Genomic DNA, 57,671 nt, shown 5'->3' on the forward strand with positions numbered 1-57,671 from the left:
GCTGGTTATGAGCGTTGCTCTCATAGCCCGACGAACTGTTCGAGAAGGTACGGTTGCCCTCTTCGTCATACTGGTAATCCTCGATCGGCACCGGCACGCCGCCGTCGATGGGCGGGATGCCCTGGCGGACCTGCACCAGACGGTTGAGCCATCATAGGAGATGTGTTTCGACTGCGCCGGATCGAGGCGGTCGAGGATCGGAAAAAAGAAATTACCCAACTCTAAAGTAGTAGTGAGGATCTTCATACTCCATCGCTCCTTTATCTTGAATTGGAGCATTCATGCCTGCTCTAAGTAGACAAAAATTAAACCAAAAATCATTTCCAAATTCATTTTGGTAATTCATGCCATAGAGCCTTCTGAGGCTCATTTTTTTACAAAATCTCTTTTCAAACCAAACCACAAAACTAATCCATACATCTAAGGCATGGTCTTGGTTTTCGATCTCCAGATAGTCGATGCCATGGCGACCGTTCAAAGAGAACTCAACCCATGACATATTGTTGTTATACCTTTTGAGCGCATCATCTACGTACCCTTGGTTTGGTATTTCAGTATCTCCGAAGAAAAAACCACCAAAGCACTTCTTTAATGCCAACTGCTCGAAGAACGCATGATAGCTTGGGTAGGCTTCGCCTTCCAAAGTTGGAGCCTCAAGAAAACTTATATTTTTTCCCTGCGGCCTAGAAACTAGCCACTTATTGATCAACAATTCAGGAACCTCTTACCCTTCTCGATACCGCGCCGAATTTTGTCCATATTCTTTTTCACCAATTTTTTCTCAGCACCAGTCATTTTAGAAGTGTCGATTTGTCCCGTGTTGGGATCGATATAGTGATGCGTGGAACCAGAGCCTCCGAATTGCAAATGTAAGTTGCCTGTAACAGTTCCTGGGTTAGGGTTTTCTACATCCAATCTCCAGTAGTCATTTGCTTTTGGACTCCCTCCGCTTCCTTCAAGCGTCTTGGAAGAAGCTGACTGCCCCCCAGTTCCGACCGGACCATCGCACTGATTTTTGCAATTCGGATCGGTTGGTTCACAGTTTGAAGTATTCGATGGTGTACTAGGTGTAGCAGTTGTCGACGAGCTATCATTTTTACCAGTTGGCTTGGTGAAAACGGAGTTGTCTATTAATAACGCTTCCCAAATTCTGTTGGCTAAGATCGCAACTGCACCTACAAATGCCGCGACGGCAACGCCATCGGCTACGGCCCTTGCGTCAAGACCCAACTTCTCCACAAGGGGCATCAGTCCCGTTGGATCGGTCCAGTTGTACGGATCGTTCTCGACATATGCATATAGGTTCAAATCCCCTGCTGCGAACCCGATGGGATCGCGTTGGATGAACTGTCCTGTTGCAGGGTCGTAATGGCGGGCGCGGTAGTAGATGAGCCCGGTCTCGGGGTCGTGCTCGCGGCCGGTGTAGCCGTAGCGCTGCTCGATTGTGTTGACGGTCTGGGTCTGGTTGCCGAAGGCGTCGTAATCGTAATCGGCGGCAACGGCACCAGTTGAGATCGAGACCGCGGCCAGGATCGAGCCGAGACGGTTGGCGTAGAGCCCATAGGCCGAGCCCGACCCTGCATCGGTGGAGCCGGTATAGCCCTCGAAACCCAGCGGCTCATCGGTACGGGGACCGTGCAGCCAGCGTTTGGCCAGCGTGCCGTTCTCGAAGTCGAGTACGGCGTCATTGGCCGTGGTGGCATAGGGGTTTCACGGGTCATAGACGAAGGCTTCGACATCAGCGCCAACGGTCTTCGCAATCCGCCGATCGAGGGCATCGTAAGCGTAGGTGGCGGTTGTTGTGTCGGAGCCGTAGCCGATCAGCCTGTTCTGGCTGTCATAGGCATAGGTCTCGAACTATTGGTCAAGCCACTGCATTATCAGCCCCACAATAAAAGACTTGGGAAAACAGTTGCTTACTTGCCGATGATCCTGGCATCTAACCTGTCTGAAATGCCTTTGGCACGTTTGCCCCAATGCGGGTCATCTAAGATTTCATGTATCGACTCTTCGCTTTCTTCTTTTAGCCCCGCAAAATTCAACAGGATTGCATGCGCCAACACTTCCCCGGGCATCCTCGGTTTGGAAGCGATAGAGGTTTGCAAAAGATCCTCGGTAGATTTGATGTTATCAAAGAATGGTAAACACTTCTCCGTCAGCGCAAATTGAACTTCGTGACCGATATTGTGCAGAGTTTCCTCAGATGTAATCTCCCACCATCGACTGCGCCGTTTCGGGTCAAAGTTGGAAACTAGATAATATAGTCGGAATCTTGGGTAGCAGTCTGTCTCTTTAACAAAATCAGGCACCACTTTGTTCCAGTAGATAGTCCATAGCTCTTCCGAAAAAACACCCACGTTTATCGTAAAGTCAACGGCACCTCCGGCGGCAGGCGTTCCTTTTTGAACGTCCACCACATGAACGAAACCTTCCACTATCCTATTCCAGGTCAGACCTTTTTTTCTAAATCCAGATTGCTTCAACAAAGGCGAAAGATACAGTCTTATGAATTCTTTCAACAATCTCAAAACCCTCGATTAGTCATAAAGTATGAGTCGTCCCTTTTTGCCAGTGACTTGCTCATACCGTTTTAGCTGCCGCCGCCCAGCTTTGATACCGGAAGGTGTATTGGGCTTCAATTCAATTGGGCGTCCGCTTGGTGTCAAAGCATCTGGGATATGGACTCTACCATCCGCATCTTGAATACGCGGTTTAGGGTCCCATCCATCCTTTTGTTTTGCCGCCACTTTGTCCTGAAACGCTTTATGTGCCTCGCGCCCTCTAGCAGTATCTGCAGACTCTCCGCCAGCTCCTTTTGTAAACTGACCCTTTGAATTTCTGGGCTGGCTCGTTTTTGCCGCTTTACCGCCAGATACACAGCCCAATCCAGAAGATGCCGCATCGCCATAGTTTCCTGCAATTGCGTGCGCCCCTGCGGAAACGCACTCCAATGCTCTCGAAATCGCGTTTGCGAGGCTGAACACTCCACGTCCGATGGAGCCCCCAACGAGAGTAGCTGTTTTGACTGCATTTGCTGCTTTTCGGACGTAAGATGTTGTCGGCGTCAACCCTGTTGGATCTGTCCAGTTGTACGGATCATTCTCGACGTATGCATACAGATTCAGATCCCCAGCTGCGAACCCGATGGGGTCTCTTTGTATGAACTGTCCTGTTGCGGGGTCGTAGTGGCGGGCGCGGTAGTAGACGAGCCCGGTCTCGGTGTCGTGCTCGCGGCCGGTGTAGCCATAGCGCTGCTCGATTGTGTTGACGGTCTGGGTCTGGTTGCCGAAGGCGTCATAGTCGTAATCGGCGGCTACGGCGCCGGTGGAGATCGAGACCGCGGCCAGGATCGAGCCGAGACGGTTGGCATAGAGCCCATAGGCCGAGCCGGAGCCTGCATCGGTGGAGCCGGTATAGCCTTCGAAACCCAGCGGCTCATCGGTGCGGGGCCCGTGCAGCCAGCGTTTGGCCAGCGTGCCGTTTTCGAAGTCGAGCACCGCATCATTGGCCGTGGTCGCATAGGGGTTCCACGGGTCATAGACGAAGGCTTCCACATCCGCGCCGACGGTTTTTGCAATCCGCCGGTCGAGGGCGTCATATGCGTATGCAGCGGTTGTTTTGTCGGAGCCGTATCCGATCAGCCTGTTCTGACCGTCACACGCCCAGCGTTAATGTACAGTTAGTATAGTCTAATCATCCAATAAAACGGCCAGTAGCAATCCTTCGTTGCTCAAAAAGTCGAAAGGTTTTGCCCTGTAACGATATAGGGGCCTCTATCCAGTGAAGAAATTCAATTTCACAATACCTTTTTTCCCCTAGTCTCCAGGTCGATCCAACGTCGAAAAATAATCGTACACTGTAATCTGCTTCTACCCCATCGACCTTCATATAGCACATGAATGGTGAGTGACTGAGACCTTGGTTCCGACCACCATTGGCTAAAAGTTTTATTTCCGAAGGATACTTCATTTCTATTCACTCGATATCGGAATTGCTGGCGACAAGAACGGCAGTTCCGGATTCGGAATAACGACGCTAGGTACTTTACCCTCTGGCGTCGAGTCTTCAAACGAGCCACTCGGCGGCAAAGGTAGAGGCCAAGTGGTCGCCACCACTTCGTAACCATCTGGAAACAATGCACGGCCTTCTATAGCTGCGCCTTCTGGAGTCAGAGCAAAGTACTTTCCTTCACTCCCTGTTGGGCTGGGAGTAAATCTTCCACCATTAACCGCCAACTGAGCTGCTTCCTCCGGACCAACAGCACGGTATAGTGGTATACGGTCGGAATTGCCGGTAGTATCAGCTTCTGCAACTGTATCCGCATCAGAATTCGACTGACTTTGCAATATATTACCAAAGTTTTGCAAAGCTGCACTGATGCTGTTTGCCAAACCAAGTAGCCCAGAGCGAATATTCCCCACAATGGCCCGGCTTGCGTCGGTACAAATTTCCGTAGTTGTGCATGCATAGCCAACTCCCAGAACACTGCCCGTTCCAATTAGTAAAGCTGCGCTTTGATTTAATCCCGTTGGATCAGTCCAGTTGTACGGATCGTTTTCTACGTACGCATAGAGGTTCAAATCCCCTGCTGCGAATCCGATTGGGTCGCGTTGGATGAACTGCCCTGTTGCGGGGTCGTAATGGCGGGCGCGGTAGTAGATGAGCCCGGTCTCGGTGTCGTGCTCGCGGCCTGTGTAGCCATAGCGCTGCTCGATGGTGTTGACGGTCTGGGTCTGATTGCCGAAGGCGTCGTAGTCGTAATCGGCGGCAACCGCGCCGGTTGAGATCGAGACCGCAGCCAGGATCGAGCCGAGGCGGTTGGCGTAGAGCCCATAGGCCGAGCCCGACCCTGCATCGGTGCTGCCGGTATAGCCCTCGAAACCCAGTGGTTCGTCAGTACGGGGCCCGTGCAGCCAGCGTTTGGCCAGCGTGCCGTTTTCGAAGTCGAGCACCGCATCATTGGCCGTGGTGGCATAGGGGTTCCACGGGTCATAGACGAAGGCCTCCACATCCGCGCCGACGGTTTTTGCGATGCGCCGGTCGAGGGCGTCATATGCGTAGGTGGCGGTTGTGGTGTCGGAGCCGTAGCCGATCAGCCTGTTCTGGCTGTCATAGGCATAGGTCTCGACCGCATCGGTAACCTTGTGGGTCCGGCTGATGCGGTTGCCGCGCAGGTCATAGTCGTAGCGATAGGTGTCATCCTCGCGCAGCTGGTTATGAGCGTTGCTCTCATAGCCCGACGAACTGTTCGAGAAGGTACGGTTGCCCTCTTCGTCATACTGGTAATCCTCGATCGGCACCGGCACGCCGCCATCGATGGGCGGGATGCCCTGGCGGACCTGCACCAGACGGTTGAGGTCATCATAAGAGATGTGTTTCGACTGCGCCGGGTCGAGCCGGTCGAGGATCGCCGTCAGCTGGCCGTCGGGGTCGTAAGTGTACACCAGATCGGTCAGCGTCACCCCGGACTGCGCATGGGTCAACGCCGAGAGCAGCCCGTTGGTATAGGCATAGGTGGTCGCCCGGCCGCTGGTGGAGGTCAGCGCGGTGCGGCGGCCTTCGTCGTCATAGCCGAAGTTGTAGGTGCTGCCCCAGGGCGAGGTCAGATCGGTCAGCCGGTCCTCGGCATCCCAGACATAGGATGTGGCCCCGCCAAGGCTGTCCTCCATCCCCGTGCGGCGGTCGAGCAGGTCATAGCTGTAGGTCAGGGTAACCTGTGGCTGCGGACCCACGGTACCGTCGGTGGTGGTGGTGGCGACCCGGTTGCGGGTGTCATAGGTGAAGGTCACCCGGCTGTCATCGTCAGCGGCCAGTGTCAGGTTGCTGCGCGGGTCATAGCCATAGGTCAGCGTGTTGTCGGGTGTCACCACCTGCGTGCGGCGGCTGAGCCCGTCATAGCTGGCCGTCTCAACAAGCCCGTCCTCGCGTGTCAGCGTGCGCAGGTTGCCGCGGCTGTCATACGTACGTGTCATGGTCTGGTTGATCGGGTCGGTGCGCGAGACCATGCGATCCAGCGTGTCATAGGCAAAGCTGGTCACGCCCGCGCGCCCGTCCGTTACGGTCGCGATGTTGTCGCGGCTGTCATAGGTGAAGGATTTGACATGGCCTTCGGGATCCGTGGTTTGGATCAGGCGGCTGACATCATCATAGGCGTAAGTGTGGGTCTCACCATCCCCGTTGATGTGTTCGATAACCTCACCGGCCTCGTTGTAGACGCGCTGGATCAGGCCTTCGGCCGGGTCGTCGATCGCCACGAGACGCTCGAGACCATCATAGGACATGGTGGTGACAAGACCGGTCTGATCGGTCACCGTTTCCAGGTTGCCGGCGGGCAGGTAAGTGTATTGCGTGACCCCGCCGATATTGGCACCGTCAGCACCGGTGACTTCGACCGACAGCACGCGGTTGAGCCCGTCATAGCTGCGGCGCACCTGCCGCTCGACGGGCGAACCGGCAGCCTCTGCGATCACGGTGGTGTTGCCAGCCGTGTCATAGGTCATCTGCGTGACCGAGCCATCCGCATAGGTGGTGCTGGCGAGGTTCTGATCGGCAGTGTAGGTGAAGGATGTGACGTTGCCGTTCTCATCCGTCCGCGTGGCCAGTTTGCCCTCGGGCGTATAGGTCATGGCTCGTGCGCCACCTTCGGCATCGGTCATGCCGGCCACTTCACCGAACTCGTCATAGGTGTAGGTGGTGGTGAACCCGTCCCCATCGGTCATGGTCACGACCTTGTTGTAGGTGGGCTCATAGGTATAGGAGGTCGAGCGTTCCGCCGGGGTGCCAACGGATTCCGTCATCGTCTCGACATTGCCGAGGCTGTCGTAGGTGATCGTGTCCACACGCACGCCGCCGGGGGCGGTGTCGCTGGGCCGTTCGACCCGGACCGCGAGGTTCTGCCCGTCCCGTTCGATCTTTGTCACCCGGCCCAGCGGATCGGTGGTCTGAATGACAGAGCCAAACTGGTTGACGATCACTTCGGTCGTCTGGCCCTTGCGGTCGGTGACCGTGGTGACCCGATCTTCGGGCGCCACATAGATCAGCGGGCTGGTGGCCGCGCCGCCCAGACCATCGATCAGGCCAAGGGAAGACGCCACCTGATTGGCAACGCTGGAGCCATCGGGCAGGGTTGCGCCGTTCAGGTTCCCCATACCGTCATAGGTATAGCTGGTGACATTGCCATTCTGGTTGGTGGTGGAAACCAGACGGCCGTTTGCATCATAAGCGAAGCTGACCTTGGACCCGACGGGTTCCGTCACCTCATTGAGGTTGCCGATATCGTCATAGGCGAAGGAGGTAACCCGGCCATCCGGATAGGTTACAGACGCCAGACGCCCCAGCTCTTCATAGGCAAAGCTGGTGACGCCGCCCACCTGATCGGTGATCGTCGCGAGGCGACCCAGATCATCATAGGCGTATTCCTTACGGCTGCCCTGCGGGTCCACTGTCGCCGTTTGCAAGCCATTGGCGTCATAGAGGACGATGTTGCCGTCCTTGTAGCGGCGCTGCCAGGTGCCATCATCCAGACGTGAAAGGGTCGAGAACTCGCCCTGCCCCGAGACAAAATTGCCTGTTGCCGAAGGTTTGGAGAAATGCACCCGCACCGTGAATCGTTGGGTGGTGAGCAGGTCCAGGCTGCCATCGCCATTAATGTCGGCAAGATCTGTTCTGTCGAACCCATAATCCAACAAACCGCTTTCAAACGGCTGGAATGTCCCGTCACCATTGCTGATATAGACAAAGACTTGCCCGCGGCTGGCTGTAACCAGGTCCGTCAGACCATCCCCGTTAGCATCCGCCAGGCTTAAGCTCAGGAACGTATCCGCTTCGGGCGGGCGGGCCAGATTGACAGGCTGTGCAAAAGCCTGACCGGTGGTGTTCAACAGGATCTGCAATTGCGTATCTGAGCTATAGGCCAGGTCCAGCTTGCCGTCGCCATTGAAGTCGTGCAGCTGCGCAAAATCGCCCAGGAAGTTCAAACCGCCATTGCCAGCGCGCAGGTTTTTCCGGCTGAAACTCAGGCGACCGTCTTCCAAACGGCGCGTGAACACAAAGTCGACACCTTCGGTTGTGCGATATGCGACATCCTCATATCCGTTCCCATCAACGTCACCAACCATGAGCTGCAATGTCCCGCGGCCGCGGGACCTATAGTCGGAAATCTGGAACAACAGGCGTTCCTCAGATCCCCCAAAACTGACCCAGATCTCATCATTCGTGAACCAGGAACCACCTGTATTGGCCCCAAAAACAATATCGTCAGACCCGTTCTGACCGAAGTCGGCAACTTTGAGGTCTTTGGGCTTTTGATCCAGGTTCACGGACTGGAACGCATTCGTCAGGTTTCCAAATCCATCATTGGTGACATACCCGAAACCGTTTTGCCCTTGCAGCGCGTAGGCAATGTCCGTGATGCCGTCGTTGTTCAACTCGCCAAGTGCGATATTCAACAGATTTGGGGGATAGCTCCCTGTATTTGGAACGTCATTGGGGTTTGCCACAGCAACCGAACCTTCCAGTCGCAGGTCCCCATCACCATAGTTGATGATCGACTTAATGGTCCCGGTACCGCTGTCGCCGAACACGACATCCAAGTCACCGTCATTGTCCAGATCAACAGCTTTGATACCCGCAGGGCCTACAGCGGGGAACACAAGGGGTTCGTCTTCGAACTCGGTCAGGGTGGGTTCGGGATCGAACGTGGTGACCCCATCATCATCGATGATCGAGATTTTGCCGTCGGGTCCTTCCACCAGCTTTTGCAGATCATCAATGGCCCAGCCATTGCCATAAGGGCTGTCGCTTTCGTTCTGGACATAGAACTCGGCCATATGCGTGCCGCCCACGGTCGAGCAGTCATACATCGCCTTGCTGTTGAACGCATAGGCATAGCGCCCGGAGGTCAGGCCCGACCCGTCGACCGGCATGGACTGGCGCAGAACCACCTGTTCTCCGATCAGGGCCGGAATGGTTCCGTCCAGACCTTCGCGCGGGGTCCAGCTGCGCCCGTCGCTGATCGACAGACCGCCCGCTTCGATGCGCGTTTGCAGCGCCACTGGCAACGAGGCGTCGTCGGCGATGGTGACATCACCCGCCACGATGATGGTCGGGTTGGCGGCCTGGCTGTGATAGCTGAGTGCAATCTCCTGCGCTTCACCGAAGGCGGTATAGCCCGGCAGGGTATAGCTGGTCGCGTTGTCACCCTCAAACGGGGTCAGGTACTTCATGCCTGTCGGCTGATCTGACGATGCAACCGTCTGCGGTGCCTGCGGCAGGAAGGTGAACAATGCACCACCCGAGACACCGGACAGCGTCCCGCTGACGGTGGCCGCACCGGAATCCACGCTTGCGTCCGCAGCACGCCGGAACAACCCGTTCAACTGGCTGACCCGCCACATCTCGAGCCGGGTCTGTTCCGGCAGGTTGTCCAGGTTCGGTCCAGTGATGGTCATGCCTTGGGTGAAGACCGCACCGGGGGCATCCAGCGCGTAAATCCGGCAGGCCTGGGTATCCTCGTTGAAACCGGGATGGTCAAAGAGCTGCGGCAGCGATCCCAGGCAGACGTCACCTGTGTACAGGCCACCCGCATCGCTTTGTACGGAATCGACAGGGATGGAGACCGTCACGCCGGACGCTGTTCCGGACAGCACCGTCTCCTGACCGGCAACAACTGTTGCACAGCCATCGGTCAGCGGCACGAGATGGAAGTCCGGGGTGATATCGCGATCCTGGTTCTCGGTCACCGTGATGACGCGGGTCTCGCCCAAATAGCCGCCCGGGCCACCATCGGCGGAGGGTTCCACCTCCACCTGATCCGTGCCTTCCACAAGGCTGCCAAAGCTGAATGTCCCGTCAGCTGCAGTTGTCGTCATCAGCGCGGCATCGCGCAGGCGGACCGGCATGTTGGCCAGCGGCGTGATTGTCCCGGCTGCAAAATCAGTGGCGTCCAGAACACGGCCGTGAATGGCCGTATCTCCGGCGGTGGCCTCCACAACCTCGATCGTCAGGGTCGCCTCGTCGGTCAGAACCCCATCCGATACGCCGACCGTATAGGTATAGGTCCCCAGCTGCCCGGTCTCGGGGCGGAAGCGAACCTCACCGTTATTGCCATCAAGCGTGACGCCGGTTGCCAGCGGCAGCGGCGTCGCAAAGAAGCTGATCGGATCACCGTCCGGGTCACTGCCCTCAAGATCAAGCGCCAGCTCCAGGCCCAGTTCAACCGTATAGCTGTCGCGCAGCTGGCCCAGAACCGGGGCTGCATTCAAAGCACTGGCGTTAACCGCAAGCGTATGCGTGGCCTCCAGCAGCCCGTCCGACACGGTGACTTCCAGAACATAATCACCCGGCAGGTCGGCGATGAAACCAGCCTCACTATTGCCAATATCCTCGAAGAACGGATCCGAGCCTGCAGGCTTTGTGGTGACGGCGTAGCTGAAGGTCAGCGGGTCGTTATCCGGATCGCTTGACCCGGTGACAGAGTAGATGACCTCCTGCCCCACATCGACTTGATCGGGGCCTTCCAACAGAGCCACAGGCGCGCGATTGGGCGCGGTCAGGGTCCAGGTGACAGGCGCGCTGTCGAACTCATAATCCGACACAACCAGGCTGAAAACATACTCACCCCGGCGATCCGGTGTGAATGTGATGGCCGGTTGGCCCTGCCCCGTGATCCCGGCCATGCTGCCATCCGGGGCAGAGACCAGTGTCCAGGCATAAGACAGAGCGTCGCCATCGGGATCACCCGAACCCGCGGCGCTGATCGTGGCAAAGTCACCGACAAAGGCTTCGGTATCGCCAGACACCGCGGCAACCGGCGGCGAGTTGACAACTTCGACCATCACAACCGACGGCTCGGCAATCATGGCATCGTCTGCTGCGGTAATCTGGAGCAGATAGACACCAACCCGGTCCGGAGCAAAACTCAGCGCGTCACCCGATACAATCGGCGCGCCGAGATCCGCGCTGCTCCCTGCTGGGCGGGCAATCAGCGACCAGCCATAAGACAGGCTGTCCGCATTCCCGTCAAAGCTATAGTCCGACGCATTCAAATCGACCGTCTGGCCCGAAACCAGAGAAATCTTCGACCCCGCCTCCAAAACCGGGCGCAGGTTGGTGTTGCCAACAAAAATCGTATCCGCAAGAGACACACCCGCAGAATCCGACACGATCAACTGAACGACACCGGATCCGGGGCCGGTGCAGACCGGGTTGTTGCGGTTGAACGGGTTCTTCTTCACACGATCATCGTCGCGGGCAACGCCGTCGACATAGGCGTACATACGTGCATTGCCGATATTATCCGTGGTCATGTGCAGCGAAGTGCGACCGGGAACGGTCCAGGTTCCATGCGCCACGCCATTGCTGTCCTGCAATGTGACATCCCGCGTGTAGGTCTGTTTGTTCTCGACCTCCCAGACCAGGATATCGCCTTGCATACCGGCCTGCCGACCGCGGGAATGCAGGGTGAACTGAACAGGCTCCGATGCGCTGGCACCGGAGATATCCGCAGGCTGACGGATGTCAAACTGGCAGGTGTCGCCTGTGTCGGAGCGCTTGAGGTGATACACCTCGTTCTGACGGATCACATCCCGGAACCGGCCTTCCCGGATGCTCAGGCCAATCTCCGGCAACGCCAGGGAGGCATCGGTGATCTCGACACTTGAACCATCCCCCATCAACCCCAGAGAAGACCAGGCATAGGTCAGTCCGTTGCCGGAGGACAGGGTGCCATCAAGTGCCAGTTGGCCACTGTCACCCGCCAACCGATCCCGACCCGCGTTGGCTGTGGGCAGCGGCGGCTCCACGATGACCAGAGCCGTCACCGGTACGCCTGCGACCGTATCATCTTCAACGCTCAGCTGTACGACATATGCACCCGGCAGGTCGGGAGTCAGCATGGCCGTACCAGTCTGTTCACTGCTGACGTCAGCAGTGCTGCCCGCAGGCGCGGAGATCAGCGCCCAACTGTGCTGGATGAAATCCCCGTCCAGATCGTAGCTTTGCGACCCGTCAAGCGTAAGCGCCGTCCCGACCTGCGCCGAGGTCACCGGCGCAATACGCGCGACCGGCCGCAGGTTCTTGTTTGCGCCGGCCACAACCAGCACATGATCCTGCGCGGAGAAGCTCCCGTCAGCAACATCCAGGGCCACCAGATAATCACCCGGCTGATCCACCGTCACAAGCGACAACCCGTCAATGTTCGTACTGATCTCCGGCGACGAAGACGTAGGTGCGACCAGAATCCCGGCGTCCGCCACCAGAACATCGCCATCAATGTCGGTCGATGCGTAAGGTTCTATGGTCAGGGGAACGCTGACCTCGGCGTGCATCTGATCGAAGCGGGCGGATGGAACAGGCGCCACGACGCGGCCCCCTACCCCTTCATAATAATCCACGCCGCGCGCTTCCAGATCGGCCCGGGTCAGCGCGTCACCGACAAGACCGGTCAGCGTCACCGACCCTCCGGCGGTGCCGAAGATGAAGGTCAGATCCGATTGAGCCGGGTCTGGCGAGACCCGTGCATTGGTGTTCGTATCCGTATCAAGCTCCAGCGCATCGACTAGGGCGAGGAACTCAGTCGGGCTGCTCGCGCTATACGTGACGCCGTTCAGAGTCACGGTCAGCGTGTCGGCAACAGAACCGGCACCATCATCCAGAACAAAACCCGAGATTCTGTCATGGGTTCCGGGCGCGGTCGCCCGCTCTCCCAGATCAAACGTATCAGCAACACCTGTCGCAGCCGTCTGGTTCACCTCGTAGCTGAGGCGGTAGACATCGGTGGTACCACTGTTCGGCAGATAGCGGAGGTCGAGATACTCCGGCTCAGAGACAGCGCCGGTCGGGTCCTGCACCGTGAGGGCAACCCGGTACGCACCTTCCAGATCAAGGGTAACAGCCGACAACGGTCCCTCTCCCGTCAGCTGCGCGGCACTGCCTGCAGGTGCGGACTCGATTGCCCAGCTATAGCTAAGCGCGCCGCCCTCCAGATCAAAACTGGCCGAGCCATCCAGCGTGACCGGGCTGGACCCATCCGGCACCCCGCGCACCCGCGCGCGCGCCACCGGTGGCAGATTGTCCGAACCAAACACAACGTCGGTGGTCGCAACAAACGCCCCGGAGGCATCGGTGAAGGACACACGCGCACGGTAAGTGCCCGGGATGTCGAGCAGGACCTGAGGCCGCAACACGGTCGCATCGCTGAAATCCGCCACGCTGGCCGCCGGGCGATCAATCCATGTCCAGGAGGGCTGCAACGCTGGCCCGGCTGGCAAAACAACCCCGTCCACGGGGTCCAGTGTAATCGTCTGACCGGCTACGGCTTTTATCGGAAGAGAGGTATCTGCAGAGGCGTCAAAGGCTGAAAAAGAAAATCCGGCACAAAGGAAAGTAGTCGCGCAAAATGCGCGGTGCAAAATACCCATTCCGTATCCCTCGTTTAAATAACGATTTTTTGAAAACGTACTACCTAAAGGTGATTTTGCAACAACTTTCTTCTAACAATAGAAGAACAACCCAAATCACTCATTATGCACAATCAATACAGCTCCAGGATGCGACCACCACTCCCAGAAACACCAAAGTGCCTGCTTCGTCCTGTCTGGCGGCCCGGACCATCTTCTGAAGAGCGGCAGCCCACCAAGTCTCAAGGTTCAGTTACAATGCCGAGGTTGCAGTAGTGCTATACGTATCTTCCCTCACTTTGAGCGCCGCCTTTTTGAGTTCAGCCAAGACATTCCAGTTACACTCCAAGATAACTACCGCTGTCGTAGAAAAGAAAAAGCTTTATGCTTCGGCCAAGCACTTTTTTGCAGCAATCAAATGAGTTGATCACTCATTCGAGTAACTGAAGATCGGAGTGATATGAAGAGTGTTACAATCAACCTGATCGGCGCGGGGCGGGTTGGGCGGACTTTTCTGCACCTTCTGGCGGCAAATTCGAATTGTCGGGTTCAGGATATTCTCAGCGCCACCCATAGCTCGGCCCAAATCGCAGTCGAACAGGTCAAGGCCGGTCGCGCAGTGAAGCACATTTCGGATTTGCGCCCCGCCGACCTTTGGTTCATCACGGTACCGGACACTCAGATAGCCGACGTAGCGGCCCGCCTTGCCGATGGGCTGACCGGTACAGAGGCGGCACGAGCATCGGTGGCGTTGCACTGCAGTGGCTTTTTCCCGGCTGCTGAGATGAGTCCTCTGAGGCGCCTGAATTGGCGTCTTGCCAGCGTTCACCCGGTTTTGTCCTTTGCTGACCCAGAGAGCGCAAAAGATCAATTCAGTGGCACGCTGTGCGGGCTGGAAGGTGACGAGGCCGCCCTGTCTGTCATTCAACCCGTACTCGAGCAACTGGGGGCCGAGTGCTTTGCAATCCGTTCAGACAGCAAAAGCCTCTATCACGCGGCAGCCGTGATCTCTAACAACTTTACCGTTGTGTTGCAAGCGATCGCGCGAGACGCCTGGAAAGATGCGGGCGTAGTAGATGACATCGCGCGTCGGTTGAATGAAAAGCTCCTGGACAGTACGGCCGAAAATATCCGTGCTTTGGGCCCGCAGCAGGCACTGACAGGTCCAGCAGCTCGTGGCGACGTGCAGGTTGTCGCCTCTCAGGGCCAAGAGGTTGCGCGTTGGCATCCGGAGGCGGGCGAACTCTATCGTATCCTGAGCAAGTTGGCCCACACCCTAAAGACAACCGGCTCAATTGGGCCCGGGGTGTAGTTTCCAAGGTTATGTATGGCGGGATGAGTAAATATCTCATTCTCAGTGTGGAGCCACCTTAATACGCATTATTTGTACTTTTTGCACATTATTGGAACATTCCTAAAGTTTATCTCTTACACCCGATAAGTACCGGTTATCATGTCTGATTGATTTTGCCGGGAAATGGGCACAATACTGCAATCGCACCAAAGAAATCGGGGCCGCCTTGATCAACTTTTGCCGACCGAATTCAATCTTTTTATTATCTCTCTACTTCGATCTTCAGGAACTCCGCTTACGTCTGCAATGACTGGCCACTGTTCTGCCGCAAGGCGCACTTGCTCGATGATTTCAAGCACGCGCCGTTTTCGGATGCCGCACCCCTCTCCTGCTGCAACCAAATCTTCATGAGTCGGATTCCTGCCGTTTCCATTCACACTCAGATGGTGCTCGCCGCCAGGACCGTCGGAAAAGCTCAGGTCATATGCGGGCGACAGGCGCCACGTTCCGTGATGGTCCATCAGGAAGGCGTGGTTTTTGATGTGGTCATCGCGGTTGTGGGTCAGAACGTTGAACACCATGCGCCGAAACATCTCTTCGACGTCGCCCTGATGGTTGGTCATGAAATAGGTCAGTTTCAACAAGGTTTCATAGTCCACAACCGGAGCGGTGAAATCGGCGTTCAGAATACCCGCGACCGTGTGCATATGCAGTCGCCGACCCTCGGGCCGATCAAAGCGAAGGGTTGCGAACAGGTCTTCACCCGAACCAGTCGAAAGCAATCGTGTACCCGACATGTTGATTCCGGCCGCGCGCGCCATTTCAGCATAGGCCTGTTCCTCACGCGCGGCACTGACCGGGTCGGACGAGGATCGGAATTTAATAAGGTTGTGGCTGAACCCCTCCCCTGCAGTGCTGCGATGATCCCGCAGCACACCAGTTTCAGCGTTCAGCAACGCCACAAATTTTGGCCGCGCGCCGGCCGAGCCGCCACTTCCTGCACGAAGCCGGGACAAGTCTTCGACGGACACGTCCTCTTCGATATGCTGGACAGTTTTGGCGAACCAATCCAGGTCGATCTCTTCCTGTTTGGTCAGCTCCTCTTCGGGATGGTAACAAAGCGCGCCCATGCCGTGCTGACCCACGATGGCCAGACGGTTCACTGGCGTCAGCTCATGAACCGCCCTGCCCCGCCGTGCCAACTCGCGGTCAATCAGCAAGCGGCCCCAGCCATCAGGCAGTGAATCTGCCAGAACACCGGGCAGCCCGTCAAACGGCGTATGGTCGCCAAAATGCAGCCCCTGCCAGGATCGAATCGCATATGGCGAAACCGGCAGTGGGTTTGCGACGAACTCCGGGGCCCATTCAATGGCGGCACGTCGCTGGTCCTTGACCCAAGCCACCTGTCCTACCACACGCCGATGATCGCCAAAGTCCAGTTCAATGTTCAGACGATCCGCCATCAGCCCCGCCTTTTTCCGGCCCGCTTGCGGTCAGCCTTTGTGGACCCCAATTCCTCCAGTGACGCAGCTACAGGCTCTGGGAACAGATCTTCGAATGCGTCCAGCGCCCCCAACGCCCCGGCAATCGCCAAAAGTGTCACCAGTGAAATCTCCCCGCTTTGTTCAAACCGTTTGAGTGTCGACAGCGGCACGCCTGACTTTTCGGCCAAAGCCTGCTGTGTCATGTTATGAGCCAGGCGTAGACCGCGGGCAGATAAACGAATCTTGTCTTGCACCGAGCCAGGTGTCGGCGCCTCAAAGCTAAAGGTCAATATATTGCCCTTTCACGCAAATTTTCCCATCTAAGATTAATATAATGTCTTTTGGTGCCAAATGATATCTGCGAATCCTACCCGTTTTCGTCCCCTGCCCCGCTTTAGGTTGATTCCCGAAAGCCTGTTTCAACCTTTGATCCGGAGCAATCACTGACGTTTCACAAAATTTTCCATAGAATCGAGAGGTATTCCAAATTATTCATAATTTTCATTCTGTTACGTAACTAATTGTTCTTGGAAACCATTCGTCTACTATATATTGCAGGCCCTGCGATATCTCGACTTTGAAGAAACTGTTGCCAAACCCCCCTCTTCTTGCGTAAAAAAACGATAAAAACAGCGTTGGCGAAAAACAGCGTTACTGAAAGAGGGCAGACGTGGCTGAACCGATCCACATCAATCAGCGTGTTCGTGAGAACGCTGAAAACCTGACTGCGGCTTTAGAAAGCCACATGATGACAGTGTTTGCGCCGGACGCGCGCAAGGAACTGCGATTGTTCAGTGCCGGAGAAGCCGCCGGTCTGCTGGGTATCTCGCCCAGTTTCCTGCGCAAGCTGCATTTTGACAACCGGATTCAGGATGTGCATACCACCCCCGGTGGGCGCCGCCACTACTCTGCCGAAGACCTGCTGGCCATCCGCAAGGAACTGGAATCGACCGCCAAATCCACCGGCACCTACGTCAAGGGTCGCCAGCCGGGTGACAAGGTTCAGGTTCTGTCCTTCCTGAACTTCAAGGGCGGCTCGGGCAAAACCACCAGCGCGATCCACACGGCGCAGCGCCTGGCGTTGAAAGGATACCGAGTTCTTGCCGTCGATATCGACCCGCAGGCGTCCTTGACCACTCTGTTCGGATATCGCCCTGAATACGACTTTCTACAATCAGGCACGATCTATGATGCCATTCGGTACGAAGACCCCCTGCCCCTGCCCAGCATCATCCAGAAAACCTTTTTCACCGGTATTGATCTGGCCCCGGCAGGATTGATCCTGCAGGAATTCGAGCACGAGACCCCGCAGGCATTGCTGAACAACGTGCAGCCTGCGTTCTTTTCCCGGATGGCGACCGCCCTGCAAGAGGTCGAGGACAATTACGATGTGATCATCTTCGATTGCCCGCCGCAACTGGGCTATCTGACCATGTCCGCGCTGTGTGCGTCGACGGGGGTACTGATCACAGTCGTGCCGAACATGCTGGACATCGCTTCGATGTCCCAGTTCCTGCAAATGAGTGCAGAGTTGCTGGACGTTGTCGCAGACGCCGGCGCCCCGATGGATTTCGACTTCCTGCGGTTTCTGATCAACCGTTATGAACCCAGCGATGGCCCCCAGCAACAGGTTGTCGCCTTCCTTCGGCAGCTGTTCGGAAATGAGGTCATGGTTGCGCCGATGCTGAAATCCACCGCGATTTCCGATGCCGGGCTGACACAGCAGACGGTATACGAGGTCGAACGCAGCCAGTTTCACCGCAACACCTATGACCGTGCTGTGGACTCATTGAATCTTGTCAATGACGAGGTCGAGACATTGCTTCAACATGCATGGGGGCGCTGATGGCACGCAAAGGCATTCTGACAACCAACCTGAACTCGTCCGGTGGTTCAGCGAAAGCCGAAAAACCGCGGATGATGCCACGCGGCGCGGTTGGCGCGCTGCAATCATCCTTGTCGAAACTGCAGGAAAACGCGGTGCAAGAGATTGATTGCGCCCTGATCGACGATGCCGGGCTGAAAGACCGGCTTGGCACGGATGGCGAGGCGCACCGGCAACTGGTCGACAGCCTGCGCACCTATGGTCAGCAGGTTCCGATCCTGCTGCGTCCGCACGCCAAGGAACCGGGCCGATTCGAGATCGTCTATGGCCGCCGCCGCCTGATGGCACTGAAAGAGCTTGGCCAGCCAGTCAAGGCCATGGTGCGGCAACTGGACGACCACGCGCTGGTTCTGGCGCAGGGGCAGGAAAACACTGCGCGCCAGGATTTGTCCTTTATCGAAAAGGCCAGTTTTGCTGCGCAGCTGAAAGAGGCCGGATACGACCGCGAGACCATCGCGGCGGCCCTGTCGATTGATCAGCCAATGGTGACGCGCATGCTCAAGGTCGGGACGGCGTTCCCCCTGCCCTTCCTGCGTCAAATCGGCTCTGCTCCAAAAATTGGACGCGACCGCTGGATGACGCTGGCCGATACTCTGAAAGACAAAGCCGCCGCCAGCCGCGCCAGCACCTACATGAACAGGCCCGACTTTCTGACGCTGGATTCGGACCAGCGATTTGAGGCGGTACTGAAACACGCGCAGAAAAAACCCAGCGCCAGCAAACCCGCTCCAGCCAAACCGCGCACCCTGCGCGATGCTGCGGGCAAAGCGCTGGCCGATGTCCGGCTGACGAGTCGCGGAGTAACCCTGAACATCCCGTCCCGCACCGCAGATGGCTTTGACGCCTGGTTCGAAACCAACGCTGAGGCCTTGCTAACCGAACTTCACGACCGCTGGAAAAACGAACGGTCGGAAGACTAAAACCACAGAGGAAGCAACCACAGGAGGCACGAGCAGACCATAAAAAAGCCCCCCAGGACAAGTGATCCCGGAAGGCCCTTTTCAATCTTAGCACCCTTGAAATAGCCCCTCCGAATCGGTCCTGTCAACTCTGTGCTCTGCGCAGGGCAGGGATTTTTTGTGTTTCGTGATCAAAAATATGAAACATGCGTCCCAAAGTGATTTTGGGCGGCGGGTAATTATTGCCCAAACGTCTGTCGACAAATGGCAGGTGCTGTCCGCGCTGACCACCGCATCTGCGGATTTCGACATCTCTCATCGCACATTGACCGTGCTGAAGGCCTTGATGACCTTTCTACCGGACCGCGATATTCCGACCGAGCCGGGCAGGGCGGTTGTATTTCCTGCGAACCGCACCCTGTCCGAGCGTCTGAACGGAATGCCCGAAAGCACCTTGCGTCGCCACTTGGCGCGGCTGGTGCAACTGGGTCTTGTCAACCGGCATGACAGCCCCAACCGCAAGCGCTATGCCCGCAGGGTGGGGCAGGGGGTCGAGCTGGCTTTCGGCTTTGATCTGTCACCACTGAACGGCCACGCCGATCAGATTTTTCTGACCGCTGAGCAGGCCACACGGCGTACTGAACGCATCAGAACTCTGCGCGACCGGATCACTTTGGCGCGGCAACAGCTGATTGCTCTGAATGACAGTCGCTTTGCCGCGTTGATCGAAAACGCCCGCCTGATCCTGCGTCGCAAATCCTCGGAGCAAGCACTGCAAGATTTGACCCGTGAAATGGAAGACACAGCCGACCAAAACACAGGCAAAGCAGACCACCAGCCTGAATTGCGAACTATCCAATTGAGCGGCCCTGACAGTCAAAATGAGCGGCACATACAGGATTCATCTGAATCTAAATTTGACTCTGAAGAAGAGATCTCTGGCCGGCAAATCCCGGCTGACAAAAAAAACGATAACAGCAATCTCCATATCGTTCTCAATACGTGTACAGAGTTTCAGGACTACTATCCCAAACCCATCACGGGATGGGCCGAGTTGGTGACAGTAGCTGAGAAACTGTCACCCATGATTGGAATTGATCCTCCGGTCTTCAACGAAGCACGAGTCCGCATGGGAGCCATAGCCGCAGCAACATCCGTCCTCTGCATCCTTGAACGTCTGCAAGACATTCGAAGCCCCGGCGCCTACTTGCGCAAGCTGACGCAAAAAGCGCAGGCAGGCACATTTTCATGCATGCCAATGCTGAAAGCCTTGGAAAACAAGGGGAAATCAGAAAATTGTCAGCTGACAACTTGAAAAAGTGCGTAATAACAAAGGTGTAGGGTGTTTTAGAGGCTGGCAACTTGATGCGATCCGAAATGTGAGCGCTTTTGTGGTCACTTTGAATTGGATTTCCAGAGCTTGCCACTTGCGCAACGGCATTCCTCACGTATCCTGCGTGAAGTTACAGAGTGATACATGTATTTCTGGTTGTTTACCATCATCCCAAAAAGGCAAGCGCGCGCCACGATTGCGTCAGAAAATTTGAAATAAAGACTTATGATCACAGACCATTCTCAAGCCTCGACAGCTGACAACAATGCGGCCGAAACAATCGATACGATCGCTCCTTCTGCCAGCCTCCAATTTGACATGGCAAAGAAGGTAAATTTCGCCTCGGCACAGAATGACATCCCCGTTCTCAAGGCGCTGTCGATAACCAATACGACTAAAAACACGCTGGACAACATCCAGATCACCCTGACCGCGCAGCCGACGGTGTTAAAATCGAAAACCTGGATCATCGACCGGTTGTCCCCGATGGGGAGTATGGAACTTAGTGATCTGGCCACACCTCTGGACGTTCAGAAGCTGGCCGGTCTCAATGAAACGGAAATCGGATCTCTGACCCTGAAGGCTTCGACGGACGAGGGGCCGTTGACGTCAGAAACCCTGCCTCTGGAGCTGCTGGCCCGCGATCAATGGGGCGGGCTGGGTGACATGGACCGGCTACTGGCGGCCTTTGTATCTCCGAATGATCCCGTGGTGGCGGCGATCCTCAAAGAGGCGTCTGTGTTGCTGGAACGCGGCGGGCATGATGGTTCGCTTGAAGGGTATCAATCCGGTGACCCGCAGCGCGCCTGGATGATCGCTGGCGCAATCTGGTCGGCCGTGACCGGTATGGGGCTGACCTATGCCAACCCGCCTGCCTCGTTCGAGGTTGAGGGGCAGAAGATCCGTGCGCCCGAACGTATTCGCAGCGAGGGGTTGGCGACGTGCCTGGACAGTTCGCTATTATTGGCCGCCGCGTGGGAACAGGCCGGGTTGCATCCGGTTGTCCTGTTTAGTTATGGTCACGCCTGGGTCGGGGTCTGGCTCACCAACCGGGACTTTGGGCATGTGACCGAGCCTGACGTGATCACCGTGCGCAAGGCGGCGCAGGCGAAAGAATTCATTCCGGTCGAAACCACGCTGCTGACACAACGCCCGACTGCCGGATTTGAACAGGCGGTCGAGGCCGGGCGGTCCCGTCTGTCCGAGGATCGTGAGCAGGAATTCCTGATGGCCGTTGACATCACCCGCGCACGCTCGGCCCGGATCCGTCCGTTGGCCAGCCACGCGGCGGCTGATGCAAGTGTGGCCGAGCATATTGAGGCTGCCCCGGCGAAACTGCCGGACCCGATCGATTTTGGCCTGTTGCCTTCGGAAGTGATTGAACAGGTGCCCGACACGCCCAAAGGGCGGATCGAGCGTTGGCAGGCGAAGCTGTTGGACCTGTCGCTGCGCAACCGCTTGCTGAACTTCAAGCCAAGCAAGCAGACAGTGCCCTGCCTGGTGCCCGATGTTGGTGCTCTGGAGGACGCTTTGGCCGCGGACAAGGCGTTCCGCGCCTATCCGTTGATGGAGGACGATCCCATTGGTGAACGTCAGCTGTCGCAGCAGGAACGGGATGCGATCATAAACAGCGCGACGGAGGATGCGTTCAACCGCGGGCAGATCACGATGCCGCTGGATCGCAAGGACGCTGACAACCGCCTGCTGGCCCTGTTTCGAAAAGCCAAAAGCGATCTTCAGGAGGGTGGGACAAATACTCTGTTTCTGGCGGCAGGGTTCCTGCGCTGGCAGCGAGAGGGCGAAAAGCGCAGCTATCGTGCTCCGCTGCTGCTGATCCCGATCAAGCTGGAACGCAAATCGGCGCGGTCGGACTTTAGAATCCTGCACCACGAAGACGAGGTTCGGTTCAACTCGACCTTGCTGGAATTTCTCAAGCGTGATTTCGACCTGACCCTGCCCGAGCTTGAGGGCGAATTGCCCCGCGACGACAGCGGCATCGACCTGCCGCGTATCTTTGAATGGATGCGCCAGCGGGTGCGCGAAGTGCCGGGGTTCGAGGTTGTGGAAGAGATCGCGATCTCGACCTTTTCATTCTCGAAATACCTGATGTGGAAAGATCTGGTCGAGCGCACCGATCAGTTGCGCAATAACCGGCTGGTGGCGCATCTGGTCGACGACCCTGACAAGACCTTTGAGGGCGGGGCAGGGGACGCGATCCCGGCCGAACAGATGGATCACCGACTGGCACCCAAGGATCTGGTTACACCTCTGCCCGCTGACAGCTCGCAATTGTCAGCCGTCGTTGCAGCAGCTGAGGGGCGGGATTTCGTATTGATCGGCCCGCCGGGCACCGGCAAAAGCCAGACCATCGCCAATATCATCTGCCAATGTCTTGCCCATGGTAAAACGGTGCTGTTCGTCGCCGAGAAAGCCGCAGCCTTGGATGTCGTGCAACGCAGGCTTGAGGCACACGGGTTGGGCGACGCGGCGCTCGAGCTGCATTCCAACAAGACCGACCGCAAGCGGGTTCTGACGCAGCTTGGCCGGGGATGGGACAGGGCCTCGGCCACCAGTGAACAAGACTGGCTGGACATCACCGAGAAGCTGCGGATCAAGCGCGACCAGCTCAACACCTATGTGCAGGCGGTTCATGCCAAGGGCGCGCAGGGGATTTCGGTCTTTGACGCGATTTCATGGACGGCGGAGGCGCCAAAAGGGTTGAAACTGTCCTTCGCTGATAAGGATGCCCATGATCAGCACAGTTTTGACCGGTTGCTTGAGATCACCGAGGAACTTGGCCGTACCTATACAGCTGTAGGTGGCGGCACACCGCTGCCATTGGTCGGCGAGGCGGAATGGTCACATGCCTGGGAAGACCAGATCATTGACCAGGCCAAATCCCTGAGGGCATGTATCGACCGCACCATGAGATCATCTTCGGATCTTTCAGGGCGGCTGGCATTGACCCCGGACCGGATGCTGAAGCCGGAACGTCGCGCTCTGCTGACCGACCTTTCGCGCCGTATTGATCCCGACGCGGACGATCTGCGCATGTTGCCGCGCCTGTCAGAGCGTGACCTGCACGCCGAAGTGGATCAGTTCGAGACCGCGCTTGTTGCGTTCATGGACGCGCAGGACCAATGCAGCGCGTCCTACACCGAAGACAATATGAAACGCCTGCCGTTGGATCAGCTGGATGCGGAATGGCGCGCGGGTGAGGCGGGGTTCTGGCCATTTTCCGCCCTGAAAAAGCGCAAGACCCGCAAGCTGTTGCAAACCTATGCCAGCTCGGGACAGGTTGAACCGGGCAGGGATCTGCCAGCGTTGGAAGAGTGCCGCAAACAGCTGGCAGTGCTGCAGGATAGCCCGGTAGCTGATACCGCCGGCGCAGACCGGTCGCTGCACAGATTGAAGGGGCGGGTGGCTCAGGCGATCTCGTTGCGTGCGACATTGGCCGGTGCGCAGTCTGAGATCAACGATACTGTTGCGTTCGGTGCCACTGTCGCTGCGTTGGAGGAAGGGCCCGCGGGTGAAGTGCGACAGGCAATGGAGGACTGGCAGGCGGCGGACAGCGCATTGAATGCGGCAATCACCGAGTTCGCTGGGCTTGGCGGCTTGGTGGACACCGATCTGCCCTTACGCGATCTTCTGGAGGCCGTGGATCAGACACTGGCGCAACGCGGGCGGCTTGCGGACTGGACCCGCTGGGTTGCCATTCGGAACAAGGCCAAAGCCGCGGGGCTGACGCCTCTGGTCGATGCAATTGAGGCGGATCAGTTGAAAGGCGATCCGGTCGCCGAATGCCGCCGCGCCTATGCGCGGTGGTGGTTGCCGCTGGCGATGGATGCGTCGGACCCGCTGCGCCAGTTCGCCCATTGGGAGCATGAGGATATCGTTGCGGCCTTCCGCAAGCTGGATGACGAGGTCGCCGAACATGCCCCAGGGGAAGTCATGCGGCGCATTCATCACCGTCTGCCTGCACGGGACGGGGTGCCCAGAAAATCGGAACTGGGCGTGTTGCGGCATCAGTTGGGGCTGAAACGCCCGTCGATGGCGATCCGGCCTCTGCTGGAGAATCTGGGCGATGTTCTGCCCAAACTGGCCCCTTGCGTGCTGATGTCGCCGCTGTCGATTGCGCAGTATCTTCCGGCAGGGCAGGCAACGTTCGACGTGGTGATTTTTGACGAAGCCTCGCAGATCACCACTTGGGACGCCATTGGTGCCATTGCGCGGGCGAAACAGTCGATCATTGTAGGTGATCCCAAGCAGTTGCCGCCGACGAACTTCTTTGGCCGCAGCGACGAAGCCGAGGATGACGGCGAAGGAATGATTGGCGACATGCCTTCGATTCTGGATGAGGTGGCGACCGCAGGCATCCCGACGCGCAGGCTGGATTGGCACTATCGCAGCCGGGATGAGGCGCTGATCGCATTCTCGAACCATTTCTACTACGACGGAGGCCTTGTCACCTTTCCTGCACCCAGCACGGGCAGTGATGCTGTGAAATTCCACAAGATCGACGGCACCTATGCGCGCGGGGCAGGGCGCACCAATGCGGATGAAGCAAAGGCGATTGTCGCGCTGATCCGACAGCGCCTGACTGCCTGGCTGGCCCTCCCCGAGGAGGACCGGCCGACGCTGGGCGTGATCACTTTCAACGCACAGCAACAGGGGTTGATCCTTGATCTGCTGGATAAGGTGCGGCGTGATGCACCCGAGCTTGAATGGTTCTTTGCAGAAGAGCGTGAAGAACCGGTGATCGTGAAAAATCTTGAGAATATTCAAGGGGATGAGCGTGACGTGATACTGTTTTCGATCACTTTTGCGCCCGACCTTACAGGAAAACTGTCGATGAATTTCGGTGCGCTGAATGCGGATGGCGGCGAAAAGCGTCTGAACGTTGCAGTCACGCGGGCCCGGTGCGAGTTGCATGTGTTCGCCTCGCTGAACCATGATCAAATCGATCTGTCGCGCACCCGTGCAACCGGGGTGCGTGATCTGAAAACCTTTCTGGACTATGCCGACCGCGGCTCGGTTGCGCTGGCCGCGCGCGAGGAAGGATCGCTTGGACCGACTGAAAACCCGTTTGAAGAGGCCATTGCCGAGGCGTTCCGCGCTAAAGGCTGGGAGGTGCGGACCCAGATCGGTGTCTCGGGCTTCCGCATAGATCTTGGAATTGTGAACCCGGATCGGGCAGGGGCCTATCTGGCCGGGATCGAATGTGACGGGGCCACCTATCACAGCTCTGCCACAGCGCGTGATCGGGATAAGGTGCGTCAGACCGTGCTGGAAGGTTTGGGTTGGACGATCCTGCGTATCTGGTCGACCGACTGGTTCCGCGACCCGGCGGCGGTGGTCGACCGATTAAATGAAAGATTGGAAGCACTGCTGGAAGAAGACCGCGCGGCGCGACAGGAAGCAGAGCTTGAGGTTGAGGAAGAAGGCCCGCCAGAGGTGCGGGCCTTGCCTGCGCCCGAGCCGCCTCAGGCCGACAGCGTGCCGCCGAAACCCGCGCCGGAAGAGACCGATGAGCCTCAGCTTTTCGCCTCGTGGGGGCAGGCGCCCGAGTCGGTCAGAGAGGAAACGCCAAAGGCCGACCCCGACCGGTTCTTTGATCTTGGGTATATGGGGGTTCTGCGGCAGATCGTTCACGAGATATTGGTGGATCAGGCTCCGATGCCTCTGCGCAATCTGGGCCGCGAAGTTGCGAACCTGCATGGATGGCAGCGCACGGGTCGCAAGATCATGGACCGGGTGGAACACGCGCTTGGCGCGGCTGAACTGCATGATGAGTTCGGAACGCCTTTTGTCTGGCTGGCTGGAACATATCAGGATCGCATCCGATATCGCGGGCTGGAAAACCGCGCCATCCGCGATGTGTCGCGTACCGAGGTCGCGGCTGTACTGGATGAGATCGGCACGGACCTGAAGGCCTCAGAGGATCCGGCGGGGGATTTGGCGCGTCACCTTGGCCTGTCACGGGTCAGCGGGTCGGCGCGTCAACAGATTGAGGAGATCATGCGGTGGTACGGGGAACAGACGGGCAAAGAAGATTCTGCACATAGCTGACGTTCATCTGGATTCACCGCTGAAATCACTGGCCTTGCGCGACCCCGATTTGCGGGACTAGGTGCAGACCGCCAGCCGCGCCGCTTTTGTCAGGATCTTTGACGCGGCCATTGCCGAAGAGGTGGCCGCCTTGTTGATTGCAGGCGACCTGTTCAGGGCAATCCGAAAAGATCTGGCGTGTTCTCATCACGCCGTGCGCTCAAACCTTCGCCAAGATGTAGACATGGATGTTTAACCCGCGTCAGACCTTTACGCCCCTCGAAGTGGACCCACCCACCTCTTGGCATGCCAACGCTTAAGATCGGAGTGCCGCATATTGGACAAACCCGACTAAAGGCCGCGCCCTTCCTATTTCTTTGAATGTCATGGAGCACCCAACCGCCACGGACAGAGACCGTTCGACCCGTCGACAAACGGCGGATGTGAGCCTTCCGATAGTACCACCGGCCCGTCATCCCAAGCCCCTTCTTTCCTCAACTCTGCTGCCACTCGGTGTTGTACGCACGTAGAACCCTTGCGGGATAGCCTCCTGCACTAACCCAACATGCGAGATCAGTCCCACAGCCCGGCTGCCCTCTGTCAGAGCGGCAAGAACCTGTATCACTTGGTCCAGGGTGCCGGCCCCATTCTCGGTGTCGAGGCTGCCGAAGCCTTCGTCGATGAAGATCGTGTCCATCCGGATTTTGCCAGATAGGCTCTCGACAACATCGGCGAGCCCAAGCGCCAAGGCCAGTGCCGCGATGAATGTCTCGCCGCCGGACAGGGTAGCCGTTGGACGCGCTTTGCCAGTGTTAATGTCGAAAACCTCGATTTCGAGCCCGCGTTTGCCGCGCCCACCCGATGCCTCGAGCCCACGTGCAAGCCGGTAGCGCCCGCGCGTCATAGGGTCGAGCCTCATGTTCGCCGCCTCGAGCACCTGGTCGAACATAGCGCCAATCGCGAAGGTCTCGAGCGTCATCTTGAAATCGTTCTTGCCATTGGCCAGATCGGCCAGCCCCCGAAGCGGACCGGTTTCGGACTCAAGCCGCTCGGTTTCGGCCAAGGCTTCGGCCAGCGATTTCTTGAAGTTGGCCAGAGACGATACATCTGTTCTGGACGAGGAGAGCCCATCGTTGGCAGCGTTCAATTCCTGGGTAGCGTTGTCGAGAGCCAGCTGAAGCGGGGCGAGGTCCGGGCGCTCGCGATCCACACAAGCGGCCGTAGCGTTCTGCCATGTCGTGCGCGCCGCGATCAGGCCCTCACGATGATCGGAAACCGTCTTACGGTCGGCGTTGAGGGTCGGGAAATGCGCTTTGCAAGCCTCATATCCTGCTTTGTCCAGCCCGACATCGGTCAGCCGAGCGCCAAAATCACCATGCGCCTTTTCCACGCGCTGCGCCTGCGCGTCGCACGCCCGCTTCGCTGCTTCGAGCTGCTCTTGCGCACGGGTAAGCGCTTCGCTGGCCGCTCGGTCTTTCTGCGTCGCCAGTTCCAGCGCCTCGGAGAGTTGCCTTTGTTCGCGTTGCAAAGCCTCCCGTCGTGCGACAACCGCCTCAGGCATGCGCAGACTTTCTGGCAGGGACTCAACCACTGTATCGCGCTTGGCGCGCGCCCCAACAAGAGTGGCCTCAGCATGTCCTGAAGCCGTGCGCGCCGTAGCCTCGGCAGCTTCGGCCTCGGTCACTTTCCGTTTGAGGTCGGCCAAATTCTCCGACATCGCGTCAAGATCAACGGCCTCTCCAAGCGTGGCTATGGCGCCATCCAGCCGAGTGATTTCAACTTCGAGTACCGCCATCGTACGCTCGGGCCGTTCCTGTTCGTCCAGCGCCCGCTTCTTTTCATCCAGCCACGTTCGGCAATTGCCCAGCTCGGTTTCCGCCCGAACCCGGGCCTCGGCTGCAGTTCTCGCCTGCGCCTGCGCGCTACGAAACGCTTCGGTCAAACCAGATTGCTCGGGCGCGCCATGGGCGGGCGCAGGATGATCGTGGGAACCGCAGACAGGGCAGGGCGCTCCTTCGGTCAACTTTTCGGCCAGAATGATCGCCTGCGTGCGCGAAAGCCGTGCCTCGGCATCAGTCAGGGTCGCCTCGGCGGCCTGTGCCGCATCGGTCTTAGTCGCCAGCTCACTCGATGCCGCTTCGACCTTTCGTTCAGCATCCGCGACAGCTCCCTGCGCCTTTGCATGCGCCGCTGCCTTGTCCCTTTCGCGGTTTACCTCGGCCAGCTCACCGGTCAGCTTTCCTCGCACCGCTTCGGTCTTTCGCGCTTGTTCAAGCGTCAGATCGGCCGCATCACGCTGAGACTGGAACCTTTCACGGGCCTCTACGGCCTCGGTCAGCGCCTTCTTCGCTAAGGTTTCGTCCGTCGCAGCCGCATCAAACGCTTTCTGTAGCTCCGCAGCATGCCCGACCTGCTTCTCAATCGACTCCAACTTTGTCAGACCAGCTTGAACCTCCTGCCGTCGCTCATCGCCCGACTGAGCTTGGATCAGTTTTTGTGCCGCTTCCTTCTTCGCCCCATTAGCGGTGTTAAGCTCCGCTTCCGCGTTGGAAACGGCATCCACCGCAAGTCGTGCGTCGTGCTCCGCATTGTGCCAAGCCGTCTCAAGATCACGAGCTTGCAAGGCATTGTTGACTGCCTCAACCTGCCTGGCTAGAGCATCGACCTCATCCGTTTTCGCCTCAAGGCCGTCAAGCGCCTGTTGCGCCGTATCGACGGCAGCAAAAGCCTTTTCGATCTGTTCGCCTTCGGTCAAAGCCTTGCGCGCGGCTTCGTTCGACGCCTCTGCGATCTGCTGAATTCCCTGCTTCTCTGCTACCCTGGCTTCCGCCGCAGAAATTCCTAGTTCCAGTGCCTCGGCGCTCTCGAAGCCACGTTCCTCAAGCCGGGCTACATAGAGTGAACGCTGGTCGCGCAACGCTCGTTCTGCCTCTGAGGCTTCTTCCTTCAGCCGGGCGGCGAGATCGCGATAGATCTTCACGTCGAAGAGATCGCGCAATATCTCGACCCGCGCATCAGTTTTTGCTGCAAGGAACGTCTCGAACTTGCCTTGCGGCAAGAGCACGATCTGTCGAAACTGATCTGCCCCGTAACCCAGCAGCGCCTCGACCTGTTGACCCACGACCGAGACCTTCTTTTCAGCAATGATGCGGCCAGACTGAGTCGGGCCAAGTGTGTCCACCGGGATTCCGGTGACGTCGAATAGCGAAGCTTCCGCCGCGTCTTCTGTCATACCTTCGCCGCGCGCCTTCGGACGCTCTTGCGCCGGACGACGACGGATCAGGTAGGTCTTGGCACCCAATTCAAAGACAAATTCGACTTCAGTGGGTAGATCGGGCGCAGAGTAATCTGAACGTAGTGAGCGTGGTTCCTGATCGGTCTTAGTTGGTGCCCCGAAAAGCGCGAAAGACATCGCCGAAAACAACGTCGACTTCCCAGCCCCTGTCTGGCCGTAGATTCCGAACAGCCCTGTCTCCAGCGCGGCGCGAAAATCCACCACCTCGGTTGTCGCGAACGGCCCGAAGGCCTGAAGCGATAGGCGAATGGGTCTCATGCCTGCTCCTCCCCGGAGGCTGCTGCGTGCAGTTTGTCCGCGACGATGGCTACTTCGGCGGTATTTGGCTCCCGGCCGCGCACAATCTTCATGAAGTCGCCGACCATATCTATCGGCGTGACCGCTGCTCGCCCACCGCTAAGCATTTTGGTCTCTGGCGCGCGACCCTGTCGATCGTAGGCCAGATGGCAGGCATTGGGGTAGGTCGCGCGCAACCGCTTCATCGGATCTATCAGAGGGTTTTCATCCGTCAGATTGGCCTGGATGAAATCTTCAGACGGTGTTCCTGCCAGAAGATCCGAGAATGCCCCGGTCAGCGATCGCACTTGCCGGATCGGACGGAAAGCTACGGTTCGAATCTCGACCCCTTCAGCTTTGAGATCGACCACAGTCATGGATTTTTGGCTTCCCGCCTCGTCGAAACCGAAGGCGAGCGGTGCGCCGGAATACCGAATGTGGCTAGCGCCTACTTCCTGCGGCTTGTGCAAATGGCCCAGTGCCACATAATCCGCCCCGTCGAAGACATCAGAGGGCACAGTTTCGATGCCGCCGACCCGTGTCAGGGCGCGCTCGGTCTCACCGACCGCGCCGCCCGCAACGAAGGCATGAGCCACTACAACCCAACGCGCTCCTTCGGGCACCTGCCCCCTCGCTGCGGCGATCTGGGCCGCGATGACATCTGCTGGCGTGCTGATACCCTCATCCCCGAACACCTCCCGCGCGGCGTATTCATAGGAAAAGGGCAGTGCGGAAAAGGCGATCTCGCCATGCTCGTCACTCAGCACAAGCGGAGATTCGACTGCGTCGGCGATTCCGCGCACCAGCACCCTCGACGCGGTGGAGAAGACAGACATTGCCTCGATCCGGTCACCGGAATCGTGGTTTCCCGAGATCATCACCACCTTGGCTTCGGTCTCTTCTGCCACACGCTTCAGGAAGCGATTGAACTGCCGGATTGACGAGTTGGGCGGCGAGGCACGGTCAAAAACGTCTCCTGCAATCACAAGAACATCAACCCGTTCGACCAAAAGCGTCTCAAGAATCTGGCTCAGGATGGTCTCGTGATCTTTCTCAAGGCTCAACCCCATGAACTGCCGCCCCAGGTGCAGATCTGCAGTATGAAGTATTCTCATGCTACACCGTCAATTATTACACATGTAAAAACTATATGGACAATGGTGGAGAGTCAAGATATCCTTCCCCCATGCCCTTCGAAGACCTCAAACATGCCCAGCGTGCGCGCCTGGAATACCTCGACAGACTATTTTTCTGGGACGGCGCAGCAACCCGCGCGTCCCTGATCAAGCGTTTTGGAATTTCGAATGCGCAGGCCGCTCTCGATTTTCGGACTTACCTCGCCGAAGCACCAAAAGACGCGCTGCACTATGACGCGTCGTCGCGCCAATACCTTGCCCTTGGCAGCTTTGAACGGCTCACTGGCAAAGCGTCTTCGATGGAGCTGGAGCAACTCTTGGCCGGCGCATCATCTGCCGCATTCGATAGATTGCCAGATTTGCAGCGCACTCAGGACCTGCGTGTTTTACGGCCGCTCTACCGTGCCTTCAGGGCCAAAGAGGCAACGAGGGTAGTTTATCAATCGATGCGGGACCCAGAGCCGATGACACGCTGGATCGCGCCCGTGCGTTTTGCTTCCGATGGCGTTAGGCTTCACGTACGCGCCTGGTGTTTTGAACGTGAGGGTTTCCGTGACTTCCATCCTGCTCGCATAGACCCTGATCATTCGTTCGCAAAAACCAAGTCGGCCGATGCGGTACCCCGAGATGATGATTGGTTCACCTGGGCCATCCTGAAGCTCAGGCCACATTCAAGATTGACCAAGGCGCAGCAACGCGTGGTTCGCATCGAATTTGGGTTCACTTCAGACGTGCTTGAGGCCAGAACCCGTAAGGCACTTGAGTTTTATACGGAGCGCCGATGGGGTCTTGCGCAAAATGAACCTCGCCTTGAACGGGTCTCCGTCGACTATGTTCCGATGAGCGAGGAGGAGATCGATGCAAATTGATTTGCGCCGTATTGATCCCTCCCTTAACATGAACCGGTTCTATTCCATGGAACTGACCAAAGACCTCTTCGGCCAACACGGCGTCCACAGGCAGTGGGGTCGCTTTGGGACTTGGGGGCGGCATCGCCATGATTGGTACGCGACAAAAACCGAGGCTGAATCTGCGCTTGCCGATCTGGTCAAACAGAAGCTGGCGCGCGGTTATCTGATCAAACTGCCTGTGTCAGAAGGCCAAGGGGCCTGAAATGTCATCGTTTGGAAAATGGTCGAAACATGGTGTTCCCAACAAAAGTTGTATCTGTATCGGATTTGAGGGTCTCGGTGAACCCTCCGCCAAATGCGAAATGTGCGAAAACCAGGACGTCCGGTATGTTCACCAGACGCAGTGCTCCGACTATTCCAACCAGAGATTCCCGAAAGAAAGATGGAACGCAATGAGGAACTGGAATACGGGTGACCTAGTCACCGACAGCAATTTGGAAGCGCTAGATAACATGGCCGATTGCGCTCGGAGAATGGACGCAAGGAGCATGATAGACCTGGTACGCGCCGTGATTGGCATAGACGACATGCTGCCTAAATGTGTCAAGGTGCACTTCAAGTTTCCAAACCTCTATTTTGGCTCGCAGGCCGACGGCTGGAGCCCTGAACGACGAGCAGAGTTCCTTGGTAAATTGTCTGAAGCAATCAAAGACGGACTGGCAAACGCAGAGTCGGACACCAATTTGGTGAAAGGTGGCGGGGCTGACTATAGTGATCGCCCAAAGAGCCGAGGTGAGGCAATCCTAGAGGCCTTGAATGCTTATAAAAACACCAGAACTAGAACAGACCTATATCAACTCCAGATGGCCGCTAGCCCGACGCACCTTGCTTCACGGGTGAAGACAATTGAAATGCTGTCTACACGCAAACGCCCACACGGAAACCAGTCACCCGAAGCAGCTTTGCTCGCCGAAATCTCGCGCCTTGAAATGGAAGCTTCCAGAATGCACGGTATTAAAGCGGAGGGCCGCTGATACTATCGCGGCTTCTGCGGCAGCCCTTACAGGATCCTTTTTTGCCATGCACAACATGCCGGTGTACTTGGTTAGGGGCAACATGCCGATCGCTTTGGGGCGGGCTGAGGTGATGCATGACTAGTGGATGGCCGTCGCCCAGGACAATAGATGCGGCGGGCATGTGCCAAGGCGTTGAAAAACCCGCGTCTAATAACTTTTTGAACTCACAGCCAAAATATCAATGAACGAGCAAAAACCAGTGAGCGACGACAACCTCAAATTCGAATGGAACGACGACAATAAGGGAATAAATGTACCAGCGAAGGTAACGGACGCCTTGGTTGACCTTGTTTCGCCGTTCACATCCTCGTTTAGACAGATTGCCAATCGCATTGATCTTTGGGGTGAGCGGCAAAGTTTCATATACGTTGCTGAGACGGTGAGGCTGTCAAAAGAGATCGCTGAGCGTGAAGGTATTTCAATTACACCAAAGCCGCCCAAGCTGATCGCAGAATGGACCCGAAATGTTGCATTGGAAGACAACGAGTTTTTGCGAGATAAGTGGGCAAGGTTGCTGCTCAGCAGTGCAGAAGAATTTCGATCTCGAGATGTGATTTTTACCGGCTACCTGTCTCGCATCGGCCATGAAGAGGCTCGTGCTCTTGATGAGTTGTGGCAAAAGACCGTTTGGTCTGAACGTAGCCCAAATATTACACTGCTTCAGGAAATATCTGGTGTTGGAGCAGGACATCCTATGCCGCACAAAAGTTATCTGTCCCTTATCGGTGTTAAATTTCCGAATATTCCAGTTGAGCAACCAGACTGGGAGCATTGGAATGAAATTGCTACAGGCATTTCTTGCAAGCTACGTGATCTTGGTGGGTTTCCTTTGCGGGTGACATTGCGGAAGTCTGTCGCCCATCAAATCGATAGTGGTGGCTACGGGTCGCCAATCGGTCGATCATATACTGAAACCACTAAACTCAACCTAGCGCATGATTTGCAAGCTCTTGGAATCTTGGAGCGTTTCGATTTCACCATCCCGAAACCTCTTGGTGTTAACCCGTTTGAACCTGATGTAGAGGTTACACTTCTTGCCCCAAGTTTAATGGGCATCGAATTTCTTAGGGCTGTCTCTGCTCCTATATCCGATGCTACACATCTATGACAGAAACTTTTGCCGAACGGGTCGAGGAGGACCATACTCAGCGGGCATCACCGGGTACGGTTTTGATATCGCGGCTTATGTGCTCCTTTTTTCGACCTCCTTCGCAAGGTCGATCACATGATGAACAAGGAATGCCTCGATCAGAGACAGGGCATAATCTCGGTTGATTGGCAACATGCCTTCGTCCAGCCATCTGTTGTCGACGTAGTCTTCTGCATCCCACAAAGCCCGCGTCTCAACGGGGTTGTCCGGTTCAATCCGATCTAAGACCTTCTCAAAGGTGTGATTGGCGATCTCAATGGCCTCCGTGCGATCAACAGGCGAAACTGGGAGCGACGTGATCTTGGTGGCAACGGGTGCCGCTTTCGGGCGAGAGACAAGCAAGCTCCAACTCGCGAAGCCCTCCTGTTTGGCGATCAGCTTCTGCGCCTCATGGAGTGGGATGTCGCGTTCGCGGGACAGCTTCTTGGCGCGGCGCTTAAGAACATAGATAGGTGTAGTTGGTCGTTTCATTCGAAACCCTCCTAGTCGAGCGAATGACACAATCCCTCCTTATGTGTGCTCGAACGGATGGTTCGATGATCCGAGTGCCCCGCATGACGTGTGCTTTCCCAACGGAGGGGGGAGGCGCGGGCCGTGCCTAGGCGAAATCATACGACAGTTATGCTGAGTGGCAAGAGAAAGGTGTAGCCCAGTCGACTAGACTGAAGTGTCCGATCCTTGGCACACAGGGATCGGTTGCTTTGTGGCAGCGATTAGTGACCGCTTTGTAGAAGCTGAACTGAAGTATTGGTCATCGCTATGAACGGCCGGGTTGGGCCGTTGGAACCTTTTCCCAATCGGCCTGCTACCTCACTTCTTCCTTTTTCAAACAGACCCATATCCCGCGCGAGGCGTATCGCCGTGAACTGTTTGAAAGGAAAATGCATGACCAAATCAACTACCGTTCTGAACCCGGATGTGATCTCTTTTGCGCTGGCCCAGGCGCAGGAACACTACGTGCAGGAGATGTGCGCCGGTCCGTTTCAGCTGGACCTGTTGACGAGAAACCTCATTGCCGTAGGGTTTGAACTTGCGGAGGCTGCCGGCGATCCCGGCGCGCTTCTCGAAGATTTCCTGTGCTGTATTCGAGACCGAAACGCCATTCAGCAGCATCCTGACTTCGTTGCGTTTCAAACTTACGTTCGGCAATTCTGGGACACACCACGCGGACCCTTTCATATCATCCGCTCCCTTGAGGAGGAGGATGTGATGGATATCGTCCGGGAATTGGCCACGGGAACGGGTGTCGGCAAGGGTGTGGCGCCGGACAATCCAACGCGTCACCTGGCCGTCCAGATCGTTGCGATGACGCTGGCGATCTCGGATGCGGAAACGGTGGACGCGAATTTGCGGGGTGATTACGAGGATGTCCTGCGGGTGGCTGAAGATGAGTTGGATTCTGACGAGATCGACGACATCGAACAGGATATCCTGCCGGGTGGGATCTGAACCTGCGCGTTCCATCGACATGCTTTGAACAATATGCCTGTCATTGTTGGTTCTTGGAGCATCTGAATCCACCTCCGATGCTCCTTAATCAAACAGCTGAGAGCCTGCCTCATTGGTCTCTGTGATTCCGGGTGTTTGCCGTGGCACCCGGACCCAAAGAGCCGAATGAGGTTTTTCTGCTTCCGGGTGACCTTCACGTTAACGATGGAGGCCACCTTGCCCATTCTTACTACTCCCGAACAATTCACCGTCGGTGACCTTGTCGCCTTCGACTTTCCCTATGCCGATGGCGGATCGAAGACCCGCATCTGCGCCATTGTCGCGGAAGACACTGAACGGGGTGACGTTGTTGTCGCCTATGGCACAACCAATTTGCGCCTGAACAACAATCCCGATCTTGCCCTGGCCGTGTTTTCTCAAACCGATTGCCAGGCCGCCGGATTGCATGCGGCCACCCGTTTCCAGGTGGACCGCCGCGTTCGGGTGCACCTTGGCGATCCCCGGTTCAAACAGCGCAGGTCGCTGGGCACCGCCAGGGTCGGCCATCTGTCTCCCGGTCTCACGCACAGGCTGGCCGCATTGTATGCTCAGCTGCCACCCGTGGATCGCCTCTTCGAGATGCAGGGCCTGCATCCGAAATCACAATTCAAGGTAAAGAAGATCGGGCGGCGCCGACCGGGTTTCCTGGGGCGTCGCGATACAGGGCAGAGAAAAGTGGTCGCTGCCTGATTGAACTGGCTTTGTCTGCGGGGCTTGATCCGGTCTCGCAGTTTCCGACATCTCTTGCTGATGAAACCTTCGGGAGGTTTCTCGGAATGTCTTGAGGTTTGCGCGGCCCTCGTTGGGCGCGTTGCGCAGATTTCGAAAACACGTTTTGAGATGTTTTTGGCTCACCCGGGTTTCGTCCCTGTTGTTGATAATCCAGTCCACAAGCCAGAACGTGCCGCCCGGTTCGCAACATTCCGGGCTGCGGGCGGCAATCTCCTCCGCGGCCCCGGTCAGCAATGTGGTAACCGCGTAGGGCAGGGTGGGGGTGAGCTCGACGATGCCGGACAGGTTTTCACCCCGGATATTCATGACCGTCAGCGTCTCGAGTGTCAGATAGGCCTGGCCGGAATGTAATTGATGTCCGTAAAGTTCGGCCATCGTGGCCACAGCATTCCCGACTTTCCCAACAATGGCCATTTGAACGCAGTCCTCAAAGACCGAAAGCGTTGCCCGAAAAGGTTCAGGCAGGTTGGTCACGTCAATGCGCCTAAATTCCGCGCCCTCCGTAATCACAACGGCATCGACCAGGAATCGGCTCAGTTCGAAAGGCTTGTCGGCAAACACAAAGGAGACGCCCCGGATCGGCGTCCCGGAAATCGGCCATTCGGCAAACAGCGCGCGCAACATGGATCGCCAATCACAGTTCCAGTATCTGGACGCCGTCTGGCGTTCCAGCGAGTCCTCGGGATAGAAATGGAGACAGTGCCCTGCCTCCGCCTGTTCGATCAATTCTACCCGTTTGGTGGGGTTCATCATGCTCATGTCGGTTTTCCTTTTCTCAATGGTGTGGTGCCGCGCCGGAGCGGCGCGGTACGGACGACTTGGTGTTCTTTGCCAAAACGGAAAAACCGATTGTTTGACCCGCGGGTTTTAGGGAATTCACCCGGCCCAACCGGACGGTGCTGTGACGCCTCATGTCGCTCTGCCGGCGTGGGAGTTCGGGTTACGGCGCGGGCTGTCGCGATTTTTTTGGCGAAGTTTTTTTCGAACCGCCGCACGGGACCATCTCCCTTCCAACGTTTTGGAACAGGAGACCCCGAATGATCGTATCCCCCGATGAAACTTTCTCGGCCCGCGAGGCGGCCAACTTTCTGCGCAAGTCCGAGCGCCAGGTGCAGCGCTATCTGACGGACGGCAAACTGCAGGGCACCCGCAAGAACGGCCGCTGGCAGCTCACCGCGTTGGAGCTGTGGCGGTTTCAGGGAATTGCCCGGGAAATGCAGGATATCTGGATCGATTACTGTGTTCGGATGGTAAAACATGACGCAGAATAAAGTCGTTGTAATTCAGAGTGTTAGGAATCCCGGGGAAACAGGCCGGTCTCCATTGTGTGGGAATGCAGACCACCCTGTGTTCCCCGATGTCGGTTCCTGTCGCCCCGGGTCGGGGCAGGGCGCGGGTGGGTGGTGGATGACTGCCCCCGACGGGGTTTGGAACAGGGTTTGGATGTGTGTCCGGAGGGTGTTTTGAAAACCCGTCTGATGCTGAACGCGTTTCCAAAACACCCCCCAACACCCAACAAGAAAGGTAAGAAACATGCTGGACATTTCCCAAGCCATAGGCACCACCGCCGACGTGATTTCGGTGCTGCGCCTGACCCCGATGAATTCCTCCACGAGGATCAACACGATCATATCGGTTCGGGCGCTGAGAGACGCCATGTCGGGCGGGCCGGACCTGCCTGCCGATGTGTTCTTCGATGCGGCCTTGAACCCGACATCGGAGCTGCGCGCCAAACTCGGTGAGAGGCATGCCCAGATCCTGAGCGATGCCAGGCGCGCCGAACGGGCCTGGGTGGAGGGGTTCCGGCGCAACCTGGTGCTGCGGCTCAAGGGCAGGCTGCCGTCTCTGGCCGATGCCATCGACGCGATTGAGGCCAGTGGAGCCTCGGACAAAACCCGGCGCAGCGTTGGCGCTCTGAAAGACCTTGCTAAGTCCCAGGCGACGGACCCGGAAAGCATCGTGGCGACGGCCGTCGTGGTGGAACCGCAGCTGCGGGCTTTGACCCCAGAAGACCTTGGCGTCCACACTCCCAAAGCGCTCAGCAACAAAATCGCCTTGATCCGCGCTGCGGTGAGGCTTGTGGATCCCAATGCGGTGTCGAGCGGGCCGGCGGATATCAAAACGCTTCCGAAACTTTGGCGGGACATGCTGGAAAAGCTCGAGGCAAAAATTCCGATGTCTTGTTCTGCGGAGAGGGCTATCCTCCGCCGCTTTGCGGTCCGAGCGGATAAAGACGGGCTGGCGCCGGCCCAGGTCCAGGCCGAATTCATCGCCGGCTTTATGGTCTATGAGCTGGCCACCAAATCGGCCAGCCATAAGGAAAAGCTGCGCCGGGCGGGAAAAATCTGGAACAGGGTGATCGCCCAGGACGGTCTGTCCGCCGCGCGGTTCGAAAACACCGGCCCTCAGAACAGGCTGCCGGATGTCGCCTGGAGTGAGCTACCCGACCCGATCCGGTCGCGCTTCGACGCGCTGACCGATCGCATGGTGGCGCCGCAGGGTGATGAGGCGTGGTCCTCCTTCATAGCCGACGAAGAGGATGATCTTGGTCTGGGCGATCTTGTCGCTTCCAATGCCGGGTCTGAGACGGTGCTGGCGCGCGAACAGGGCACACAGAAAAACCTGCGCGACGCGGTGAAACGCGTCTGGCATGCGGCCCAGACCAGCCCGAAGGTGGGGCAGAAACCGCGTGTTCTGGAAGACCTCTTCCGCGAGGACTGCCTTCTCGCCACGGTGGCGGCCATCCGCGGAAAACGCCGCGCGCGGGTCGAAGCCCGGGGCGAGAGCTGGGAAACTCACAAAGTGGGGCGCTACGAATGTTCGCTGATGCAGGCGCTGCATTCTGTCGGCAAGAGTTGCGAATTGTCGGACGAGCTGCTGGAGCCGGTCCGCCAGCTCACGCTCAAGCTGGATCCAAGTGTCGTCGGCACCAAGCTGAAATCCGATGGCACGCTGGCTTATGTTTATGAAGACCGCAAGATCGGTCGCCATCACGAGACCATGCTGCGCCAGTTCAACGAAGACTCGGCGCTGAAACGCTGGTTCCAGGCACCCGGTATACTTTGGAGCGAGGCTGAGAAATGGACCCGTCAGGGCAAGAACCGCCCGACCATCGCTCAGGCGTCGTTGGCGCGCTCCGCCCTGATCGCGCAACTGGCGCAACGGATCACACCGATGCGGCGGACCAATATCGCGCGATTGCGCGCCTTTGGCGAGGAAAGCCACCTGAGCTTGCCCGTAGGAGCAGGGGAGGGGACTCTGATCCTGCCTGGGGCGGAGCTGAAAAACCTGCGCTCCATCCATGTCACCATCGATCCGGAGACGGTGAAGATGCTGAAGCGCTTCATCGAAGTCTACCGTCCGCTTTTTGTCGAAAACGCCAAGTCCGATCCGGAAAACCCGCATCTCTTTCCCGGTGCTGCCAGCGCGCGCAAGGAAAAAGGTGAACATGGCGGATACGCGTCCGGTCTCGGCTACATCACAAAGGTAAAACTGTCCCAGCGTTTCCGGCAACACATCTGGAAACACTGCCAGTTGCGGATGGATCTGCAGGTGATGCGCCATATCGCCGGCAAGGTGATCCTCGACATGGATCCCAGCGCCATGGGTCTGGTGCAGGAGGTGCTTGGGCACAAGCGGATCGAGACCACGCAGTCTTACTACGCGCAGGTCTGCAAGATCGTGGCGCAGAAGAACTACCTCAACCTGCTCGACCAGTATTCCCGGCGGATCATGTCGCATGTGGATTTCCGGATCGACCTCGAGAAACAGATGGAGGGCTGAGACATGCCGCAGCACCGCCTTTCAATGCGACCTTTGGCTTGGCCCGAGGATATTCGGGCCAGGTTCAAGGACCGGTTTTCCGGCGCTTCGAAGTATCAGAGGCCGCGCCTTGAGCAGGGTCTGGGTCGCTGGCTTCTGGAGGCGGATCGTGATGATCTGCCCCCCGACCTGATCACGCCGGCCCTGATCGAACGCAGGCTGGGGCACCTGCGGCCGGAAATGGCTGCGGCCGCCAAGCAGGCGCTGCAGGCGGTCTTTCCCGACACGCCCGTCTTTGTCCGGGAAACTCGGGTCGAGGTGGAAAGCAAGCGCGCGGCGCTCAAGCGTGAGATCACCCGTAATTGGCATCGCCTGCCGCCCAATTGGCGGGAGGCGGCGCAGTCGAAGCTGCATTTCTGTCCGGAGGGCTTGCGTGACGGGTTGCTGGTCGAGGCCTGGACGGCGGATACGCTGCGATCCCGCCTGCAATCGGTCTGGGCCTTTTTCGACTTCTGCCGCGCAGAGGGATTGGAGGACGAAGTCACGCGGATCACCGTGCAGCGGTGGCTGGATGCCCGTCAGGCCGAGTTTCGGGCGGGTGATGTGTCGCTTGCGACGATCCACGGCGAGATTCAGCGCCTGAAGATGCTGGGAACGGCATTGTTCCGGGACCGGGATTGGACATGGCTCGATCCTGTCCAGCGCATTCTGAAAAAGAAGATGGCGCTGCAGCCCTCGCGCAATGACGCGCGGCTGGTGGATCTGGCCGAGCTGCGCCAGGCCGCGATCAGCTGTTCGGAGGTTGCGCTCCGCCATCACCGGGCGGCCACCGGGTATCGAGCCAAAACAACGGCTAACAAACTGGCACGCACCGGGCTTGCGATCAGCCTGCTGGTAAACTCGCCGATCCGGCGGGAGTCGCTGGCGACCCTGGATCTGAAAGAGAATTTTGATCCCGACTTCACACGTCTTTTTCTTTCGCCCCGGGAAACCAAGGACAAGAAAAGGGATGAGCGGGTATTGACCCCGGAGGTCCGCAAGCAGCTCACAGACTATGTGACGCATCACCGGGCCGCCGTCGCGCCGCTGCGGGAAACCGCGCTGTTTGTGGGCGGTCGCGGGAAACCGGTCGCGCCCGATTACCTGAGCCAGATTGTGGGCGACCAATGCCAGAAGCTTTTTGGCAAACGTGTCACACCGCAGGTCATCCGCAACATCGTTGCCGGTTTCATCGTCTCGCAGGTGCCGGAGAAGGCCCGTCTGGCCAGCGTGGTTCTGAACCACGCCTCCACTGCCACCACGGAAACCTACCGGGCGAATGGCAAACAGGTGCAGGCGGCGAAAAAGCTGCGGGAGGCCAATGATCAGGGCCGGTTGGATCACGGGGTTGCTCCATGCGGATCGGAACATTCCCACAAGGGCAGGGGTGGTAACAAATGCCGGGCCCGGCCGGCGCGACGCCCGCGCGGGAAACGGACCGGCACGTGAGCCCGCCAGCTTCCTGCGGGCCCCGTGATCCAATCGCGGAGCAATATTGACCCATTCATCCAAGCCGGGGGTTCTCCCCTCCGGCAAACACAGGAGATCGAACGAAACATGGAGAGCTATCAAATCTCGGCCGGTCGCAACCTGCTGCGCCGGAGCATCGATCTGGCGCCGGGAGAGCAACTGGTGAACCGGGCCGAGGAGAGGCTTGCCAATCTCTCCGGCGTCGAGTTCTCAAGCCGGGTGGTTGCGAGCAACGGTGTCGTTCACGAGGTGGCGGTATCCTTTGCATCGTCTTTGGGCGAGGTTGCGTATAAACGTCGACCTCAATCCCAAAGCAGCCGGTGGTCGACCTGGGTTTACGCACACCAGTCAGGCGAGAACCGGGGGAACCTCGTGGAGAAAACCCGGAAATTCTGGAACTGGGTGCTGCCGGCTCTGGATGACGTTTTGGAACTCGTTCCGTGGGATCACGTCCCGTCGGTTGCGGTGGCTGATCTCCCCGAGGCGCACCAGGCATTGATCCGAGACTATCTCCCGGGCGCCAATCAGACGAGCGCGAAGGTCCGGGATGCATTCGGGGATTTGCTTCATGTCCTTGCGCGCGATCTGAAGTGCGCGTGGAAAACGGAGGGGCGCGCCCGGCGGATCGACGCACTGTTTGAGGCCCTGCCAGTCGGGGCCGTCCTGATCGCCGGCGAGTGGAGTGTCCGGATCGGGATTGTCTCCGCGCGAAAAGGCAAGCGCACCGAGCGGTCGCTGTTGGTGCGCAGTCAGTTCGGCGAGCAATATTACGATCTGAATCGGTATATGCAGGACCGGTTCAAGCTGCTGACACCGGAGCGGGCCAATGAAGTGCCGCGAACCCTGATGTCGGCCCATGAGGTCATGCGGGCGGTGGCGCGAAACAAAGAATTGGTCGCGCGGTTTCCGGATCTGGTTTGATCTGCGTGGGCGCTTGTTCTGGTTCAGGTTTCACGAAGTCCAAAATGTTTGAGCGGAGCTCGGTCAAGCTCCGCTCTTTTCTTCACTCGTCTTTGCGCTTCTTTCGCTCGTCCTTCGATTTACGATAGGTTAACCAAGCTATCCAAATCTTTGCAACGCGAGTGATTGCATCGATGACCTCCACCCAGTTGGGCATATCTGGCATCCGTTCACCTTTCACAATGGGCGCGCCGGAGACAGAGTCTGCCTTGGAAAAAAGATAGCGATGTGGGTAGAAAAAAGTCACCGACACGGGCTGCGTAAATCGGGAACATGCCGGCCGTAACCAGTCATTTCCCTTTTCGTGTCGGTAACCTGTCGGCTGTGCAGGTCTGAATCTCAGTACCTGGCGAAACCTAGGGCATCGAAGACATGGGTATCCCTCATCGATCCGTCAAGACCCGGTGATGGATTTTGCAATAACCCATGGAGAAAAAAACGATATTTGCGCCTTTTGGTGCTCCAATTCTTTGGGGAGATTGAAGCTCCCGATAGCAAACTAACAAGCACCATACGTGGGATATCGCGCCCATTTCGGTTTTCCTGTCTGAAGGCGGGGCTGAGATCACTGCAATGTTGGAGTGGACTACCCGGCGCGCTCTTCTTGCAAAAAAGAAGAATAGATTTTCGATTATTTTAGGATTGGCTCAGTTGGTTTGTTCCAGTCCCGGAGGCCATTTTGTGAGGCCTCCGACCCTGCAACCAGCCATCTGACAAGGATAGGAGCAGACAAGGAAAGGCCGCGCTCTTGAAGCCGGGGCATGTCGTCCTGGCAATGAAAGGAAAGGCCATGTTTGATCTTTCTTCCAGCGGCCTGTCGGCATTACAGGCATTCTTTCACATTGAATACGAAGAGGTGCAGAACGCGGCTCTCCTATTGGGTGGACAACCCGCTCTGAGGCGTGCTCAGCGACTGCAAGATGACCTGCCCGATGCAGAGGGCCTGACGCGATCCATGCAAAACGATCTATATGCACTGCACGATCTTTTCATGCTGCGGAACGTGCATGAGGCTGGCAGCCTCGAGGCGGTGTGTTTTGCCGAACTCGATCCCGCATCCGAGGAAGTGCACGAGCTGTGCCGGCTCTGCGATGGGTTAACGGACTGCTTGCGGACGCTCGGTCTCATCGACGGCTCTCTCGATGAGGAAACTCTCCTCATCGCTGCGTGAAAGCGCCCCGGTCAGCATGCCCCAATTGCTGACCGTCTTGAAAGGCCGCGCGGCCCTGCGCGGTCTGTTTTGGGAGACCAGCATGACAAAACTCGAACCCATCGAGGATCTGATCTACGACACTCTGCGCCAGGGACGTATTTTTGCGGAGGCCTGGGAGAACGCCGCCATCGAAACCACTGGCACTATGAGCCGGCTCTGGCCGGAGCTATGCGCCCGCCTCAAAAACGGCGACTGCCTGAATGAAGATGACAGCAATGTCCTGCCCGGCTTTGGTGAAATTATCCTCGATGCCCGTGCCCGCATTCGCGCCAAACTGGATGAGGAGGGGCGCACCGACCTGGAACATCTGAGCGCGCGGAAGATCGAACTCGATCTGCTGATGGTGTATTTCACATCCTATTGGGATCGGCGCCAGAAAGTGTTCGATCGTCAGAAAGCGGAGCAGATCCACAGGGACATGTTCTGAAGAGCCGTATCGACCGGTTCTCGGTTCGTGTCGAGAGTTCGTGAAGGAAAGGATCTCGCCTGCCGCAAACTAGCGGGCGAGGTCATTTGCTGGTTAAGGGTGCGCAGTGGCAAACCCCAGCTCTGCGAGGTCATCCCTTCGAAGAGGAAGGATTTCCGGGGCAGGGGACGGCTGGCAAGCAGATGAAAATTTGGGTCGAGCCGCGACTGGATGCTCTGCTTGCGGAAACTCAGCGGCACGATAAAGGCGATCGCGTCGGCAAAACCGGCCGCGTGGTTGAAGAATTTAACGGCCGTTCGGCTCGACCTGCCAAAGGGGGGATTGCCGATCACCAGGCAAGCCCCGCTCTCTTCGGGCGGCTGCCAGGTTAAAAAGTCGGACTTTACGATGCCTGGGTCTTTGGGATCGATGTCCAGCGCGAAGTGGGGCCCGTCGAGCAGGTTGGAGAAAGCGCCGCTCCCGGCCGAGGGTTCGATTGCCATTCCCACCTTGAGATGACCGAGATGTTCTTTCGCAAATGCGACACAGTCCGCTGCGACCGCAGGGTCAGTGTAGAACTGGTCGAGGATGCGAGCTGATGAACGTGGTGTTTTCGATGTCATGGTTGATGTCCTTGCGTTGTGTGCGCGGGACATCGGTTCGTTTTCCAAAACGCGGAAACGCGTTCTGCAGTTTTTTATTGAATAAAATCAGTCTATTGTCGAAAAAATTTCTGGAAATCTCCGGCTCGCTTCCGCTTGGGGTCAATTCTCATTGCCGATGAAAAGGGGCAGGGCGCATAGGCTCACTGGCCGCTGGAAACAGTTGCGATGCGAGGGAAGGCTCGCAGTGGACGCGCGCGATGGAGAGGGCGCTGGAAAACATCATTTAGCCTGAATTGTGTCTTCAATTCTCGCCTCATGATTGTTACGCGTGCCGTACCGACAGGCGGGCGGGCCTGAAGACAAAAAGCAGAAGACCACCCATGCAGGACATTGACTGGCGTAACGCCAAGAAGGCTCGCGAAGAACTTGGGGACGTAATTTCCAAGTTTTTGCGGAACGTCGTGGACAAACCGGAGAAGGCGGACGGCAGCAAGATTGCTCTTGGACTGAAGGTGTCCGCCGGGCTGGGCAAAACCGACACCACCCTTCGATTGATCGCGGAACATGGGCCTTCCATCCTGAAGCGCGGACATATCCTGTTTTATGTTCCGACGCATGATCTCGCCGATCGTGCCGCAGAAGCGTTCGCCAATCGGAGAAGCGGGATACCCAGCTTCGTTTTGCGCGGGCGCGAAGCTGACAACCCGAAAACCGGTCAGCCCATGTGTGAACGCCCTGAGCTGGTCAGGAAGATCACAGGACGGGTTCCTTCCATCACAAAAGCCCTGTGCCGGGTTGAAGAGGATGGAGTGGCCATTGAAGCGCCTTGCGCCAACGGGTGCCCATATATGAGGCAGTTCGAAATAAGGGAACATAGCGTCATCTTCCTGGCTCATGCCTATCTGGCTCTACCGCCTGTCGTGCCTGGACCGGTGGCGCTGCGAGTCATTGACGAGAAATTCTGGACAACAATGACGGGTTCCGTCGAAATTCCGTTGAAGGAGTGGAACTCGGAAGAGTTGAGTGGTGTTCCGTCCGAGATTCAGGAAAAACACCAAACCGTCAGACAAACTGTCTATGCGGCTCTCAAAGACAACAAACCCATCCACTTGGCCCTGCGCGAACAAAGGATTGAGAGAGGGGATCTGGAAGCCATCTCCGCTCAATCGGGAGGGGCTACATCTGCATTGCCAATCGATCCTGGATCATCGGAACAGGAGATTGACAAGATACTCGGCCAAGCATCCGATGCCGGATTAGGTCAGTCCCAGGAGTTCACAAGAGTTTTCGGCCTTCTGGCGGATACATTCGACAGAGAAACAACCGAACGTTTGTCTCTTGTGAGCAAGAAGGCGGCGGATGCCCCCCCAGAGTGGATCAAGGCGCATTTTCTGAAAGAGCTGCCGGATGATGCTCCTGCGCTTTTTCTCGATGCCGATCTCGACGAGACCCTTGTTGAGCGGTTTCACCCCGGTGCCGAGGTGTTCACGCTGCTATCACCGCCCGAGGCGTGGGTTGTTCAAATCAGGGATTGGACCATGTCCAGAAACCTGCTCACGAACAAAAGCGACTCCGAAAAAACCAGAACAAAGCTGGCGGATATTATCAGGCGAGAGGTTTCCGCAGCGGACCAAGTGGGGGCCAGGACGCTTGTTGTCGCAACCCAAAACACCCTTCGGGCGCTTTGCGGTGATGTCGGTGCTACCTTCCACGACAACTCCGCTCAAAAGCAGACTTTGCACGGTGCAACTATCCGTTGGTTTGGTCAGAAGCTTCTTGGTGTCAACGATTTTGAGGACTACGGCACAATCATCTTGATCGGTCGCTTGCAAACAGATGTTGTTACCATTGAAGACGATCTCCGGGCCGTGTTCGGAGACAGCGAAGACCCCCTCAAATTCGCCCAGGAAGACAGGCTTGTTCAAAGCGATCGCCAAATTTTCATCAGAACAGGCGACGATGGGCGAACGCGACCCGATTGGGAGGTGAAGATCCTGCCCGTGCAAATCCATCCCGATCCCAGGGGGGACACCTTATTACGACAGAACAGAGAGGCGCATTCCAGCCAGGCGATTGCACGCTTGCGCCTGATTTCGCCGAAAAGACCCAAGCGGGTGGTCAATATCTGCAACATTCCGCTTCCAGGTTTGCCCGTTGATGAGCTTGTCAGTTTTGAGGAATTGTGGCGCGGAACGCCCGACCACTATGAAAAGCTGAAGAAAGCAATTGTCAACGCGGGTAGCCTGCCGCTTGAAGGGCTCAGGATATCCGGTGTGGGTCTCGTCGAGGATGCGTCTCATACATTCCGAAGCAAATCGTCGGGCAAGGAATTCAGGAGGAAAATATCTGCAGATACTGCCTTGTTGGCACTCCGGCAAGTTGCGAGCGACCTCAAGATGGCGGCAACTCCGGTGAGCCTTTCGAACCCATCTGGAGGACGGCGCCCGACGCTGGCCGTTGTGTTCGCGCATGAAGCAAACGCGCTCCAAAAGGCGGAGTCGCTATGGCCGGGTTTCACCTATTCACACATCGACTGGCCCGCGGACGCGATCCAAACTCCGCCGGAGGTGGACTCTGAGGCAGTGCTTGAGGCGGTCTGAACACCGCCCTTACAATTTCAGACCGCAGCGCACCAGCGCGCTGCGGGCCATGGTCGCGACAGGTCAGTAATACCCGCCGATCAGCATCAGAGGTTCGTCAAAGAATGCGGTGATCTGCAGATCGGAAAATCTGGCGCGGAGGTAGTGGATGATCGGCTCCGGTGGCGACCAAGGGGTCTCGAACGTGTATTGAACACTGGAGCCCTGGTGGTCGACCTCGATACCTTCCGCATTCCACTTGCAGCCCCAGTTTTCGCACCGCCATTTATAGGCACTCGTTGTTTCCAACTCTGTCAGCTCGTCCTGTTCTGCATCGGTCAACATCCGCCTTTCGCAGATCTCACCGTTTTCGTCGCATCGCTCATACCAATTTTTGACGGTGACAAGCTTGTCGTTGACATGGAAGGCGCAGTGTCCCTCTTGAACGTGCTTGACCAGGTCCGGCACCGGATCGATTGTCTCAAAATCGATGGGGCCGTTGGGCCCTGATACCGCTTCCATGAAGCGGGTGATCTGGTCCTCGGACGCGCCGTGGACACCGATGCGGTTGAAGCAGTAATTTGGCATGTTCACTCCTGTATTTCGTTTCACAGGAAGGACATCGGTTCGTTTGAAATTTCCGGAAATGGATTTCTGAATTTTCTTTGCCAGCGGCGAATATGCCCGTCGAATACGCCATGCATGGCGGCGTCTGACCAAAGATGGGCGGCCGCTAATAAAGATATGCTATTATTAGGGCGCACCCACCTTTGCAAAGAGCCGAGGTCGGCCATGGGTAAGGTCTGACCCGCTCCGGACGGAGTTGAATTTCCTTCAGATCCCCGGGGTGAGACCCGAAGGAAACCCCCTCCATCCAGCGAGCGGGACCAGAACGGTCTCAGTTCATTTCATGAAACATGCAGGCAAGGACCTGACCCGGACATGCCGTCCGGTCGGTTGGTCATGCTTGCGCCCAAGCCTGATACGGAGGACCCATCATGGGCGGTGTTTACATCAACAAAGCCGTGTTGCTCGACGAGCGCGACATCACGGAATTCTGCGGTTTTGAGCCGGCGAGTTTCGAATTGCTCAGCACCCTTGCTGACGATTGCGCCGAGGATCGCCTCGGCAATTGGGATCATCCCATTGTTCAGATCCTTGGCTGTTGCTCGGAACGGTTCGATACCTCCGAGCTGCGGTCCTACGATTGCCGCTCGATGTGGCTCTCCGAAGGAAAGAGCTGGGGCGACACGCTGGGCAACCTGTGCGCCGATCTCGGTGGGCTCGATCGATCCACCACCGGATCGTTCCTTGTGGCCGAAGATCGTGACCACCTGATCGCGGATGTGAGCGCGCAGATTGGCGGCTGTCTTGCGGAGGCGCACTTTGGCAAAGCGCGCAAGCTTGTGACCGCGCTGGAGAACCTGGCGGTGGCCGGGTTGCCCTGTTTCCGCGATGCCATTCACCTGACCGGTGGCGGTGACGAAGACGCATATGACCTGCGCGATGCCAACCATGGGGCAGGGCGGCGGGTGATCGTCGAAATGGCGTTTGTCTGGGAATAGCGCGTCAGCCGCAATCCGCAACAGATGCAGTTCAGGTTTTGGGTCATTCCTTGCTCACCTCCCGCTGGTGAGAGGTGCGGCAAGGAACGATCCAACCCCGATTTAATTCCCGTACCGGCTCAATCAACCCCCGCGCGCCATCGGAGGCATGCGGCCAAACCTTCACCATTTTCAAAGAAAAGGAACTCCAATGAGGTATGTAGAATGCACCCCTGAGCAATTCGCACGAGGCAAGAAACTCGCGCGCAAGGCGCTCGCGCATGCCCGTAAGCAACCCCTGGACCCACATGCGCACCGCATCGTCAGATCACCTCTGGCCGCCGCTATGGACAACCACGTACGGGTCAAGAACATTCGCTCGATTGTCTTTCGTAAGCTTGCCGAGGAGTGCTGGGTTTTCGACATTTTTTTCAAGAACGTTCCCCAGCATTTGCCAAATACGTTGAGCACGCATCCCATGGATGCCTTCCGGAGCAAGCGCGCTGCCTGGGCTGGCGCCTGCCAGGCGGTGACCGATATCTACCAAATCGAGATAGCCGGGAAGCAGACCCAGGTCGCGTTGGCAAATCCCGGATGGAGCATCGGCGAGGACATGATCCTCGATGGTTCCTGATCTTGAAGCTCGTGGGGCCTTGAGTGCACTGATTTCACTGCAGGCCTCCTGAGGCAGGGTTCGGTTTTGACCACCTCCTCTCAGTGCGAGGCGGTCACACCCTCCCGCTGCCCGAAGCAACACTTCCTGCCCGATACATGAAACGGGTCGGATTTCTCCCCGAATTGGTTGTTCGGAGATTCAGAACGAACCGATCTCCATCCCGCAGCCAAATGGCGCGCCGGGCAAACCCGGTGCGTCGAAATTCAACTTCCCCAGAAAGGAAACCCCATGGGTCTTGATGTCTTTTTCCTGGCTCCAGGAACAGACGATACTGTCTTCTACCTACGTAATCACCGCAGGTTTCAGGACATGTTCTTTCAGCATTCCGCCGGCGAGGTCCGAGAAGGCTTCACCGACTTTTACGTCAATGAGGACACGATCACCAAAGTGGCGCTCGACCTGTTCTTCGAACTGTCCCGGGACATGAAGCCACCGTTTGAGACGCCTCCCCAGGCGTTGCAGCCGCTGCATCAGGATGGTGAAGACGACCATCCCTGGCATGTCTTGCTGCACTATTACTTGCGTGTGGCCCAGGAGCTGTTTCAGGCGGTCAGGCAACACGGGTATCTTATCTGTTCCTGGTCGGCCTGACCTGCAAATGTGGGGTGCGCCTAATAATAACAGTCTATTAGGACACGCCCATCTTTGATCTTGCGCTCTCCGTCCAGCCATTTGGCCGGCACGATAGGTCACCGTGGGCGAGAAGCGATCCAAACGCGCGACGGGTCGGAAGCCTTCAAACGAGACGAGGCATCTCGTGCCCCATTTTTCCAGGCGCCCGGCAGTCTAGTCGGCAGGAACTGCAGTGATCCGTGGGAGTCATGCTCCCAAAAAAACAATCAATGTTCGGGAAAAAGTTTCCCGAATTTGTGAACGAACCAATGTCCTTCCCAGAATGAATGAAACCAAGGAGTAAATAATGGTGCAATGGTGTGACAACACCCTCATGATCTACGGAGATGAGGGCGACATTTCACAATTTGTCATCGACGTGGCTGGGGCAGAGGAGCCCTTCGAATTTGACCGAATTCTGCCGGTCCCGGAGATCCTTTTTTGCCACCGTGTTGGCCATAAGACCTTCGTCATCGATGGTGGTGAGGTGGAAGTGGATCGATGGTATTGCAAGAAAGATGATGACCATAAGGTCATCGAGGAACGCCCGCTTTCCGAAGAAGAGAAAGCCGAATTTGACGCTCTGGAGTATGATAATTTTCGGGACTGGGCGATTGAACACTGGGGGTGCAAGAGCGACACCGTTGATGCCGATGTCGATAATGACGGTACTTCGGTAATTTGCAAATTCCTGACCGCAGGCGGCCCGCCCAAGGCTCTCGTCAGCTACATGAGAAAGCACTATCCGAATTTCAATATCGTGGCAAAGTTCGACTACTTCGAAGTCGGCGAAGCCGGTTACTATTGAAGATCGATCAGCCTGGGCCACGTATGCGCTTGCACCAGGTCTGATTCCAACTTTGCGACTGTGCCGCCACTGACTGCACCACCACCAACGGTCAGGCCGCGCAGAAACGAGCGCTGAAAACCATCGGCGACATTTGTGAAACACGGGAAGAAGCACTTCCCGTGTTTGGCACCCAACCAACATCCAATCCAGTAAATCCGAAACCAAGGAGCCAACCATGCCAAACTGGTGTAGAAACACGATCATTGTCCGCGGTGACAACGAGGCTGACATTGATCAGTTCATGTCCATAGCCGCGGGTCCCTCAGAGCCATTCGATTTTGACCGGCTCGTGCCGGTTCCAACCGTGCTCAAGTATCTCTGGGGCGGGCGAAAGACCTTCATGGTCGACGGGTGTGAAGTCCATTGTCAGATGTGGTTCTCGAAAAGGGACGAGAACGGCAATGTTCTCGAGGAACGTCCATTGACTGCCGAGGAAAGAATGGCGTTCGACGAGCTTGGCGTAACTGGGTACGAGCATTGGGCCAGGGAAAACTGGGGTTGTAAATGGAATGCTTCGGATGGGGAATGCGATCGCAGCTGCGAAACCGAAGCAACCTACGAATTTGACACCCCCTGGGACCCTCCGGAGATTCTCATTGACACCATTAGATCCCGCTTCCCGGAACTGCAGATCATCGCCAAGTTCGACTGTCTGGAAGATGAAGAGGCCGGCTATTATTGAGCTACCAACGGTCTGGGCGATGCCATCGCGCCCGCCCGGATCGTCGGGGTTTTCCAGATCTGTCCGCCGAACTGGAAATTGAGCTTGAGAAATTGGCCCGCGATTGCCGCGGCAAAAAAAGAGGAGACAATATGGGTTCGGACGAATTGCGCAAAGCCCAGATCGCGAGGAGGCCGGATCTCAAGGCCTACCTCGAGAAAAACGAGCCGTAATGCAGGCTTGCGCTGGAGTTTCGCAAAATGCGGATGTTGGCCGGTCTGACACAGGAGGCTCTTGCGAATGCGTCCGGTCTGCCGCTGGATGTGATTGACGGGCTGGAATCACCATCCGGTGCCATGCCGCCTGATGAAGAAGTTCAGCTGTTCAAGGCGGCCTGCGAAGACATCGGCTCCGGTCAGAGGTGAGTAATCAGAACCGATGTTTTGCTCGAAAACTGAAGGGTTACACGAGCAGGATGTCGCGTGATCCTGTTACAATGAAGGATGCCTGCATCCCCCTTTCCCGGCCCTCAACGATGCGTTTTTCAAAAACCTGTGGGGTGTTGTCGCGCTAATTTGCGTCGCACCAAGGGGTGCTGATGCTCGGGTTTCACGCAGCTCGGGTTGCGTCATTCCAGGCGTCAAATGCCTCGAAACAGTGATATCGGGTTGTTAAGGCTGATCACGGATGGGAGTGGGCAGATTGGCAATTGCCTTACTGAGAGCCGCTTTGACAAAGCCCGCAAGCTGGTGACTGCGCTTGAGAACCCGGCGGCGGCAGGATTGCCCTGTTTCCGGGATGCCATTCACCTGACCGGTGGCGGCGACGAGGATGCATATGACTTGCGTCAGGCCAGCCATGGGGCAGGGCAACGTGTCATCGTCGAAATGGCTTTCGTCTGGGAATAGCACACACGCTGCTCGCGCATTCAAGACAGTTCAGGAATTGGGTCATCCCTTGCTCAACTCCCGCTGGTAAGAGGTGTGGCAAGGGTCGATCCAAATCATGCCCATACAACGGCGTGACGGAAAAATTCCAAAATTTCTTCGAAATCCATTTCCGGGATTCTGAAACGAACCGATCTCCCTTTTGTGACGAAGAAAAACTTCACCACCCCAACCAGAACCATCAGATTGAAAAGGAAAAAAGATGGGTGTCATTACTTACAACAAGTGCTTGCTTCTCGACGAACGTGACTTCGAGGAATTGAAGGCATCGCCAATGGCGACTTTTGCAGAGCTTTCAGAGTTCATCGAAGACGAGGCGCTTGACTATATGGGCGTGGACGATGAATTCGACGTTCAGACCGAGCTCATCAGCGTTGTGTCTGAGCGGTTCGATGCGGCAACGGAAGAGCCTTATTTCGACCCCAGCTACGTCTGCGACAACTGGAAGACCAGCCTTGAAAACATCGCGATTTACTTGGGCGAAGTCGAAAAAACTGTTGCAACCGAGTTCCTCCGAACCGGTGATTTGGAGGCGTTAAAAGCTGCGCAACTGGACGTGCTTCAAACCAGAATTGGCGCGGAGCAGTTCGAGAATGCTCGGGCTATTTTGACCGGGCTCGAAAACCTGAACAATTCAGGGCTGCCAGGTTTTCGCTCCAATTGGCATCAAGAGCTGGGTGGTTCTGACGAAGCCTACGACTTCCATGAACAGAACCACGGGGCTGGAACCCGAATTCTTGTTGAATACGGGGTTTGCTGGCCCTGAGTATGGGGCGGTTTCCAATGGGAACTGATTTTACAACTATTGTAGTGCGATTTGGCTGCGGCGTTGTTGCGAGAAGCGGACAGCGGCAGCCATCGCCCGGGGTGCCCGGTAGATCGCCATGGCTGGATGCAAGCAAGGTTCCGGTCATGCGCGGTGACCCATCAGAGTTTCGACATTGTGGCTTCGTATGACTTCTTCGAAATCGGCGAGACAGGGTGTTACTGAAGATCGCCCAGCTTGTGCGACGGGTTGTGTAACCGCAGGCTGGGGATTTGTGCTTGAAACTGAGCTGTTTAGGAAGTTGCATGGATTTGGACGAACTGCGCAAGGCGTTGATCAAGAGGCGACCCGCGCTCGGGGCCAACCTCAAAAGAAACGAACCGAAACTCAAGCTGGCATTGGAGCTAAGGAAGATGCGAGTTAAAGCAGGCCTATCACAAGAGGTTCTTTCGAAGCTATCTGGTTTGTCCATTGACGTGGTTGAAGAGCTGGAATCTCCTTCAGGGGCGATACCCATTGATGCCGAAGTCCAGCAATTCAAAAAGGCTTGCGGTGACGCCGGCGCTGGTCAGAGCTGAGCGATCAACCTCGCTCGGCCCTGCCACTGTCAACAGTGCGTTTCCGAGAGAAAAGTGGACTTGATATTATTCAAGTGTCACTTTGAGCGTGTGGGCGGCATGTCTATTTTAGCACGTACTGGTTTTCCCAACCGGATTTTAGAGGGGGTATTGAGTGTGATGTGCCGCCCCACGAAACCCCAAAAACATCAGTCAGCGTGCTCGGATTTCTGCAGGGATGTATGATCGCCTTGAAAATTGAATCAGGAACAGGATGCATGGAATGAGGCGAGTTTATTGCCGACTTCTTGGACATAGATGGCTCGTTCGTTTCGCCGGAGGTTCGTCTGTTCATCAATGTGCACGCTGTGGTGTCGCCGGTGATGCGTATGGGAATGAAGTTCGCTGATCATACAGCGGATCTCATATACATTTAACATAATTTGGCCTATGCGTGGATTGGGTGTACACGGGGGTACATTCTAAACTGCGTTGCGACAAATCCCCTATCTTGCTGAAAAGCAAGGAGAACGGAAATTGGCACACACGGAATTGGATCTACACGAGCGGCGCGTCATTGAGGACATGTTGAACGCAAAGATGCCTGTCAGCAAGATTGCGGTCGAGATCGGCAGGCATCGGTCCACGGTTTATCGAGAGATCAACCGGAACCGTTTCGAAGACTCCGAGTTGTCGCATCTGAGTGGCTACTATGGCGTCAAAGCACAACGAACGGCGCAGTCCAGACGCGCTCGGCGGCGAAAGCTGATCCGTTTGGAAAATCTGCGCGCACATGTCATCGACCGTTTGATTGCAGGTTGGACACCGGAACAGATCGCGGGCCGCCTCGGTTACGACGATCAGCCTGTCCGGGTCAGCCACGAGACGATTTACGCCTATGTCTACAGCCCCGAAGGCCAATCCGAACAACTGGCGCGACACTTGCCGAGCCGACGTAAGAAACGCCGACCGCGTTATGCCAGACGGCCCAGAGGCCAGGTTTTTCCGCCTGACCGGTCTATTCACCAGCGCCCGGAATGCGTAAAAACACGCGAAGAATTCGGCGATTGGGAAGGCGACCTGATGATCTTCGAGCGCCACACGGGTAAAATGAATGTCGCCTCGTTGGTCGAGCGGAAGACCCGGTTTGCTGTGCTGTTCCGCAACAACGACCGCAGTTCAACGCATTTCATGAACAAACTGATGGATGTGATGGAACCCCTGCCCCAACCAGCACGACGCTCGATTACATTTGACAGGGGTTTTGAATTCCGAGAGTGGCGCAGGCTCAAATCGGGCATCGGTACTGAGAGCTGGTTCTGTGATCCTCAAGCGCCCTGGCAGAAGGGATCGGTTGAAAACCTGAACAAGCGGGCCCGCCGATACCTTCCACGCGACACCCAACTCGCGGCGCCCTCAAATCGCAAAATGAAGGCGATTTGCGACCGCCTGAACGGAACCCCGAGAAAGTGCCTCGGATGGCAAACTCCAACCGAGGCATTCAGAGATGAACTCATGACGCTGAGATAGCGGGAACCGTCGCAACGACCCTTGAGACTTCTCGGTTGGATACACAAACGAAGTGCAAATTCTGTATCAAAACAGAATGTTGCGATGGCTTTAAACATAGGCCTACTTCAGAAGCGGTTTCACGATGAACGTGTGCCAGTTTGCATTGTCGTTCTTCGTTGCCTGTATACGCACCAGATCTGGCAACCTTGACGCATCCGACCAAGTTCCGCCCCACGCGCTATCGTCAAGGTGAGAGTCAAAGAAGGAAAGGGCCGGACTGATGTCTTGAGCAACAATCTCCGTATGAGTGGCCAAGGTCTCACCATCATCATCCATCTCAGTGATGGTTATCAACAGGTCGCCACCGTCACTTTCGACGAGGACTCTAAGAGCGGCGGCTTCAAGAGCGAACCCTTTGGCATGGGTCGTCGTAAACTCCAAGCGCGTGGCCGCCCCAACAAATTCAACGGGGTATGGCGCTATGCCGGTTGGAGGGGTTGCGTTGGCTAGCCAGGATCGCAATCGAGCTTTCAATGCAACTTGTTCGTATTGTTGCGGATCCAGACGTACTCGGTCATAGACCGCTACGGCAAAACTGAGCGCCCCGGACAATCCTACCGCGATCAAGGCCAGCAATGCCAAAGCAATCAAAAGCTCGAACAAGCTAAGGCCGGATCGGGCGTTCATTTCAGTGCCCGAATTTCTGAGGCCTGGAAGAGTACATTGCCGGCCTTGTCTTTGACGTCAATCGCAACTTCGACCAAGTCAATTTCGGAACCGGTGATGATATGCGGTTCAATGCGTTGATACAGGATCCAATCCCCGACCCAGTCTGTGCTTTCTCCGAAGGATAGGGCTCGGGCAACTCCCAATTCGCTCAACCGGGAATAGGCGATATCCGCCGCAACGGCTTTTTGAGAGCTTGTGGTCGAACGTTCCAAAAACTCCGCCTGACGCGGCAAAACCACGGACAGCACCATCGTCATAACCGCAAAGGCGATTAGCACCTCAAACAGCGAATACCCGGCTCGTTTACTCATCGCGAGCAGCCCTCGAAAATAACCCGGTCAAAGGGGACAAGATGAGGGTTTCCTGCTGAGTTCCCTCTTCCAGGCAAATCTCGCCCCCTGATGCGGTCCCGTCCGGAAAAAAGTTCAAATTCACTGGCTCATCAACGCAATTCACGATTTCGATCCCAACCGCTTGGTTCGTTCGGATTGCCTTTAGTCGCGTGTCGCTGATTTTCGAGACAAGATCAGATATCTGTCGGTTCAATTTCATCTCATCCGACGGAGGTCGAAACCCCGCAGCAGAAACAGCTATCACCATCGCCAGGATTGACAGAGCGATCAGAACTTCAAACAGAGAATAACCCGCCGCGCCCGGGACGGACGTTTGGGATCCCGGGGCAACATCAGAACGCGACATCGTTCAGAGACATAATGGCAGAGATGGTGGACATGATGACACCGCCAACACCAAGCCCAATGGCCAGCGTAAGCGCCGGGGTGATCAATCGAACGGATTGCGCACGTATCTGAGCGCTTCGCAATCGCAGATCAGCGACGAGACGATCCAGAACCTGCACCATTTGATCCGATGCTTCAGCGGCCTCAATCATCGCGACTGTCATAGGGTCTATCAGAGGCGTCGATTTGAACGTAGACGACAACGTATCGCCTGCAACGATCCTGTCCTCTGACTTCACGAGAAGATCCTGATAGGCTTGTTGTGCAGTCGCCTGCTGTGCTGTTTCCACTGCACGTGGGAGCGTTGATCCGCTGGACAACATCATAGTAATGGCATCAAGAATTTTCAGCGTTTCCGAGATGCGCAGATATCGACCGATGACCGGTAATTTCAGCAGAAGCGGAGAGGAAACCGTCTTGATGCGCGTCTTGAGGATCTGCCAAAAAGCAAACACTCCAGCGCACAGAACGAGAACCACAAGCCATTTGTCGACAAGCAGATCGCGCAGGTTTGTCATAGCACCAAGTATGAAAGGCGGTGCGGACTCCGCATTGTCGAAAACCGGCACGAGTGTGGGTGCCAAATAGAAGACCAGCAATGCCATAACAAACAGCGACATAATAATGAGGATCACCGGATAGATCATCGCCGAACGAATTTCCCGTCGCTGTTTCGAGTCGCTCTCTAATCCTGCCGCG

The 57,671-nt window shown here is 57.0% G+C and carries 45 protein-coding genes and 1 pseudogene (1 of these 46 running past the window's edge); 27 read left to right on the top strand and 19 right to left on the bottom strand.

Annotated elements, in window-relative coordinates:
- Window positions 1-211: 211 nt before the first annotated feature.
- From ACR0D7_RS16815 to ACR0D7_RS16840, 6 genes and pseudogenes are all read right to left on the bottom strand, one after another.
- The gene (locus ACR0D7_RS16815) at window positions 212-712 is read right to left on the bottom strand and encodes a hypothetical protein (protein WP_480680055.1); all 501 of its coding nucleotides are present in this window, start codon (window positions 710-712) and stop codon (window positions 212-214) included.
- Window positions 706-1,308, bottom strand: a complete 603-nt coding sequence (locus ACR0D7_RS16820) for a hypothetical protein (protein ID WP_480680056.1) — start codon at window positions 1,306-1,308, stop codon at window positions 706-708. The genes ACR0D7_RS16815 and ACR0D7_RS16820 overlap by 7 nt, the downstream gene beginning before the upstream one ends.
- Window positions 1,309-1,656, bottom strand: a pseudogene (locus tag ACR0D7_RS16825) (RHS repeat-associated core domain-containing protein); the annotation flags it as partial.
- Window positions 1,657-1,916: 260 nt separating this feature from the next.
- Complete coding sequence (locus ACR0D7_RS16830) at window positions 1,917-2,522, bottom strand: DUF4304 domain-containing protein (RefSeq protein WP_480680057.1); 606 nt, start codon at window positions 2,520-2,522, stop codon at window positions 1,917-1,919.
- Window positions 2,523-2,537: 15 nt separating this feature from the next.
- Window positions 2,538-3,554, bottom strand: a complete 1,017-nt coding sequence (locus ACR0D7_RS16835) for an RHS repeat-associated core domain-containing protein (protein ID WP_480680058.1) — start codon at window positions 3,552-3,554, stop codon at window positions 2,538-2,540.
- 417 nt (window positions 3,555-3,971) lie between these two features.
- Window positions 3,972-13,418 (bottom strand): PKD domain-containing protein, encoded by a 9,447-nt coding sequence (locus tag ACR0D7_RS16840; RefSeq protein ID WP_480680059.1) that lies wholly within the window; start codon window positions 13,416-13,418, stop codon window positions 3,972-3,974.
- Window positions 13,419-13,857: 439 nt separating this feature from the next.
- Between ACR0D7_RS16840 and ACR0D7_RS16845 the strand changes: the two genes are divergently transcribed.
- Window positions 13,858-14,709, top strand: a complete 852-nt coding sequence (locus ACR0D7_RS16845) for a Rossmann-like and DUF2520 domain-containing protein (RefSeq protein WP_480680060.1) — start codon at window positions 13,858-13,860, stop codon at window positions 14,707-14,709.
- 212 nt (window positions 14,710-14,921) lie between these two features.
- Here the strand turns inward: ACR0D7_RS16845 and ACR0D7_RS16850 are convergent, their stop codons facing one another.
- Both ACR0D7_RS16850 and ACR0D7_RS16855 read right to left on the bottom strand, forming a co-directional pair.
- Complete coding sequence (locus ACR0D7_RS16850; RefSeq protein WP_480680061.1) at window positions 14,922-16,154, bottom strand: type II toxin-antitoxin system HipA family toxin; 1,233 nt, start codon at window positions 16,152-16,154, stop codon at window positions 14,922-14,924.
- Window positions 16,154-16,429, bottom strand: coding sequence for a helix-turn-helix transcriptional regulator (locus tag ACR0D7_RS16855; protein WP_480680112.1), 276 nt, complete (start codon window positions 16,427-16,429; stop codon window positions 16,154-16,156). Before ACR0D7_RS16855 ends, ACR0D7_RS16850 begins: the two co-directional genes overlap by 1 nt.
- A gap of 416 nt (window positions 16,430-16,845) precedes the next feature.
- On the opposite strand from ACR0D7_RS16855, the gene repA reads away from it, so the two are divergent.
- The 4 genes from repA to ACR0D7_RS16875 all read left to right on the top strand — a co-directional run bounded on the left by repA (window position 16,846) and on the right by ACR0D7_RS16875 (window position 26,361).
- A complete protein-coding gene (gene repA / locus ACR0D7_RS16860; RefSeq protein WP_480680062.1) occupies window positions 16,846-18,021 on the top strand; it encodes a plasmid partitioning protein RepA in 1,176 nt (391 codons plus the stop codon).
- Window positions 18,021-18,980 (top strand): plasmid partitioning protein RepB, encoded by a 960-nt coding sequence (repB, locus tag ACR0D7_RS16865; protein WP_480680063.1) that lies wholly within the window; start codon window positions 18,021-18,023, stop codon window positions 18,978-18,980. Before repA ends, repB begins: the two co-directional genes overlap by 1 nt.
- A 178-nt stretch (window positions 18,981-19,158) precedes the next feature.
- Window positions 19,159-20,274 carry a plasmid replication protein RepC gene (gene repC / locus ACR0D7_RS16870; RefSeq protein ID WP_480680064.1) on the top strand — a complete coding sequence of 372 codons (1,116 nt, stop codon included), beginning with the start codon at window positions 19,159-19,161 and terminating at the stop codon, window positions 20,272-20,274.
- A 336-nt stretch (window positions 20,275-20,610) separates the two neighbouring features.
- Window positions 20,611-26,361 (top strand): DUF3320 domain-containing protein, encoded by a 5,751-nt coding sequence (locus tag ACR0D7_RS16875; protein WP_480680065.1) that lies wholly within the window; start codon window positions 20,611-20,613, stop codon window positions 26,359-26,361.
- A gap of 451 nt (window positions 26,362-26,812) precedes the next feature.
- Here ACR0D7_RS16875 and ACR0D7_RS16880 read toward each other — a convergent pair whose 3' ends face one another.
- Together ACR0D7_RS16880 and ACR0D7_RS16885 are read right to left on the bottom strand one after the other, a co-directional pair.
- Window positions 26,813-29,893 carry an AAA family ATPase gene (locus ACR0D7_RS16880; RefSeq protein WP_480680066.1) on the bottom strand — a complete coding sequence of 1,027 codons (3,081 nt, stop codon included), beginning with the start codon at window positions 29,891-29,893 and terminating at the stop codon, window positions 26,813-26,815.
- Entirely contained in the window at window positions 29,890-31,026 is a 1,137-nt protein-coding gene (locus ACR0D7_RS16885) for an exonuclease SbcCD subunit D (RefSeq protein ID WP_480680067.1), read from the bottom strand. The genes ACR0D7_RS16880 and ACR0D7_RS16885 overlap by 4 nt, the downstream gene beginning before the upstream one ends.
- A 71-nt stretch (window positions 31,027-31,097) precedes the next feature.
- Between ACR0D7_RS16885 and ACR0D7_RS16890 the strand changes: the two genes are divergently transcribed.
- The 4 genes from ACR0D7_RS16890 to ACR0D7_RS16905 all read left to right on the top strand — a co-directional run bounded on the left by ACR0D7_RS16890 (window position 31,098) and on the right by ACR0D7_RS16905 (window position 34,082).
- Window positions 31,098-31,916, top strand: a complete 819-nt coding sequence (locus ACR0D7_RS16890) for a BrxR family transcriptional regulator (protein WP_480680068.1) — start codon at window positions 31,098-31,100, stop codon at window positions 31,914-31,916.
- A complete protein-coding gene (locus tag ACR0D7_RS16895) occupies window positions 31,906-32,160 on the top strand; it encodes a WGR domain-containing protein (RefSeq protein WP_480680069.1) in 255 nt (84 codons plus the stop codon). Before ACR0D7_RS16890 ends, ACR0D7_RS16895 begins: the two co-directional genes overlap by 11 nt.
- 286 nt (window positions 32,161-32,446) lie before the next feature.
- Window positions 32,447-32,932, top strand: a complete 486-nt coding sequence (locus ACR0D7_RS16900; protein WP_480680070.1) for a hypothetical protein — start codon at window positions 32,447-32,449, stop codon at window positions 32,930-32,932.
- Between the two features lie 241 nt (window positions 32,933-33,173).
- A complete protein-coding gene (locus ACR0D7_RS16905) occupies window positions 33,174-34,082 on the top strand; it encodes an Abi-alpha family protein (protein WP_480680071.1) in 909 nt (302 codons plus the stop codon).
- A gap of 75 nt (window positions 34,083-34,157) precedes the next feature.
- Here the strand turns inward: ACR0D7_RS16905 and ACR0D7_RS16910 are convergent, their stop codons facing one another.
- Window positions 34,158-34,595, bottom strand: a complete 438-nt coding sequence (locus ACR0D7_RS16910; protein WP_480680072.1) for a hypothetical protein — start codon at window positions 34,593-34,595, stop codon at window positions 34,158-34,160.
- A gap of 414 nt (window positions 34,596-35,009) precedes the next feature.
- Here ACR0D7_RS16910 and ACR0D7_RS16915 point away from each other — a divergent pair, with 414 nt between their 5' ends.
- Window positions 35,010-35,573: a hypothetical protein gene (locus ACR0D7_RS16915; RefSeq protein ID WP_480680073.1), complete on the top strand. Its 564-nt coding sequence runs from the start codon at window positions 35,010-35,012 to the stop codon at window positions 35,571-35,573.
- Between the two features lie 198 nt (window positions 35,574-35,771).
- On the opposite strand, the gene ACR0D7_RS16920 is transcribed toward ACR0D7_RS16915, so the two are convergent.
- Together ACR0D7_RS16920 and ACR0D7_RS16925 are read right to left on the bottom strand one after the other, a co-directional pair.
- Window positions 35,772-36,206 carry a hypothetical protein gene (locus ACR0D7_RS16920; protein ID WP_480680074.1) on the bottom strand — a complete coding sequence of 145 codons (435 nt, stop codon included), beginning with the start codon at window positions 36,204-36,206 and terminating at the stop codon, window positions 35,772-35,774.
- Window positions 36,207-36,212: 6 nt separating this feature from the next.
- On the bottom strand, window positions 36,213-36,968 hold the full coding sequence (locus ACR0D7_RS16925; protein WP_480680075.1) for a hypothetical protein: 756 nt from the start codon (window positions 36,966-36,968) through the stop codon (window positions 36,213-36,215).
- Between the two features lie 413 nt (window positions 36,969-37,381).
- On the opposite strand from ACR0D7_RS16925, the gene ACR0D7_RS16930 reads away from it, so the two are divergent.
- From ACR0D7_RS16930 to ACR0D7_RS16955, 6 genes are all read left to right on the top strand, one after another.
- Window positions 37,382-37,615: a hypothetical protein gene (locus ACR0D7_RS16930; protein ID WP_480680076.1), complete on the top strand. Its 234-nt coding sequence runs from the start codon at window positions 37,382-37,384 to the stop codon at window positions 37,613-37,615.
- Window positions 37,616-37,877: 262 nt separating this feature from the next.
- The gene (locus ACR0D7_RS16935) at window positions 37,878-40,127 is read left to right on the top strand and encodes a hypothetical protein (protein ID WP_480680077.1); all 2,250 of its coding nucleotides are present in this window, start codon (window positions 37,878-37,880) and stop codon (window positions 40,125-40,127) included.
- A gap of 3 nt (window positions 40,128-40,130) precedes the next feature.
- Window positions 40,131-41,594 (top strand): hypothetical protein, encoded by a 1,464-nt coding sequence (locus tag ACR0D7_RS16940; RefSeq protein WP_480680078.1) that lies wholly within the window; start codon window positions 40,131-40,133, stop codon window positions 41,592-41,594.
- 108 nt (window positions 41,595-41,702) lie between these two features.
- A complete protein-coding gene (locus tag ACR0D7_RS16945; protein ID WP_480680079.1) occupies window positions 41,703-42,536 on the top strand; it encodes a hypothetical protein in 834 nt (277 codons plus the stop codon).
- Window positions 42,537-43,365: 829 nt separating this feature from the next.
- Window positions 43,366-43,746, top strand: a complete 381-nt coding sequence (locus ACR0D7_RS16950; protein WP_480680080.1) for a hypothetical protein — start codon at window positions 43,366-43,368, stop codon at window positions 43,744-43,746.
- Window positions 43,718-44,215, top strand: coding sequence for a hypothetical protein (locus ACR0D7_RS16955; RefSeq protein ID WP_480680081.1), 498 nt, complete (start codon window positions 43,718-43,720; stop codon window positions 44,213-44,215). Before ACR0D7_RS16950 ends, ACR0D7_RS16955 begins: the two co-directional genes overlap by 29 nt.
- Here the strand turns inward: ACR0D7_RS16955 and ACR0D7_RS16960 are convergent.
- Complete coding sequence (locus ACR0D7_RS16960) at window positions 44,179-44,817, bottom strand: hypothetical protein (protein WP_480680082.1); 639 nt, start codon at window positions 44,815-44,817, stop codon at window positions 44,179-44,181. The two genes, ACR0D7_RS16955 and ACR0D7_RS16960, sit on opposite strands and share 37 nt — an antisense overlap.
- A gap of 362 nt (window positions 44,818-45,179) precedes the next feature.
- On the opposite strand from ACR0D7_RS16960, the gene ACR0D7_RS16965 reads away from it, so the two are divergent.
- Window positions 45,180-47,399: a hypothetical protein gene (locus tag ACR0D7_RS16965; RefSeq protein ID WP_480680083.1), complete on the top strand. Its 2,220-nt coding sequence runs from the start codon at window positions 45,180-45,182 to the stop codon at window positions 47,397-47,399.
- 63 nt (window positions 47,400-47,462) lie between these two features.
- On the opposite strand, the gene ACR0D7_RS16970 is transcribed toward ACR0D7_RS16965, so the two are convergent.
- On the bottom strand, window positions 47,463-47,966 hold the full coding sequence (locus ACR0D7_RS16970) for a DUF1281 family ferredoxin-like fold protein (RefSeq protein ID WP_480680084.1): 504 nt from the start codon (window positions 47,964-47,966) through the stop codon (window positions 47,463-47,465).
- 410 nt (window positions 47,967-48,376) lie between these two features.
- Between ACR0D7_RS16970 and ACR0D7_RS16975 the strand changes: the two genes are divergently transcribed.
- From ACR0D7_RS16975 to ACR0D7_RS17020, 10 genes are all read left to right on the top strand, one after another.
- A complete protein-coding gene (locus tag ACR0D7_RS16975; protein ID WP_480680085.1) occupies window positions 48,377-48,943 on the top strand; it encodes a hypothetical protein in 567 nt (188 codons plus the stop codon).
- 190 nt (window positions 48,944-49,133) lie between these two features.
- Complete coding sequence (locus tag ACR0D7_RS16980; RefSeq protein ID WP_480680086.1) at window positions 49,134-49,556, top strand: hypothetical protein; 423 nt, start codon at window positions 49,134-49,136, stop codon at window positions 49,554-49,556.
- A gap of 270 nt (window positions 49,557-49,826) precedes the next feature.
- Window positions 49,827-50,189 (top strand): hypothetical protein, encoded by a 363-nt coding sequence (locus tag ACR0D7_RS16985; RefSeq protein WP_480680087.1) that lies wholly within the window; start codon window positions 49,827-49,829, stop codon window positions 50,187-50,189.
- Between the two features lie 328 nt (window positions 50,190-50,517).
- Entirely contained in the window at window positions 50,518-51,018 is a 501-nt protein-coding gene (locus tag ACR0D7_RS16990) for a hypothetical protein (protein ID WP_480680088.1), read from the top strand.
- 217 nt (window positions 51,019-51,235) lie between these two features.
- Window positions 51,236-51,742 (top strand): hypothetical protein, encoded by a 507-nt coding sequence (locus ACR0D7_RS16995; protein WP_480680089.1) that lies wholly within the window; start codon window positions 51,236-51,238, stop codon window positions 51,740-51,742.
- A 239-nt stretch (window positions 51,743-51,981) separates the two neighbouring features.
- Complete coding sequence (locus ACR0D7_RS17000) at window positions 51,982-52,146, top strand: hypothetical protein (protein ID WP_480680090.1); 165 nt, start codon at window positions 51,982-51,984, stop codon at window positions 52,144-52,146.
- A 219-nt stretch (window positions 52,147-52,365) separates the two neighbouring features.
- On the top strand, window positions 52,366-52,629 hold the full coding sequence (locus ACR0D7_RS17005; protein ID WP_480680091.1) for a hypothetical protein: 264 nt from the start codon (window positions 52,366-52,368) through the stop codon (window positions 52,627-52,629).
- Window positions 52,630-52,870: 241 nt separating this feature from the next.
- Window positions 52,871-53,434 carry a hypothetical protein gene (locus ACR0D7_RS17010; RefSeq protein ID WP_480680092.1) on the top strand — a complete coding sequence of 188 codons (564 nt, stop codon included), beginning with the start codon at window positions 52,871-52,873 and terminating at the stop codon, window positions 53,432-53,434.
- A gap of 305 nt (window positions 53,435-53,739) precedes the next feature.
- Complete coding sequence (locus tag ACR0D7_RS17015) at window positions 53,740-54,012, top strand: helix-turn-helix domain-containing protein (RefSeq protein ID WP_480680093.1); 273 nt, start codon at window positions 53,740-53,742, stop codon at window positions 54,010-54,012.
- A 516-nt stretch (window positions 54,013-54,528) separates the two neighbouring features.
- Window positions 54,529-55,521 (top strand): IS30 family transposase, encoded by a 993-nt coding sequence (locus ACR0D7_RS17020; protein ID WP_480680094.1) that lies wholly within the window; start codon window positions 54,529-54,531, stop codon window positions 55,519-55,521.
- 102 nt (window positions 55,522-55,623) lie between these two features.
- On the opposite strand, the gene ACR0D7_RS17025 is transcribed toward ACR0D7_RS17020, so the two are convergent.
- The 4 genes in view from ACR0D7_RS17025 to ACR0D7_RS17040 are tightly spaced (each overlapping or abutting the next) and all read right to left on the bottom strand, a layout consistent with a single transcriptional unit that may run on beyond the window.
- The gene (locus ACR0D7_RS17025) at window positions 55,624-56,190 is read right to left on the bottom strand and encodes a prepilin-type N-terminal cleavage/methylation domain-containing protein (protein WP_480680095.1); all 567 of its coding nucleotides are present in this window, start codon (window positions 56,188-56,190) and stop codon (window positions 55,624-55,626) included.
- Window positions 56,187-56,543 carry a pilus assembly FimT family protein gene (locus ACR0D7_RS17030; RefSeq protein ID WP_480680096.1) on the bottom strand — a complete coding sequence of 119 codons (357 nt, stop codon included), beginning with the start codon at window positions 56,541-56,543 and terminating at the stop codon, window positions 56,187-56,189. Before ACR0D7_RS17030 ends, ACR0D7_RS17025 begins: the two co-directional genes overlap by 4 nt.
- Entirely contained in the window at window positions 56,536-56,931 is a 396-nt protein-coding gene (locus ACR0D7_RS17035) for a pilus assembly FimT family protein (protein WP_480680097.1), read from the bottom strand. Before ACR0D7_RS17035 ends, ACR0D7_RS17030 begins: the two co-directional genes overlap by 8 nt.
- Window positions 56,918-57,671 carry the 3' portion of a type II secretion system F family protein gene (locus ACR0D7_RS17040; protein WP_480680098.1) on the bottom strand. Its footprint extends 464 nt past the window's final position, so the window shows 754 of its 1,218 coding nt (coding positions 465-1,218); its start codon lies beyond the right edge, outside the window; it ends in the stop codon at window positions 56,918-56,920. Before ACR0D7_RS17040 ends, ACR0D7_RS17035 begins: the two co-directional genes overlap by 14 nt.

Source organism: Ruegeria sp. BB7 (genome assembly GCF_056539365.1).

Bases quoted from the DNA above. Each gene is read 5' to 3' on its own strand.
- ACR0D7_RS16990 (WP_480680088.1), top strand. From the start codon at position 50,518: ATGGTGCAATGGTGTGACAACACCCTCATGATCTACGGAGATGAGGGC.
- ACR0D7_RS16965 (WP_480680083.1), top strand. From the start codon at position 45,180: ATGCAGGACATTGACTGGCGTAACGCCAAGAAGGCTCGCGAAGAACTT.
- ACR0D7_RS17010 (WP_480680092.1), top strand. From the start codon at position 52,871: ATGGGTGTCATTACTTACAACAAGTGCTTGCTTCTCGACGAACGTGAC.
- ACR0D7_RS16925 (WP_480680075.1), bottom strand. From the start codon at position 36,968: ATGTTGCGCGCGCTGTTTGCCGAATGGCCGATTTCCGGGACGCCGATC.
- ACR0D7_RS16975 (WP_480680085.1), top strand. From the start codon at position 48,377: ATGGGCGGTGTTTACATCAACAAAGCCGTGTTGCTCGACGAGCGCGAC.
- ACR0D7_RS16945 (WP_480680079.1), top strand. From the start codon at position 41,703: ATGGAGAGCTATCAAATCTCGGCCGGTCGCAACCTGCTGCGCCGGAGC.
- ACR0D7_RS17015 (WP_480680093.1), top strand. From the start codon at position 53,740: ATGGATTTGGACGAACTGCGCAAGGCGTTGATCAAGAGGCGACCCGCG.
- ACR0D7_RS16935 (WP_480680077.1), top strand. From the start codon at position 37,878: ATGCTGGACATTTCCCAAGCCATAGGCACCACCGCCGACGTGATTTCG.
- ACR0D7_RS16875 (WP_480680065.1), top strand. From the start codon at position 20,611: ATGGCAAAGAAGGTAAATTTCGCCTCGGCACAGAATGACATCCCCGTT.
- ACR0D7_RS16985 (WP_480680087.1), top strand. From the start codon at position 49,827: ATGGGTCTTGATGTCTTTTTCCTGGCTCCAGGAACAGACGATACTGTC.
- ACR0D7_RS16845 (WP_480680060.1), top strand. From the start codon at position 13,858: ATGAAGAGTGTTACAATCAACCTGATCGGCGCGGGGCGGGTTGGGCGG.
- ACR0D7_RS17025 (WP_480680095.1), bottom strand. From the start codon at position 56,190: ATGAACGCCCGATCCGGCCTTAGCTTGTTCGAGCTTTTGATTGCTTTG.
- ACR0D7_RS16885 (WP_480680067.1), bottom strand. From the start codon at position 31,026: ATGAGAATACTTCATACTGCAGATCTGCACCTGGGGCGGCAGTTCATG.
- repB (WP_480680063.1), top strand. From the start codon at position 18,021: ATGGCACGCAAAGGCATTCTGACAACCAACCTGAACTCGTCCGGTGGT.
- ACR0D7_RS16995 (WP_480680089.1), top strand. From the start codon at position 51,236: ATGCCAAACTGGTGTAGAAACACGATCATTGTCCGCGGTGACAACGAG.
- ACR0D7_RS17000 (WP_480680090.1), top strand. From the start codon at position 51,982: ATGCGGATGTTGGCCGGTCTGACACAGGAGGCTCTTGCGAATGCGTCC.
- ACR0D7_RS17030 (WP_480680096.1), bottom strand. From the start codon at position 56,543: ATGAGTAAACGAGCCGGGTATTCGCTGTTTGAGGTGCTAATCGCCTTT.
- ACR0D7_RS16840 (WP_480680059.1), bottom strand. From the start codon at position 13,418: ATGGGTATTTTGCACCGCGCATTTTGCGCGACTACTTTCCTTTGTGCC.
- ACR0D7_RS17005 (WP_480680091.1), top strand. From the start codon at position 52,366: ATGCCTCGAAACAGTGATATCGGGTTGTTAAGGCTGATCACGGATGGG.
- ACR0D7_RS16930 (WP_480680076.1), top strand. From the start codon at position 37,382: ATGATCGTATCCCCCGATGAAACTTTCTCGGCCCGCGAGGCGGCCAAC.
- repC (WP_480680064.1), top strand. From the start codon at position 19,159: ATGAAACATGCGTCCCAAAGTGATTTTGGGCGGCGGGTAATTATTGCC.
- ACR0D7_RS16900 (WP_480680070.1), top strand. From the start codon at position 32,447: ATGATAGACCTGGTACGCGCCGTGATTGGCATAGACGACATGCTGCCT.
- ACR0D7_RS16915 (WP_480680073.1), top strand. From the start codon at position 35,010: ATGACCAAATCAACTACCGTTCTGAACCCGGATGTGATCTCTTTTGCG.
- ACR0D7_RS16980 (WP_480680086.1), top strand. From the start codon at position 49,134: ATGAGGTATGTAGAATGCACCCCTGAGCAATTCGCACGAGGCAAGAAA.
- ACR0D7_RS16940 (WP_480680078.1), top strand. From the start codon at position 40,131: ATGCCGCAGCACCGCCTTTCAATGCGACCTTTGGCTTGGCCCGAGGAT.
- ACR0D7_RS16950 (WP_480680080.1), top strand. From the start codon at position 43,366: ATGTTTGATCTTTCTTCCAGCGGCCTGTCGGCATTACAGGCATTCTTT.
- ACR0D7_RS16895 (WP_480680069.1), top strand. From the start codon at position 31,906: ATGCAAATTGATTTGCGCCGTATTGATCCCTCCCTTAACATGAACCGG.
- ACR0D7_RS16970 (WP_480680084.1), bottom strand. From the start codon at position 47,966: ATGCCAAATTACTGCTTCAACCGCATCGGTGTCCACGGCGCGTCCGAG.
- ACR0D7_RS16910 (WP_480680072.1), bottom strand. From the start codon at position 34,595: ATGAAACGACCAACTACACCTATCTATGTTCTTAAGCGCCGCGCCAAG.
- ACR0D7_RS17035 (WP_480680097.1), bottom strand. From the start codon at position 56,931: ATGTCGCGTTCTGATGTTGCCCCGGGATCCCAAACGTCCGTCCCGGGC.
- ACR0D7_RS16850 (WP_480680061.1), bottom strand. From the start codon at position 16,154: ATGGCGGATCGTCTGAACATTGAACTGGACTTTGGCGATCATCGGCGT.
- ACR0D7_RS16880 (WP_480680066.1), bottom strand. From the start codon at position 29,893: ATGAGACCCATTCGCCTATCGCTTCAGGCCTTCGGGCCGTTCGCGACA.
- ACR0D7_RS16890 (WP_480680068.1), top strand. From the start codon at position 31,098: ATGCCCTTCGAAGACCTCAAACATGCCCAGCGTGCGCGCCTGGAATAC.
- ACR0D7_RS16960 (WP_480680082.1), bottom strand. From the start codon at position 44,817: ATGACATCGAAAACACCACGTTCATCAGCTCGCATCCTCGACCAGTTC.
- ACR0D7_RS16920 (WP_480680074.1), bottom strand. From the start codon at position 36,206: ATGCAGGCCCTGCATCTCGAAGAGGCGATCCACGGGTGGCAGCTGAGC.
- ACR0D7_RS16955 (WP_480680081.1), top strand. From the start codon at position 43,718: ATGAGGAAACTCTCCTCATCGCTGCGTGAAAGCGCCCCGGTCAGCATG.